Source organism: Parabacteroides sp. 52 (assembly GCF_010500925.1).
GTDB lineage: Bacteria > Bacteroidota > Bacteroidia > Bacteroidales > Tannerellaceae > QVMG01.
The window spans coordinates 57,672-115,342 of record NZ_QVMG01000004.1; the positions used below are offsets into that span (position 1 = coordinate 57,672).

Below are 57,671 nucleotides of genomic sequence, written 5' to 3' on the forward strand. Positions count from 1 at the left end.
ACGTTTGTGGAGCGCGACTCCCGCATAGCGATTATCCCCATCGGTTATGCGGATGGGTTGGACCGGCATCTGAGCAATCGGGTAGGAGAGGTGTCTATAAAAGGGGTGCGCTGTCCGATTGTCGGTAATATATGTATGGACGCCTGTATGATCGATGTGACCGATACGGATGCCTGCGAGGGAGATCCGGTAATTGTTTTTGGAAAAGAACTGCCTGTGAATGAATTGTCGGACAGCCTGCGAACGATACCGTATGAGATATTGACTTCTATCTCCCCCCGTGTGAAAAGGGTGTATTATAGGGAGTAGGCGTGTGGGGCTGTATTATTTCAGTCTTTTTCTAGTTTTTCCGGGTCATCCGGGAATAATAGCAGTATAACAAAAAAAGAAGGCATCCCTTTTGGGATACCCTCTTTTTTGTTTTGAGCGAAAGACGGGATTCGAACCCGCGACCCTAACCTTGGCAAGGTTATGCTCTACCAACTGAGCTACTTTCGCATGATTTGTATATTGGCAATCTTGTTTACCGGAAAGGGTAAAATTGATTTGCGCGACAAAGATAAATAAAAATTCAGTCAAAACAAGATAAATAAGATCAAACTCTTTCAGGAAATCTCTTTTTTGCCCTCTTTTTTGGGGGGGATTTATTTTATAGGGAACGCATTGGGCGATCCTGTCTGCGCGGGCGATAAGGACTTTCGTGGGATTTTCATCTTCTTATAAGAAAAAAAGGGCGATGCCATTACAGCATCACCCCATCACTTCACTCAGTATTAATATTAAAAAATTATATTTTTTCAGAAGGAACCTCTTCCTTTTTTCTCTTCTTCAATCGTCCGGCCTTGCGTAATGCCTGATCCAATATGTATTGTATTTGGCCATTGGTGCTGCGAAACTCCTCGGTAGCCCATTTTTCAATAGACTCCATCATGTCCGCATCCATCCTTAGGATAAAGCTTTTTGTGCTGTTTTCCTTTTTAGCCATTTCGATTGCACAGGTTTAATGGCGCAAAGTGCCGGTGTGAGTAAGAGCTATAAAGCCGGATAATGTCAAACTCTTAAGAGGTAATTTAAATGATTTCATAACGATTAATATATGATATTAATATGATATCACAAATATACATGATTATTTTTCTAAATACCAAGCTATTGTGGTATAGATGTGTGATGTTTTAATAAATTTTATAGATTAGATGTTTAGGGTATTCTTTTACGGAACTCAATTGGAGAAACACCCGACTTGCGTTTGAAAAATTTCCCGAAAGATGCCTGGTCGGAAAAGTTAAGCAAAGCAGCTATTTCCTGTATCGACAATCTGGAATGTGTAAGTAAATTCCGGGATTCACTGTACAACATTTCGAAAATAAATTCATTCACAGTCTGCCCTGTTATGCGTTTCACGATCAAAGTCAAGTAGTGAGATGTCATATTCAGACGGGAAGCATAAAAATCAACCTTATGTTCTGTTCTATAGTTTGCGACCAAAAGTTCTATAAACAATCCTATAATGTTTTCGTGTCGGGTAAGGTTGCTATTATCCTGCAATCCGGTATCTTTTTCTATTATATTGCTCAAGTCGAGGTAAAAAGCAAAAAGGCTGTTGAGAATCATCTCCTTGTAATAGAAATGGTCGCATTTATCTATTGCTTTGTCTACAGAAAGTATTCTGTTTTTCAATAATAAAGTATTGACTTTGTTTAGCTTTACAATAGGGGTGTTATATAATATTGCTCCATACTTTATTCGCTTGTAAATCATATCTGTTGCGTCCATTTCCTCCATGAAATCTTTACTTACAAGCAGACACAAACACTGAAAGTCGGATGTACATGATATGAATCTGAATAAATGAGAGACTGTCAATAATATGACTGTTTCTTTCTCAATCTGGTACGATTTATAATTAATCTGGATTTCTCCACTTCCAGATAAAACCAGTATGGCAACAATGGCATTCAGGTAGGCAGGTTGTGATAATTGCGAATTTATACTATCACGATTTATCGCAATACAATTTATCTTCTCTCTTGTATCATTTGATATATCTATATCAGAGAGTAAGTCCCCGATGTTTTTAATATTTATTTTGCTGATCATATCTATGTCAATTATAAGTTCAGTAAAGATACAAAATGTTCAAATAAAACTAATTATGTTCATTTTTAAATGAATGAAACGATTTCAGATTTGCGACCTTTGCACCCGCATTTCCGGAATGCTTGTATAGCATCAAATAAGTATATGAAGATAATAAAAGAAGTATTGATCTTTACTCTGCTGATGGCTAATTCAGCCATCGTGTACAGTCAAAGTACACAAATAAGAAAATTGAGTATTGAAGAAATGTTCAACTTGGCAGATAATAACAGCCGGAGTATTCGTGTTTTTGATTTTGCAGAGAAAGAATCAGAACAAGCTATCAAAGTAGCCGAAAATGCAAAGCTGCCATCTATCGATGTTTCGCTAGCTGCAAGCTATCTGGGTGACGGATGGATTGCCGACCGGGATTTTTCGAATGGGACTAATGCTCCGATGCCTCATTTGGGGAACAACTTTGCTATAGAGGCATCACAAGTAATATATGCAGGTGGAGCTATATCCAGTAGTATTGCCCTTGCAAAGCTGCAGTATCAGTTAGCACGCTTAGACAAGGAAAAGAACAGGCAAGACATTCGCTTTTTGCTGCTGGGCAATTATCTGGAGATGTATAAGCTACGCAATCAAGAAGAAGTGTATCTGAAAAATATTGAGCAGACTAAGCAACTTTTGTCCGAAATTCAAGCCCGGCAGAAAGAAGGCCTTGCCCTGAAAAACGATATTACCCGTTATGAACTGCAACTGAAATCGTTGGAGTTGGCTCTGATGCAGGTAAGAAATAGTATTATCATTTTAAATGACCAGTTAATAACAGTCTTGGGTTTGCCCGAAGAAACCATGGTCGAAGTAGATGCAAGCCTGTTATCCCATATACCTTCCATATCGAACGAAGCGCAATGGCAACAGGCTGCATCGAATACATCTCCGCTATTACAGCAGTCGAAGCTTAGGGTAGAACAATCAAAAAAATATGAGAAGACGGCTAAATCGGAACGATTGCCATCCATCGCTTTGTTTGCAGCCAACCATTTTGATGGACCAATAACAATAGAAGTACCACCGATAAATAAGAATTTCAATTATTGGTATGCCGGAGTTTTCGTAAAATTCAATCTGGCATCTCTTTATAAATCGGGAAAGAGCATCAAACAGGCAAGAATATCAACACAAAAAGCTGTTGAAAATGATCTATTATTACAAGAAAACATTCAAACAGAAATCAAAGCTGCATATATACGGTTTGTAGAATCTTTTACAATGCATAACACTCAAATGAAAAGTCTTGAGTTAGCCTCTCAGAATTATGACACGGTGAACAAGCGGTATCTGAATGATTTGGCATTGATTACCGATATGCTCGATGCGAGTAATTCTAAGCTAAATGCAGAATTACAAGTGGCTAATGCACAGATCAATATACTTTTCAATTATTATAAATTGGAAAAAGTATCAGGGAATTTATAAAGTTTACAGACTCTATTTAATAAAAGAAAAAACGATGAAACAAAAAACGAAGAAACTGATTTACAATATAGTTGTCGGACTGCTGATTGCTTTGGGTATTATCTGGGTAAGCATGAAATTTATCCATCTGGGAAATGTGGAACATACCGAAAATGCTCAGGTTAAACAATTGATCGTGCCGGTCAATTCTCGTGTGCAAGGCTTTATATCAGTGGTTTATTTTGATGAATATCAACCTGTAAAAAAGGGTGACACATTAGCGGTAATAGAAGATACGGAGTTTAGATTCCGCTTAGCACAAGCTGAAGCCGATTATCAAAATGCCTTATCGGGTAAATCGGTAGCGACAACCACAGTAAACACTACCCAAAACAATATAATTGTTTCGGAGGCTTCAATTAAAGAAGCTAAAATAAGATTAGATAATGCCGAACGGGAATATAGCCGCTACAAGAATTTGTATGAACAAGATGCAGTAACAAAACAGCAATATGATGCTGTGCAAACCAATTATGATGCATCGAAAGCCCGATACGAGTTGTTACTCCATCAGAAGCAATCGACCGCCCTTGTCAAACAGGAGCAGACTCATAGGCTAGGGCAGACAGATGCCGGTATTAAATTGGCTGAAGCAGCATTGGAACTGGCTAAATTGAATCTTTCTTATACTGTTATTATAGCTCCTTGTGATGGTGTAACAGGAAGAAAAAATATACAGGAAGGACAACTTATTCAACCGGGACAGACATTGGTCGATATTGTAGATGAGAACGATAAATGGGTGGTTGCCAATTACAAAGAAACCCAAACAGCGCATATCCGTGAAGGTCTGACAGTAGATATTGAAGTAGATGCGATCCCCAATGTTGTTTTCAAGGGAGTGGTAAAGTCAATATCACAGGCTACGGGTTCAAGCTTTTCATTGATGCCGCAGGATAATTCTGCCGGGAATTTTGTGAAAATAGAACAACGGATACCCATCCATATCGAGTTTTCGAAAGAAAATGATGCGAATGATATGGCGCGTCTTCGTGCAGGTATGAATGCAGAGTGCATTGTAAATTATTGATCTATGCATCATAACGGACCTTTTTCTATACCTTCTATCAGGAATTTTGTTCCCGAAAAGATAAAGCCTTGGGTTATTGTTCTCTTTGTTATCATTTTTCAGCTATCTTCTGGTGGGATATACTTGGCTGCAGTCAGCGAGATGGTAGGCTCTATGGCCCTGATGCAAGAGGATGTAATGATGATAGGTTATGCCTCTATGGTGGGTATGGCTCTTACATTTACCATCATGTTCAGGTTGAAATTCCGGTTTTGTTCCAGAACATCGTTGATAACATGCGCTGTCGCCCTTATTATGAGTAATCTGATATGTATGTCTGTAAACAGTATTCCTCTGCTTGTTGCTGTATCATTTATTGCCGGCATTTTCAGAATGTGGGCGACCTTTGAATGCAATTCGACTATTCAGCTTTGGATTACTCCGAAGCGTGATCTGTCGGTATTCTTTTGTTTTATTTATTTGTTGGTGCAAGGTTGCATTCAATTATCGGGACTGATAACTATCTATATAGCTTTTCTTTCTAAATGGCAATATATGCATTGGTTGGTTATCGGATTGCTGGGTGGAGTTATCCTGTTGACACATATGCTCTTCCGTAATTATCGCTCGATGAAAAAACTACCTTTGTATGGTATTGATTGGTTGGGGGCATTATTATGGGGGTTGACCGTGTTGAGTATCATCTTCATCTGTAATTATGGCGAACATTACGATTGGTTTCAGTCGATATATATAAGGATGGCAGCAGTTGCAGCCGTTATTATGCTTTTACTTAACTTGTGGCGTGCAAGTTTTATTCGACATCCTTTTATTGAACTGAAAACATGGCGTTACCCAATGGTTTATACAACTTTTATTCTTTTTGTGGTAATTGATATACTACTTGCTCCTTCACATTTGTTGGAACATATTTATATAGAAACAATATTGGGTTATGATTCCCTACATATTATATCTCTCAATTGGATCGTACTTCTGGGGATAGTAGTAGGGGCTCTTTTTACCTACCTGACTTTTGCCCGCCGTAAGTGGCGATATAAGACGATGACGGCCATTGCTTTTTCTGCTATAATAGTGTCACTCGCTATATTCTATTTTACTATCGACTATAACCAATCTAAAACATCGTTGATATTGCCGATATTTTTAAGAGGTTTTGGTTATGTTATTATAGCCATCACTTTTCTTACTGCATTGTCACGTGTACCATTTCAGAATTTTTTTCAGGCAATTACTATCCAGTTGTTTATCAGTGCTTGTATTGGAAGTGTATTAGGTACGGCTATTTTAGGGCATATATTTAAAGTATTGATAAAGAAAAATGGGATGTTGCTGAGTGCAAATATTGACAACGTGAATGCCATTGCTACAAATCTTTCATTGGGCAAGCTTTATGGTACGGTGCAGTTGCAGGCGCTGATGGTGTCGACGAAAGAATTGTATGGCTGGCTCGTTCTGTTAGGTTTATTTTGTCTGTTACTCTTTATGGTAAGAGAAAGTACAATACGCCCCAAAGCATCCATTCATCCGACCTACCGGACTATCAGACGGTTTGTGAAACATCAGTTAAGAATGGAAAAGAAGAAGGAGGAGGATGTTCTCTAATATCACAGGAAAAGGATAAAACAAAAACGCCAGCAGCTTGATAGTAAGCTACTGGCGTTGAGATATGGTACTCGAAGGGGGACTTGAACCCCCACGACTGCAATAGTCAAAGGATTTTAAGTCCTTCGTGTCTACCAATTCCACCATTCGAGCATCCCTTCTCTTAGAGATGAGCGAAAGACGGGATTCGAACCCGCGACCCTAACCTTGGCAAGGTTATGCTCTACCAACTGAGCTACTTTCGCGTTTGCGTGTGCAAAGGTAGATAAATCTTTTATTTGTGCAAATATTAGACGAAAAAAATATTCGTTAGTAAAAGACGACAAATTCTTTCTCGTTTTTATAAGAGATGTTCAGTTTCCGCAAGCGGTATTGGGAAACGCCTTCTAAGGGATTTCCAAATCCATTCCCGGTTTCGTATATGGTTTTGCATTGGGGGCATATGGCTGTGCCGGCATCTGTCGGTTCCACCTTTATGCTTCTTTGTGCTTCATGGGGGCAACATAAGTCATAGGCATAATGTTGTTGCCCATCAAAACCGCAAACAACGAATATGCCGGAGTATCCCGTTGTCTCTTTGTCTAATCTGGCTTGGGTGAATATCTTGTAATTGGTCGCACCAATCAAGTCGCTATCCCATGTCCGTAAGTCTATGTTAAAGTAAACAGGCGCATAAGGCAGAGGATCTTCTATTGTTTTACTACAGGAAAGAAGAATGCCTATAATTAAAAGAAATAAGAAACGTTTCATATCAATCGTGAATCAATTTTTCTTCTGCTTTGTTGACCTGTTCAAAAGCGAACCCGTCAATCACTTCTTGCATCAGGAGGGTGATAGACGCATTTTGTAGATTGCCTATGCTGCCCTCGTGTGTATGATTAACGGTTTTATTCGGTGAAAAATTGCCTGCTTCGATAGATAATCCGACCTCTTTGTAGGCATCCCGGAAAGGAACACCATGCAAGACCAGTCTGTTGACCTCCTCGACGCTGAAGAGCAGGGCATATTTGTCATCATCCAGAATATGTTCGTTTACCTGCATTTCCTGCATCATGAAGCTGACCATTTGCAAACACTCCTTTAATTCGTCGAATGCGGGGAGGAACACTTCTTTTATGATCTGTAAGTCTCTGAAATAACCGGAAGGCAGATTGTTTACGATCAAAGTGATTTGTTGAGGAAGGCCTTGTATTTTATTGCATTTAGCCCGTGTAAGCTCAAACACATCCGGATTCTTTTTATGTGGCATGATGCTGGAACCGGTAGTGAATTGATCAGGCAGTTTGATGAACCCGAAGTTCTGGCTGTTAAACAAACAAGCGTCGTAAGCCAGTTTGGATAAGGTCGCTGCGATTCCGGCCATAGCGAATGCCACGGTACGTTCCATCTTGCCTCGTCCCATTTGTGCATAAACGACGTTGTAATTCATTGAGTCAAAGCCAAGCAAGTCGGTTGTCATCTGTCGGTTTAACGGGAAAGAAGAGCCGTATCCGGCCGCCGATCCCAAAGGATTCCGGTTGCATATTTTATAGGCCGCCTGCATGAGTTGCAGGTCGTCGGCAAGGCTTTCCGCGTAGGCGCCAAACCAGAGACCGAAGGAGGAGGGCATGGCCACTTGAAGATGCGTATATCCCGGCATCAACACCTCTTTGTATCGGTTACTTTGTGTGATTAAGACATCGAAAAGGGCAGAGACGAGTTGGGTTAATTCCTGTATCTGAGCCCGTGTGAACAGTTTGAGGTCCAGCAATACCTGGTCGTTACGCGAGCGTCCACTGTGGATCTTTTTGCCGACATCCCCCAGCTTGCGGGTGAGCATTAGTTCTACTTGGGAGTGCACATCTTCCACGCCTTCTTCAATAATGAATTCGCCTTTATCGGCAAGGGCGTATATCGTCTTCAGTTCGGCCAGTAAAAGAGAGAGTTCTTCTCGGGTAAGCAATCCGATATTTTCCAGCATGGTGATATGCGCCATCGATCCCAAGACATCGTATTTTGCCAGATAAAGATCCATTTCCCTGTCTTTCCCGACAGTAAATGTCTCTACGGCATGATCAACCTGTGTATTCTTTTCCCAAAGCTTCATGTAAATAACGATTAACGATTAATGATAAACGATTCATAGAGGAAGGAGGTAGTTCTCCATTCTAATAAGGTAAGTTTGCCAGAACCTCCGCTATTTTGTCGATTCCGTCTTGCAGCGGTTTGGATATCATAGGTTTAATAAAAACAGGGATATCGGCACGGGTTGTTATTTTTAGGCGGGTGTCATTCTCTTCCACCTGTTTTAGCTGTACCCAAAGGAATAGGGGTACAGGTGAATTGGTTGTCGCGAATTTTATCGTTTTATTAGGTTCCCGTTCGACAATCTGGAACGTTATTTTGCCCACAGGGTCCACAGTGAAGCTGCAAGAGTCACTGTCGAATTCAAAGTCTTTGATTTTATCCTGTGGTATACGGTCCTTCAGCTTTTCCAGATTGGAGAGGTCGGACAATATAGCAAATATACGTTCGTCATTATGAGGAATAGATTTTATTCCACTTACAAATTCAGTCATTCAGATCTCCTTCTATTATCAGGGTTTCCAGTTTGCCGGGTCTTTCCGCCATTCTTGTAAGGTGGCAATTTCCGATTCGTCGATATAGTCGGTACGTACCGCTTCTTCGAGCACTGCATCGTAATTACTCAGAGTAGTCAGCGTGACTTTGGCTTCTTTGAATTGTTTTTCTGACACCGGGAATCCATGGGTGAAGATAGCCACCATGCCTACCACGTCACAACCGAAGTTGCGCACAGCTTCAACAGCTTTCAAGCTACTTCCGCCGGTAGACACTAAGTCTTCAATAACGACTACTTTAGAACCCGGTTTCAATTCCCCTTCAATGAGGTTTTCCAAACCATGATCTTTGGGAGTTGCACGGATATACACAAAAGGTAATCCCAACAGGTCGGCAACCAAGGCTCCTTGTGCAATCGCACCGGTAGCGACACCTGCAATAGCATCTGCATTTTCATACTTTTCGCTGATAATGCGAGCTAATTCCAACTTAATGAAAGTGCGTACGTCCGGATAAGAAAGCGTCTTTCTGTTATCACAGTAAATCGGTGATTTCCAGCCGGAGGCCCAGGTGAAAGGATTGGCCGGTTGTAGCTTAACGGCTTTAATCTTTAATAATTTCTCTGCTACTAATCTTTCCAGTGTTTTCATACAGTTGTAAATATATATAATGTATCAGTGTGCAAAAGTAGTCAAAGTCGTTGATATAACTCTATATATTGATTGTTATTTTTTTAGAAACTGTTTTGAATTTTATTCTCTATTTATAGATGTGCTATGGATAAGGTGAAGAAGCTGATTCGACAGTCTGCCACCTGAGATAGGGTGTCTATGCAGGCACCGGCGGTTGAACCGCTCGTGATAACGTCGTCTACTAAAAGTATATGTTTTCCTCTTAATTCTTCTTCTTTTGTGAGGGTGAAGATATCTTTAACGTTTAACCATCTGTTGTATCCTGTCTGTGTGGTCTGACTTTCTGTATGTATATTCCGTTTTACGGCTTGGGTATGGAGGGGTATTTTCAGTATGTCGCTAAGTCCCCGGGCGATCCATTCGGATTGGTTGTATCCTCTTTTCCTTTGTTTGCGTGGATGGAGGGGGATTGGCAGGATCAGATCGGCCTGGCAGATCGGATGTCCGGCTTCTTTTAATTCCTGTGCCGCTTGCCTGCCTAATAAGTATCCCAATTCTTTGTTGTTGTCATATTTTAATGCATGAATGAGCCGTTGCACCTGGCTTCCTTTTTCGTAATACAGGAAGGCGGTTGCGCATACTAGTTTCTCCCGGTCGATCAAGAGTTGTTCTACCGGGTTGGGTGTCTCTTTGTAAAAGCCGGTATGAGGCAGATGGCATAAGCAGTATAGGCAGAGTTGCTCTTCGCCTTCCATCAATCGTTCATTGCATAGTTTACAAAGGTTTGGGTAAAAGAGATGAACCAGGTCATTCCCTATATTCTTCTTCATCGCCGTCTATATTGAGTTGCTTCAGGCATTGGTTTATATCTTTGTTTTCAAATCCTCTTCCGGCAGCGAAGCGGAGGAGTTTGTAATAGGTTTCCCGTTGGTCTTTGCCCCGGATTGTTTTCTTTTTTTCTTTGAGCAGGGTCGACAGGGTAGAAAGATATGCATCCTCTTTGATGGCTGCAAGTGCTTCGGTGATATGGGTTTCTTGTATATGCTTTTTACGAAGCTCGTATCCTATTTTGATCTTTCCCCATTTGTTGAAACGCAGTTTGTCGTTGACGAAGCTGCGGCAAAAGCGCGATTCGTCGATAAACTTTTCTTGCAACAGCCGGGCGATGATTTTCTCTTCCGCCTCCCGGTTCAGTCCGGCAGCGCGTATTTTTTGCGCCACATCCCATATGCATCGTTCGGCAGCCGAGCAGTAGGCTGCTACCCGGTGTAAGATTTCCGTTTCGGTTCGTTCCTTCATAGCTTATGTATGTTTCAGTCTTTGTTCGGGTCGTATGGCTTTTAGGATACGATCTTTCCCGGATAGATCCTTTATCCGTTCGATCGATTCATACCCTTCCTGTTCCATGAGTTCGACCATTTCTTTCCCGCATTGGGCATTGATCTCGAAATAGATGTATCCCCCCGGTTGGAGCCTTTCTTTTCCCATTTGGGCAATATGGCGGTAATAAATCAAAGGGTCGTCATCTTTTACGAATAAGGCCAGGTGAGGTTCGTGCAATAAGACATTTTTCTCCATCGCTTTTTTCTCTTTTTCCATCACGTAAGGAGGATTGCTCACGATAAGGTCGAAAAGGGCTGGTTGGAGTTGGGCGCGGTCTTGGGCAGACAAGATGTCGGTGAGGAAGAAAGAAGCGTTTTCCGCTTTTAATAAACGGGCGTTCTCCCGTGCCGTTTCCAGGGCTTTGTCCGAGATGTCAATGCCGATGATTTCTGCGTTGGGCATGCCTTTGGCCAGGGAGATGGCGATACAGCCACTGCCGGTGCCGATGTCCAATACCGTTTTTTTCTCTCCATTGTCGTCGCAGAGGATATGTTCGACCAGTTCTTCTGTTTCCGGGCGCGGGATAAGCGTCGCCGGGTTTACCAGGAAATAGGCATCATAGAAATAGGCTTTCCCTATTATATATTGGATAGGCTCCGCCTGGCGAAGCCGGTCGATGATCTCCGTAATGCGCTTGTTCTCATTGTCGGATAATTCTCTATCTTTGTCGGAAAGAAGTTTGTATGGAGGAATGTGGCAGACTTCTTCCATGATCAGACGGGTGAAACTGCGGATCTCCCCCGCGGGGTAGAGGCCTTCTAGAGAAGATTGTATGTATGCGAGGGCTTGCGTCATATTCCCGGTTTGCATGCAAAAGTAACAAACAATTAACAATTAGCAATTGGCATTTAAGAATTAGTTGATATGGTGGTGGACGAAAGATACATGAAGCGTTGCCTCGAATTGGCCGGTAGAGCCGCCGGATATACCAGTCCCAATCCGCTGGTAGGGGCGGTGATTGTGCATAACGGAAAGATTATTGGAGAAGGGTTTCACCGAAAAGCCGGCGAAGCCCATGCGGAGGTGAATGCCATCGCGTCGGTAGTACGGGAAGAACTGCTTCGGGAGTCTACCTTGTACGTGAATCTGGAGCCCTGTTCTCATTACGGGAAAACCCCTCCTTGTGCGGAACTGATTATCGATAAACGAATTCCCCGGGTAGTAGTAGGTTGTCTTGATCCTTTCCCGGAAGTCTCCGGAAGGGGCGTGCGCCGGTTGCAGCAGGCAGGCGTGAAGGTGGTTACCGGTGTTATGCGGGAAGAAGCGCATGCGTTGAATAAAGTATTTATGACTTTCAATGAGCAAAAGCGTCCGTATATTTATCTGAAATGGGCACAGAGTATGGATGGGTATATGGATCGGGTACGGACGGATGCAACGGTTCCACCGGTGACTTTTTCTTCTCCCGAGACGCGGCGGAAGGTGCATAAACTCCGGTCGGAGGTGGCGGCTATTCTGGTAGGCACCCAAACTGCTCTGTTGGATAATCCGTCTTTGTCTGTGCGCCATTGGCGTGGAAACAATCCGGTGCGTGTGGTATTGGACCGTTATCTGCGTATACCCTCCCATTATCATTTGTTGGATGGACGTGCCCCGACGATTGTTTTTACGGCAAGGGAAAGACAGAATCAGCCTAACCTGGAATATATCGTATGGGATGATGCGCAGCCGGTATTGCCTCAGGTATTGCAGGCGTTGTCTTGCCGCAAATTGGATTCTTTATTGGTGGAAGGAGGAGCCTTTTTGTTGCAAAGCTTTTTACAGGAGGGCTTATGGGATGAGGCACGTGTGGAAACAGCCCCTTGTCTTTTAGGAGAAGGAGTGAAGGCTCCTGTTATTCCTTCGATTGCAGTGCAGACCGTTGCCCGTACCTCTGTGGGAAGCTCCTCAAAGGAATATCTTATAGATACTTTTTACAAAAAAAATCTTCAATGACCTCCCCTGTATAGGTGTTGGAAGGGGTGCATTGTCAACTGTTAATTTTATTGCCGATGCGCATCGGCAATATTGCTCATGCGCATCGACAATATTGCTGATGGGCTTCGGCAATACTAACGATAGCTATCAACACTAGAATAACCCCCCTTTTTTTCATAAAGCATCAAACCCGCTGCCGCTTTTCTCCGGAATCCGGGAGGGTAAAATATGTTATTTATCTATGTTATTGAAACTAAAATATTATAAATATTCCTCTCTATGAGGTATAAAGCAAAAAATGTTTCTACTTTTGTGCTTTTATATGCAATAAACTTATGTTTTTGATGAGAAATAAAATAGTACTGTTACTTACAGGGTGTTTGATGTGGTTGATGTCTTCTTGTTTGGGAGGAAGCGAAGAGAACAGTGATTATGAGATTCCCAAAAACTGTCAGATAATTTCATTCAAATTAGAGAATGATTCAATCCTGGGATTGGGCAGTACGCGATTTACGATCGATCAGTTACACGGACGTATTTTTAATATGGATTCGTTGGCCTATGGCACAGCAATGGAAAAAGCCATTTGTTCGGTGGAATATATGGATAACACCTATGGGGTTGCCTATGTGCAGGTGGTTCAGACTGCTGTCGGAGATACAATCGACTGGAATGCCTCTGATTCGCTTGACTTTTCCCAGCCGGTAGAGTTTATTGTAGGTGCCTATGATGGGGTAACGACGAAGAAATACAAGGCGCAAGTAAATGTACATCAATTGGTTCCCGATTCCATGGATTGGGGGTTGTATACGGATCGCCTGACGGAAGAAGCAATCCGGGAGCAGAAGGTGATACAACATACTTATGCGGGCGCAGCCTGTTATTTTATGTATACGCAACCTGCCGGAGCAAATTCTCCTTACCGTTTATATTATACTGTTGTCACAGACATGAAGAACTGGACAGCATTGTCCCTCGAAGGTTTGCCTGCGGGGAAAGCCCTTTTGTCGCAGTTGACAGCTTATGAAGGTACGTTCTATTTGCCGTCGACAGACGGTGTACTCTATCAATCGGTAGATGGGCAGGTGTGGACCGTGACAGAGAAGACTCCGGTCGTGCAGTCTTTGTTGGGTTATGTGAAAACAGGGGGAGACAGACAACCTTCTGTCTTAGCTGCCATCGTAAAAGAAGGGGATGCCCTTTCTTTTGCCGCTATGGATAAAGAAGGCATATGGACCATCGGTGAGGCTGTTCCCGAAGATTTCCCTGTTACCGGCTTTGGACAGTTGAATTATACATCCATGTATTATGAATACCTGATGGTTGTTGCCGGAAGAAGTGCCCGGAATACACTCCTGAACAATGCCTGGGGCACGATGAATGGAAAGGTTTGGGCTTTGCTGACGGATACCGATACGAATTATTTTGGTGAAAGAGAAGGCGTTATGTTGACGGCTTATGATGATAAGTTGTGGATGATCGGTGGGCTGGATGCGAATGGTAAAGGCTTGAAAGATATGTATGAAACGACCGATAAAGGGGTATCCTGGTCGTTGATAGATACGTTGGTTGTCTTGCCGGAAAACTATACAGGAAGAGGATTCTCTTCGTTGCAGGTAGATACCGATCAGTTCATTTCTATTATTGGAGGCAAAACGGCTTCCGGTAACAATGAACAACAAGAAATATGGCGTGGCCGGATCAACCGGTTAGGCTTTGAGAAATAGGAAAGTTCGTGTGTGGCATATAATTTTATGAGGCTTTTGACGTTAAAAAGAGATGTAGTATATAAGAAAAAGCATATGACTTCAACTTTTTTTCAACGGGTACTCATTGTTATTTTGTTACTGGGAACATATCCGGTGCTTCAGGCACAGGAATATAGATATGAGATAGGCGGCATGGCTGGCGGAAGCATGTATATGGGAGATGCCAATAAGAATGCCTTTGTGAAGGGATTGAACCCGGCCCTGGCGGCAGTGTTTCGTTACAATGTCAATTTCAGATGGGCGTTGAAAGCCGATCTGATGTGGGCACGCGTATCGGGAAGTACGGCGGGGTTGGATAATGTTTTTCCTCAGAATGCACAAGTTTCGTTTGACCGGAACCTGATGGAGCTAGGAGGACAGGCGGAATTTAATTTTTTCCCTTATAGCGATAAATATGCCTACCTGAATGCGAAGCCTATTACTCCCTATTTCCTGATAGGAATAGGGGCCACTGTTGCACCGGGAGGGAATCAGACTTTTTTCAGTCTGCATATACCCTTGGGAGTAGGCGTGAAATATAAAGTAAAAAACAGGATTAACCTGGGATGCGAGTTTGCCTTTCGAAAGCTGTTTGGTGATAGCCTGGAAGGGAATGATGCTCTGGATAATCCTTATGAGATAAGCAGTAGTATGCTGAAAAATAAAGACTGGTATTCTTGTTTGATGTTTTCTGTTACCTGGGATTTCGGACCCTGTGTGCGCCCTTGTAACAACAAAGACAATATTATCAGTTATTGAGAAAGAAAAAAAGAATGTCGCTGATAGCAGAAATAGATAAAAGCCGCTTGCCACAACATGTGGCTATCATCATGGATGGAAACGGACGCTGGGCGAAGGCTCAGGGAAAGGATCGTAGCTTTGGACATCAGGAAGGGGTCGTTTCTGTACGCAAAGTGTTGGAGGCAGCGACAGCTGTTGGTTTACGCTATTTGACTGTTTATACATTCTCTACTGAAAACTGGAACAGGCCGGAAGAAGAGGTACAGGCATTGATGGGGCTGTTGGTCTCGGCCATAGAAAAAGAAACGCCGGATCTGATGGCTAATAATATTCGCCTGAAAGCCATTGGCGATCTTTCGCGTTTGCCGGATGCTGTGCGTGCCACCCTGATGAACTGCATAGAGAAAACGGCTTCCAATACAGGAACAACCCTGGTGCTTGCCTTGAGTTATTCTTCCCGTTGGGAAATAACGCAAGCAACCCGGCAATTAGCCCAAGAGGTGTCTGCCGGTATCTATGCCCCGGAAGAGATTACCGAATCGATGTTGTCCGCGAAATTGACTACCCAGGGCATACCCGATCCGGATCTGTTGATCCGTACGGGAGGAGAAAAACGCATCAGTAATTTCCTTTTATGGCAATTATCTTATGCCGAATTGTATTTTACAGATATATATTGGCCCGATTTCAGAGAAGAAGAGTTGTATGGAGCTATCTTCTATTACCAACAGCGGGAACGACGCTTTGGTAAAACAAGTGAGCAATTAAACTATAAACAATAGTTGTTATATGTACAAAAGAGTAGTGCTGTTATGGATTTTGGTAGGTTTGGCTGTGGGTGCATTTGCACAAGAGACAGACTCTACCCAGGTTGAAGTTGAGACACCGGCAGAGTTGCCTGTCATTTCGTATTCCTCCTCCCCCAAGAAATATAAAATTGCGGATATAAAGGTAAGTGGAATATCGAATTACGAAGATTATTTGTTGATCGGATTTTCAGGTTTATCCGTAGGAGATGAAGTGACCATACCCGGAGAGAATATAACGACTGCCGTTAAGAATTTCTGGAAACATGGTCTTTTTTCGGATGTGAAAATTCTGGCAACCAAGATAGAGGATGGCCAGATTTGGTTGGAATTCCGGTTGAAACAAAGGCCCCGTATATCTCAGGTGCATTACCACGGTATAAAAAAGGGAGAGCGGGAAGACCTGGAAGGTAAACTGAGACTGAAAAAAGGATTCCAGGTGACTCCGAATACCGCCGACCGGGCAAAGATTGTTATCCAACGCTTTTTCGATGCCAAAGGATTTAAGAATGTAGATGTCAATATCTCTCAAAAAGATGACCTGGCCAACGAAGGGGAGGTGATTCTGGATATTTACATTGATAAAAATGAAAAGACGAAAATTCACCGCATTTATTTCAACGGTAATGAAGCACTGACCACACGTGAGCTGAAGAAGGCCATGAAGAAAACGAATGAAAAGTTTAGCTTCAAAAATGACTTTAAGAGCAGCGTGCTTGAAATGTTCAGTACAAAGAAATTTACTACGGAAGAGTATGAGAACGATAAGGCGAATATCATCAATAAATACAATGAGAAAGGTTATCGGGATGCTGTCTTATTGGAAGACAGTGTGGCGAACTTCAACGAAAAGACAGTTGATATCTACCTGAAACTGGAAGAAGGACAGCAATATTTCCTGAAAGATGTTCGTTTTGTAGGGAATACACAATATTCAACCGAGCAGCTGGAGTATTTGTTATCGATGAAATCGGGTGAGGTCTATAATCAAACCAAACTAACCGAGAGATTGACTACCGATGACGATGCCGTATCCAACCTGTATTTTAATAACGGTTACCTCTTCTTTAATGCGGACCCGGTAGAAATAGAAGTCGACAATGACTCTATCTCGTTGGAGATACGTATCCAGGAAGGACCGCAGGCAACAATCAACCGCGTCATCATCAATGGGAACGACCGTTTGTACGAAGATGTGGTGCGTCGTGAATTGCGTACGAAACCCGGGATGTTGTTTAGCCGCGAAGACCTGATTCGTTCGGTACGTGAACTGGCACAAATGGGCCATTTTGACCCGGAAAATATGAATCCGGTGCCTCTGCCCGATCCGGAAAATGGAACGGTGGATATCGAATACAACCTGGTGTCTAAAGCCAATGACCAGGTAGAACTTTCTGCTGGTTGGGGACAGACAGGGGTGATTGGTAAAGTGAGTTTGAAGTTTACCAACTTCTCTATGAAAAATTTCCTCAATCCCAAGAGCTATAAAGGGCTTATCCCGCAGGGAGAAGGACAGACATTGACCTTAAGCGGACAGACCAACGGACGCTATTATCAGGCATATAGTATTTCATTCATGGATCCCTGGTTTGGCGGCAAACGCCCGAATACACTTTCTGTGAGTGCGTATTTCTCTAAACAAACCGATATCAGTAGCAATTACCTGAGCAATTCAAGCTATTACGATCCTTACAGCTATTACGGCAGTGGATATGGTTATGGCGGATATGGAGGTTATGGTTATAACGGTTATGGATATGGAAACTATCAGAATAACTATGAGTTGGCTTACAACCCGGATAAATACATCACCATGTTTGGGGTGGCTGCCGGTTATGGAAAACGCTTGAGCTGGCCGGATGACTACTTCCAGTTCATGGCCACTTTCAATTATCAGATGTATACGATGAAAGACTGGGATTACTTCCTGGTGAACAACGGTACCTGTCATAACTTTAACCTGGAATTGTTGTTGCAACGTAACTCAATCGATAACCCGTTGTATACCCGTCGGGGTTCTCAGTTCTCCCTTTCTGTGAGCGCTACTCCTCCTTATTCTTTGTTCGATGGCAAAGATTATAATGCGATGAGCGACCAGGATCCGGAAAAATTCAAGTTTATAGAATATCATAAATGGAAATTTAAAGCCAAGATATTCTCTCCGTTGGCTCCTTTATCGGTCAAACGGACCCCTGTCCTGATGACACGTGTGGAATATGGTATATTGGGTTCTTACAGTGACGGTAAACGCTCTCCGTTTGAAACATTCTATATGGGGGGAGATGGTATGAGTGGTTATTCCAGTACGTACGCAACGGAAACAGTCGGTTTGCGTGGGTATGAGAATGGTAGTATTGCCGGTAACGGTGGATACAGTTCGTATGGATATGCTTATTCCCGTTTGAGTATGGAGCTGCGGTATCCGTTCTTGTTGGAGGCTACCTCTACGATCTATGGCTTGGCCTTTATCGAGGCTGGTAATGCCTGGAGATCGCTGAGTGAGTTTAATCCGTTCCAGTTGAAACGCTCTGCAGGTGTCGGTGTGCGTATCTTCCTGCCGATGATCGGATTGATGGGTATTGACTGGGCGTATGGCTTTGATCAGGCTAATTATTCCAACAGTACCTCCAAACGCAATGGAGGAGAATTCCATTTTATTATAGGTCAGGAATTTTAAATTAACGTTATTTAGTTTCAATAATATAAACCCTCTCTTATATTTGCAGTCTATGTACCAAGAGAAGAGAGGTTTTTATTCACTAAAAAGAAGGAGATATGAAACGAGTCATTCAAACTGTTTCGCCCAAGGCGATGACATGCGTGCGAGTTTTATACGACCGAAATATTAAAAATAAATAATGACGTATGAAAAAGATTATGGTAACATGCATGCTGCTATTGATAGCTTCAGTTGCAGTCATGGGGCAGAAGTTTGCCTTGATAGATATGGAATATATACTGAAAAATATTCCTGCGTATGAAATGACAAACGAACAACTGAGTCAGATCTCTCAAAAATGGCAGAACGAAGTGGAAGCAATCCAGCAGGAAGCCCAAAATATGTATAAGACTTATCAGAGTGATTTGGTTTTCCTTTCTGCTGAGATGAAGACAAAACGCGAAGAAGAAATCGTGAAAAAAGAACAGGAAGCCCAGGATGTAAAACGGAAATATTTCGGTCCGGAAGGCGAACTGTATAAGAAACGGGATAGTCTGATGAAACCGATACAGGATGAGGTCTATAATGCCGTGAAAGAGATATCGGAAGACAAAGGTTATCAGCTTGTTGTTGACAGGGCTTCGGCCATGAGTATCATTTTTGCATCGCCTAAAATAGACATCAGCAACGAAGTCTTGGTAAAATTAGGATATTCAAAATAATTGCGTACATTTGTGCACTTTAACAAGCTAGTTAAGTAGTATTTAATAATAAAGTAATATAAAGAAAGATGAAGAAACTTATCGCACTGGCAGTAATCATGCTGCTTCCTTTGGGTGCCATCGCACAAGAAGTTAAGATCGCATATGTAAATACACAGGAAATCATGATGGCCATGCCTGAATTGTCCGATATGGAAAAGAAATTGGCAGACCTGAATGAGTCGTATACTTCTGAGTTGAAACGTATGGAAGAAGATTATAACCGGAAGACGCAGGAATATATTGCAGCACAAGATTCATTGACTGAAAATATTAAATTGCGTAGAATGCAAGAGATTGAAGGCATGAGAGAACGTATGGAGCAAGTCTATCAGATGGGTCAACAAGAAATGTCTAAGAAACAGGAAGAGTTGTTCGCACCTATTCAACAAAAAATGATGGATGCCATTAAGTCAGTAGGTAATGAAAAAGGATACACTTATATTTTGTATCCGGCTTCTATTCTTTATACGGGCGATGCAGCGATTGACGCTACGCCGTTTGTGAAGACCAAATTGGGTATATAAGCAGTAACTATCAGAAAATAAAAAAGGATGTCTTTATTCAAAGGCATCCTTTGTCATATTATATGGTGAATAAGACAATCCTTTCTCAACAGCCTGGCCCTATCGGCATCTTTGACTCCGGATATGGTGGATTGACGATCTTTGATAAAATCCATAAGTCCATGCCGGACTATGATTATATTTATCTGGGAGATAATGCCCGGGCCCCTTATGGAACACGTTCCTTTGAGGTGGTGTATCGCTTTACCTTGCAGGCTGTAGAAACGCTTTTCCGCGAAGGATGTCAATTGGTCATACTGGCTTGCAATACGGCATCAGCCAAGGCACTTCGTACTATCCAGCAAAACGACCTGCCGTCTTGGGATCCGAATCGCCGGGTATTGGGCGTGATACGTCCGACCGTAGAGGTGATCGACTCTTTGAGTAAAACCAAACATGTTGGTGTCTTAGGGACGACAGGCACCATCTCTTCGCATTCTTATACGTTGGAAATAGAAAAGATGTTTCCCCATATGCAGGTGACGGGAGAGGCCTGTCCTATGTGGGTTCCCCTGGTAGAGAATAATGAGTTTGATACTGCCGGTGCTGATTATTTTGTACAAAAACACCTGGATAACCTCTTTACTGCCGATCCGGCTATTGATACGATCATACTGGGATGCACCCATTATCCCTTATTGCTTCATAAGATTCGTCGTTTTCTACCTGAGCGGGTCACTGTTTTGTCCCAGGGGGAGTATGTCGCCGCTAGTTTACAAGACTACCTGCAACGTCATCCGGAGATGGATAAGCGGTTGACCCAAGAGGGGAAGCTACGTTTTTTAACGACCGAATCGGCTCTTAAGTTCTCAGAGACGGCATCCCTCTTCCTGCAGAATCCGATAGATGTGGAGCAGATCGTGATCGATTGAGGCACGAAATCTGCCTACTCGATACTCTTACCAAAAGGCGTTAATGCCAATGCTGCCAATTTGAAATGCTGACGTGCAAAAGGAATACCCACGATTGTCAAGCATAACAACAAACCAAAACCTAAGTGGGTCAGGCAAATCCATATACCGCCGACAAGTATCCAGAGTACATTCATCATCAGGTTAAGGCATCCTCCTGCATTGCCCGTATCCGTCACCTTACTGCCAAAAGGCCATAACGCCAACCGACCCATCTTTAATGTCTGTAATCCGAAAGGAATGCCAATGATGGTAACCATTAAAAAGAGGCTGGCAATAATATATTCAATCGCCGTAACGCAACCTCCACAAAGTAACCAGATAATATTTCCTACTGTTTTCATTTGAGTAACCGTATTTGTTTATTCATTAGACGTCGTGTCCTGTTCTATAGATGTAGACGGTTGGCTCTGCCGGAATGTGACACGGAAGCTGTCTAATTCGGCAAAAACCTTTTGTTTGACAATTGCAAAGCTGTCCATTAACTCCGGCTTGACGGGTAGGGAAGGAGGAGACTCCATCTCCAGGGGATTGATAGGCTGCCCATTCTTATGCACCCTGAAATCCAAATGCGGACCGGTTGATAAGCCGGTAGAGCCTACATAGGCGATCACCTGTCCTTGGGCGACCTGGGTGCCGACTTGTAGGCCTTGAGCAAATTTACTCAGGTGCATATAGGTTGTCGTATAAACCGAGTTGTGTTTTATCTTTACATAATTACCTCCTCCCGACTGATACCCTTTGGCTATAACGGTTCCTGCCCCGATACTTTTCACCGGTGTTCCTACGGGAGCGGCATAATCCACGCCGTGGTGTGCCCGATAGATTTTAAGAACCGGGTGAAAGCGGGAGTGGGAGAAGCGGGAGGTGATACGGAAAAAGTCGAGAGGAGCTTTGAGGAATGCCTTCCGCAGGCTGTTGCCTTTTTCATCGAAGTATTCACTGACACTGTCCTGGGTGAATGGAACAGCGATAAACTCTTTGTCTTTGTGTGTAAAGACAGCCCCTTTTATGGCTGCCACATGGAGAGCTGTGGTATCATCGATAAAGGCCACATCGTACAATACGCGGAAAGAATCTCCTTTTTTGACATCAAAGAAGTCGATCTGCCAGGCAAAGACATCCGCCAGCTTCAGGGCAAGCAGGGGATCAGCGCCACTGCGTTGTATCTCGTTCCATAACGAAGAATGAATCGTTCCTTCCGTGTATAAGCGTTTCAGACGGATTGCTTTGGAAAATCCATAGGCCCGGATGGAGTCTGCCGTTAAGTCGATAATCGCATAATCCGTATGCGATTTGGCAAAAGCGATATAACGGATGGTGTGCGTACTGTCCATCGTGGTGAACGTACAGTATGACATGCCGGTGCGTAGTTTGGTCGGGTCCAGTACATTGGCGGCGCTCCTGCCAATATGATCGGCTTCCCGGGCCGAAAAGCCCAAGCGGGAGAAAATACTCGCCGGGTTGTCTCCGTTTTTCAGGGTGTAATTCGATACTTCCAGGGAATCGATACAGATACCGTATTGGTATATATGTTGTATGGTGTCTATAACCTCTGGGCTTTCTTCTTTTGTGATGGAGCGTTTATTTTCCGTGCAGGAGAAAGAAAAGATAAATAAGAAAAGAAGGGAAAGAGGTATAGCGTGTTTCATTTGTTCTTTTTTACATATTCAAATATCCTAAAATGCAAATTTAGGGAAAATAATAGATAAGTTAAAGTCTTTGTTAATTCTAAGGAGAGGCTATGTTTATCAAATCGCGCATAATTGTTAATATAACCTAAATGGGGAGGCCTTTGTAAACAATTTGACCGAAATTTGCGTCTTATGTGTAAACATGATTATTGATAAATAAAATTACGTATGAAAAAAGTATTATTTTACCTGATGGCTCTTCCCGTATGCGTATGGATGATGGCCTCTTGTGCAGAAAAAAAAGTAGACGCCAAAGCTTTAGCAGGCAAATGGAACATTGTCGAAGTCAAAGGAACCGTTGTTGAAAAGAAAGAGAAAGTACCTTTCATGGAGTTTGATATGTCTGAGAATAGATTACACGGAAATGCCGGTTGTAATATATTCAATACGGCCGTGAAGTTGGATGCTCAAAATCCGGCAGCTATCTCTTTTGCTCCTGCCATTGCTACTATGATGGCTTGTTTGGACATGGAACTAGAAAGAACCGTGATGAAGTCTTTGGAAGAAGTGAGTGCGGTTAAGGCGGGTAAAACGGCCAATGAAATGGTATTAGTCGACAAAGACGGGAACACCTTGTTTGTTCTTGCCAAATAACGATATACAAGCGTACACAAAAGAAAGGATGGTCCCATGGGATCATCCTTTTTTGTTATTCCCCTGTCTGTGTCAGGAGATTAAATCTGCCACAGTCGCCCGGCTTTCTTTGATAAGGTCTTGAGGGGATATGTGTATTTGCAAACCTCTTTGTCCGGCACTGACATAGATTTTATCGAAGGTCTCCGCCGTTTCGTGGATATAGGTAGGGAACTGCTTTTTCATGCCGATAGGCGAACAGGCACCCCGGATATAACCAGTAAGGGGCAATAGCTCTTTCATCGGGATCATTTCGCATTTTTTATTCCCCGATAGTTTCGCCGCTTTCTTCAGGTCCAGCTCTTGGGCTCCCGGAATGATGCAGACGAAGTGCCCGTTTTTATCCCCTTGCAACACCAATGTCTTGAACACCTGCTCGACATTCTCACCCAATTGCTCGGCTACGTGTATGGCACTTAAGTCGGACTCATCCACTTCGTACGGGATCAGTTCATAATCGATCTGCATTTTATCCAGTAAGCGGGCGACATTGGTTTTATTTATTTTTTCTTTCGCCATTCTTTTTCTGTTAAGAAGATAAACCTTTCATCGATAACTGCACACGTTTGCGTACCAGATCCACACTGAGCACCTTCACTTTTACATGCTGGTGAATAGAAACAACTTGCGTGGGATCACTGATAAAGCGGTCCGCCAATTCGGAGATATGCACCAATCCGTTTTCTTTGATGCCTATATCGACAAAGCAACCGAAGTTCGTTATATTCGTGACGATGCCCGGCAGTACAATCCCTTCGTGCAGGTTTTCAATCGTCTTTATCGTCGGGTCGAAGGCAAATACCTGGATCGCCTGGCGGGGGTCACGCCCCGGTTTATCCAATTCCTCCATGATGTCGAGTAAGGTAGGCATACCTACTTTGGCGTTGGTGTAATTTTCCAGTTTCAGTTTTTTCTTACGCTCTTTGTCGTTTATCAGGTCGGTCACAGAACATTGCAGGTCTTTGGCCATCTGTTCCACGATGACATAGCTTTCGGGATGAACCGCAGAGTTATCCAAAGGGTTCTTACCTCCCTGGATGCGTAAGAAGCCGGCACTTTGTTCAAAGGCCTTTTCTCCCATCCGGGGTACTTTCAACAGTTCACGGCGGGAGTGGAAGGGACCGTTTTCGCTTCTGTACGTCACAATGTTTTGTGCCAATGCAGGACCTAATCCGGAGATATAGGTCAACAGATGTTTACTGGCTGTGTTGACATTGACTCCGACAAGGTTCACGCAACTTTCGACGGTCTGATCCAGACTCTTCTTCAAGGCCGGTTGATCCACATCGTGTTGGTATTGTCCGACCCCAATACTTTTAGGGTCAATTTTAACCAATTCCGCCAGGGGATCCATCAGGCGACGGCCAATGCTGATCGCCCCTCGGACGGTGACGTCGTAGGTGGGAAACTCTTCCCGGGCGATTTTAGAGGCCGAGTAGATAGAAGCGCCATTTTCGCTGACGACAAATACCTGCACTTTCCGGTCGTATCGAATCTGGGTAATGAATTGTTCCGTTTCCCGGCTGGCCGTGCCGTTACCGATAGCGATCGCTTCGATGGCGTATGTCTCTACCAGATGGGCTACCTTGGCAGCCGCCTTTGTTTTTTCCTGCTGTGGAGGATGCGGGTAGATTGTCTCGTTGTGTAATAGGTTTCCCTGGCTATCGAGACAAACCAACTTACAGCCGGTTCGATAGCCGGGATCTATGCCCAATACCCGTTTTTGTCCCAAGGGGGCAGCCAATAATAACTGCCGGAGGTTCTCGGCAAAAACACGGATGGCTTCTTCGTCGGCTTTGGCTTTGCTCAGGTGGGTAAATTCTGTTTCGATAGAAGGTTTCAACAGCCTTTTGTAAGCGTCTTCCACCGCCTCTTCGACCAAAAGGGAGCTGGCATTCTGTCCTTTCACGAAACGATTTTTTAATCGTTCGACCGTCGGTTCTGTCTCCGGGGAGATCGTTACCCGCAGGATGCCTTCCGCTTCTCCCCGGCGCAGGGCCAGGATGCGGTGGGAGGAAGCCCGTTTCAAGGGTTCGCTGAATGCAAAGTAGTCTTTGTATTTCGCCCCTTCTTCTTCTTTGCCTTTGATTACTTTGGCGGTAATCGTGGCGGTATGCGTAAATGAATTCCGTACCGAGTGGCGTGCCCCTTCGTTTTCATTCACCCATTCCGCAATAATATCACAGGCCCCTTGCAAGGCATCGCCCGTATTTTTAACCTCTCCTTGCACAAAGGCATAGGCCCGGTTTTTGGGATCCGCCTCGTTTTGCATCATCAATATTTTAGCCAATGGCTCCAATCCCTTTTTGCGGGCGATCTCTGCCCGGGTGACGCGTTTGGGTTTATAAGGCAGGTAGAGGTCTTCCAGTTCGGTACTATCCCATGATTCTTCGATGCGTTTCTTTAGTTCGGGCGTGAGTTTGCCCTGTTCTTCGATGGAGTGAAGGATCGTCTCTTTGCGTTTCTCCAGTTCGGTGAATTTATCTAACAGGTCTTTGATCTGACTGATTTGTACTTCGTCCAATCCTCCGGTAACTTCTTTTCGGTAGCGGCTGATAAAAGGAATGGTGGCTCCTTCTGTTAACAAAGCAATTGTTTTTTCAACTTGCCCGGCCGGAATTTGCGATGCCTGGGAGATAAGTGTGTTTATTATGGAATTCATCTTATTCAATCTCTTTTATGCTCCAAAGATAATGGTTTCTTTTACACGAAATCGCTGACAAATAAAATTGCCGACGATCGTCAGCAAAATTGCCGATAATTGTCGGCAATTTTGCTGATATATATCGGCAATTGTGCTGACAATTATCGGCAATTTTATTTCGGGGCAGAAAATAGGTATTTATATAGATGATTTCTTTAACTCCTTAGCCTTCTCTGCATCCTTGTCTTCCTGTCTCCTACCTTCGATAAAATACGCCGAATGCATAAAAAACACTATCTTTAGGCCATGAAAAAGAGTGTATTTATACTTATCGCCTGGGTTTTTGTATCCATACCTGTATGGAGCCAGTCAAAGACAGTTACGATTGAAACCAATGTGGGTACGATGAAAGGGATATTGTATGACGATGTATCCAATCATGTGGCGACCTTCTGTGAGCGGGCAAACAAAGGTTTATTCAACGGCACGCTCTTTACCCGTGTCATTCCCGAGTTTATGATACAAGGCGGAGCCCCCGATTCAAAGAACGCGCCGGCCGGCGTGCGGGTGGGTTATGGAGACAGAAGTGCAGAGATTCTTCCGGAGATGCGACCGCAATACTTCTTCAAGAAAGGTACGATTGCCGCTCCCCGGCAGAACGATGATATCAACCCGAAGAAAAAATCGGATATGTCGCAGTTCTTTATCGTACAAGGAAAGGTGTACCGGGCAGGCGAACTCGACACCTTGCAACGAGCAACGAATCTACCCATCAAACGTAAAGCGATGGTCGCATTCTATCAACCGCACAAAATGGAAATGGACAGTCTGAAAACCGCCGACCCGAAAGAATACAACCGGCGGGTGGTGGAGATCAATCACAAAGTAGATTCTGTTATCCGGGCCACACCGGGCCATCTGTTTTTCACGGACGAACAAATAGAGGCTTACACCACCCTTGGTGGCAGTCGTCATCTGGAAGGACAATACACCATCTACGGAGAAATAACCGAAGGATTGGATATTATCGACCGGATCGCATCCCAACCCCGTGACGCTTACGACCGCCCGAAGAAAGACATTAAAATCGTACGGGTAACCGTTGACTGAGAATTACAATTAATCCCTAAACACTTATCACTCATAAAATATGCTGCGTCGTGATTTTATAATGGTTCAGATTGAGGAGTTAGGCAAAATAATTGCGCAACTGATCGCGCAACGAAACAACAATGCCGCCCGTCATATTCCCGTACAGATACAAACAGTCTATGACTCCCTCAAACTGGATAAGGAGTTTTTACTGACTGCTGCTCCCCAAGATATCCGTAACTTCCTGGATCAGGAAGACAGTGGAGGGACATTGCGTATGGAAATAGCAATCAAAGGATTGATCGAAGAAAGTTTTTACGTCGAGCCTGCTGAGCGAAAGAAACTTTTACTTCGGGCAAAAGAATTACTGGAATATCTGCAAGCAACCGATCATACTTTTTCGTTCGAACGCATCAATCAGCTGAATGAAATAGAAGAATGGCTGCATGAGATCTAATCACTTTCAGATCTCATCCGGCCAGGGCACAGCTTTTCCCGTTGCCTTGAATGATGGACGTTGAGCTTCTCTGATACGTAATTCTTCTCCTAATAACCGGGAAAGCTGAATGGCTCGTTCAGGCTCTTTTTCTATCAGATTTTCTTTCTCCCCTATATCCGTAGGAATGTGAAAAAGTTCCTTCTTTCCTGTTTCATAATAATAGATCAATTTCCAATCGTCTTGCCGGATCGTGCAGGAAGGGCCGATACCGGGACCGGTATTTCCCCATAGATTCGGGAAGTTCCATATCAGACTACGTCCGGCGGAAGGGTTACCCGTTTGCGTTAATAAAGGTACGAAGCTGATACCATCCGTTGTTTGTACGGTTTGATAATCACTAACTCCGGCCATTTCCAGGATCGTTGGAAAGAAATCTTCGATCAACAGGTATTTATCAGATTTACTTCCAGCCTTAACCTTTGCGGGCCAACTGACAATCATCGGTTCGCGGATTCCTCCTTCATACGCCGAGCCTTTGCCGCTATTGAGCGGCGCATTCTGTGTATGCAACGCACCGTCTCTCCATGCGGCGGTAGACGAGAGACCCCCATTATCCGACATAAAGAGCAGAATAGTGTTATCCGCCAGTTTATTTTCCTCCAGGTAATCCATCAGGTCGCCCAGGCTTTTGTCCATTCCTTCGATCAACGAGGCATAAGCGGCTTCTTTTTCCGTCAGTCCTTTTTCGATATACTTCGGGAAGAAACGCATATCCTTATCGATAGGGATATGAATGGCATAATGCGAGAGATAAAGGAAGAACGGCTGTTCGTATTGTTGCGCTTTGTCGAGCGCTTTACAAGCTTCCCGTGTCAATACTTCGGTAACGAATATATCTTCTCCCCAATAGGCTTCCAGGCCGGGGATTGCAAACCGGGGATTCGCTTTACCATCGGTCCGGTTTCCGAAATTCGCCTCACCCAGGTAACTGGCTAATCCGCCACCGGCATGCCCGGCGATATTCACTTCAAAACCGAAGTGATGGGGATTCTCTCCCGGTGTATCAACCGCTCCCCAATGGGCTTTCCCGCAGTGGATCGTATGAAACCCGTTGTCTTTCAGTAATTGCGGAAGCGAAGTCACCTGCGTGGTACGAGGGATGCCTCCGACTTGTGCCAGTCCGTTTACATTCCATGCGGGGAAGAGAAGCGTTTCGCTCTCCAGGTCGGTCGATCCGTTCTTGGGATAAGTCCAGTTGGTCACCCGGTGGCGTGCGGCATTCATGCCGGTCAACAAACTGCACCGGCTGGGCGAACTCACACTCGATGCATAGGCTTGTGTAAATAGCATGCCTTGCTTTGCCAGCCGTTCCATATTCGGAGTTTCATATATCTCGTTATAAGCGGTTTGCTCCGTCCAGAAAGGAAGGGATGTATCCTGCCATCCCATATCGTCCACCAGGAAAACAATGATATTGGGACGGTTGTCCTTTTTCTCATTTTCCTGTGCAAAAACACACTGGAAAGGGACCGCCAGAAGCGGAAGTAGGAGTGTTTTATTCATCGTATTTATATGTCTGAGGTATTGTGTAAATTGGCATCAAATGTATAAAAAACAAAGGACTACTTTGCATTTTGTATGCAGAAGTAATCCTTTATTGAGTTCTAATCCATAGTAAAACTTCCCCACCAATCGGCATTGGGTCGGTAGTGGTTATCGAGCATTTCCATTCGTTGCTTCTCCAGTCTTTCTTTTACCTGGGTTTGCTGTTTTTGTTTGTAGGCTCTTTCCTGAACCGGGTCGTATTGCGGATCGGGCACCGGATAACGGGCATCGACATCGGTCAACCATACGGCCAGTTTCTTACCGAGATACTCCACTTTGTCGGGATATTGGGCATTGAGCGGTTCCGCTTCAGACGGATCGATACGCAGATTGTATAATTCGTCTCTGTTGTCCTCGTAATAATGGATGAGTTTCCAGTCGCCGTCACGGATTACCGAAGAAGGTTCCCCGCCTTGGTTTCCATAATGTGGATAATGCCAGTACAAAGCACGTGGAGCAATCGTTTGTCCTTCGACTAATAGCGGTCGGATCGATACGCCGTCGACATGCTGTTCAGGCAATAAAGGTAATCCGGCCATATCAAGAAAAGTAGGAAAAAAGTCGGCGCCCGTCACCGGCACATCACATGTTGACCCCGGCTCTTTGCATCCGGGATACTGCATCAACAACGGCACCCGGAAACCACCTTCCCATTGCCGGCCTTTCCCACCACGCAAAGGCAGGTTGCTCGTTGCGTAGGCATCACCCGAAGAGACGCCACCGTTATCGCTGGTGAAGACAATGATCGTATTTTTATCCAACCCGAGTTCTTCGAGTTTGTTTAATACCAACCCTACTGCATCGTCCATCTGACGGATCAGTCCGGCATATACCGGATTGTCCTGGTGTTGACGCACGGCAAGGGTGCGATCTACAACGAAACCTTCATCCGCCACCCCGTTTTCAACGGCTTTATTGCGGAAATAACGCCAGTTCTGTTCGTTTGTTTCCAAAGGAGCATGCACGGCATAAAAAGAGAGGTAAGCGAAGAACGGTTGTTTCTTATTGCGTTTCGCATGAGTTTCAATAAAAGAGGCTGTTTCAGCAGCCAATCGGATCGATAGGTTTTCCCCTTGTGGCCCGTCATTCATTTTCGGATTCTTATAAGGAGAAAAATAGCCTCCCGGAGGAGAGCCGGCATCGTGTCCGCCGATATTGATATCGAACCCATGATCTTCGGGAGACGATCCTTCGCCTCCCAGATGCCATTTGCCAGCCATAAAGGTTTTGTACCCCTGCTCACGCAAGGCTTCCGGCAGCGTGATATCTTCCAAGGCCAGTTGACGGGCATATGCAGCGGGTAAAAGTTTCGAGTGACGCCCATTGCGCCGCCAGTTTTCTCCCGTAGCCTCTCCGATCCAGTTGGTTATGCCGTGTCGTGCGGTATATTTACCTGTCATAATACTCGCCCGGGAAGGGCTCGACACCTGACAGGCAGCATATCCTTGGGTGAAGTTTACTCCTTTTTGCGCGATACGATCGATATTGGGCGACTCATAATAGTTACTTCCGGTACAAGACAGATCGCGCCATCCCAGATCATCGGCCAGGATAAACAGGATATTCGGCTGCTTATCCCTGGCTGCAACCGATGATAGGGCAGCCAGGGAAAGACCAAGTACTAATGATGTTCTTTTCATACACTTTTTTTAGGGTTTGAGAGTTCCCGGAAGTTCCAGGAGCTTTGCGGGATCATTGCCAGCCGGGGTTTTGTTTCAATTCAGGGTTCAAGGACAATTCGCGCAACGGCAAGGGGAAGAGATAATGCTTTGCCGGGTCGAAAGAACGGGAACTACCGGATTGCACAATGATATAACCTTCTTCATCCAGGTTAATATCCTTTCCGGGAATCATTCCCGAATACGCATCCCGGTCGAACTTCGCACCCAAAATAGCCTGAGGCAGTTCGGTTTCCGCCGTTTTCCAACGAATAATATCGTCGTAGCGCAGACATTCGCTGGCCAGCTCCACTCTTCTTTCCCGGCGGATCTCTTCGCGCATACTCAAGCCATTTGCATTGACAAAAGCATTGGTTAATGCCGGCAATTTATCCGGATGATTGGCAAAACGATTACGCAACGCGTTTACGGATATATCCAGGTCGGCATCCGAAATTTTGTCTTCCAGTTCATAAGTCGCTTCCGCATAGATCAATAATACTTCCGCATAACGGATCAGGATCTCATCGATACGCGATTGCATATTGGTGTAGGAATCTTCATCACCGTATTTCTTGAACATATATCCGGTACGTGTCTGGTTCGCCAGGTTCGGCAGGAAGGGAGACCCCATAAAAGAATCACCGGGTTTCCACAGGGTAAGTGCCATACGCGGGTCACGATTCTCAAACTCTTTCCCTGCCGGAAGATATTCCACCGAATAAGATGATTTTCCTACCGGCAGACCATCCTTGCACAAGAATGCATCGGCCAGGACCTTTGTAGGTTCCTGTTTGAAGTCGACAATCACCCCACGGATCCGGCTGTTATAGGTATTTGCTTCTTCCGAATAGCGGTAAGAGAGAATATGCTCTTTGGAATCTTCTCCCGGAAGCAAGAACAGGTTTCTATAATCCGCATACAATCCGTATTCATTGGAGTCGATCAATCGTTTAGCAGCCTCTTTTGCTTTCTGTAGGTAAAGAGCCGTGTTTCCCTGTCCGTGAAATTTATAGTAAGTACCGTAATACAGACATACCCGTGCCATAAAAGCCTGCACAACACCTTTGTTGATACGTCCCACATCCGTAGATAACTTACTCTTCAATGGGATATGCTTCTCCGCAAACTCAAGGTCTTCAACCATTTTTTCCAGAATCATGTCCTTATTGTCGCTGGGGGCATAGAGCTCAGGTGAATCGAGGTCCAAGGTCTCCGTTATATAAGGGACATTTCCAAAACGTTTAATCAGGTTGAAATAATTGTAAGCACGGAAGAAACGGGCTTCACCGGCATAACGGTTCTTGATGGCATCACTTACCTGTGCCTGCTCATAATTCTTCAGGAAATCATTCGTTATACGAATAACCGCATACGAATCCGACCAGATCGCATCGCTGTTGGAAGGGGTTAATGTACCCGAGCTCACATGGTTCCCTACGTTGGCAAAGCAATCGGCCGACTGGATATCCAGGTCCCAGGAACGATTCATCTTATTGTAGCAAAAGTTAACTGCCATGCGCAGGTCTTTTTCTGTGTTCCAGAAAGAAGAAGGCGACAGGCTGGTCAGTGGTTCGCGATCGAGAAATCCGCTGCATCCGTTGACAGACAAGATAAGAGCCAGGATGCCGGCATATAGTATATTTTCTTTTTTCATGATTGTTGTGATTTAGAATGTTACGTTAATACCTAAAGAATACTTCCGGGTCATCGGATACATATATCCGTCAACGCTGTTGAGTTCCGGATCGAAGTATTTGAACAATTTGCTGAATTCACATACATTGTCTCCACTGACATAGAAACGTACCCGTTCCATCAGTATTTTGCGTGTAATGGCTTGTGGCAGGGTGTATCCGATCTGGAGATTCTTCAAACGGATATACGCTCCATTCTGGATCCAGTGATCCGATATATGTGTATTATGTCCGTTGCCGGCATAATGGCGGGGCAACAGGGCATTGGGGTTTTCCGGTGTCCAATAATCGGTATGGAATGTATACGAATAGTTCCCCCATGTATCCTGGAACGGAGCCATCACATGACGGCTCAGGTAATAGTTCCGTTTGCCTACTCCTTGTATCAACATAGACACATCGAAGTTCTTCCATGTCATGCCCAGGTTCAAGCCGAAGACGAAACGCGGGGTAGTGGTTCCCAGGTATTTCAGGTCGTTGGGTGCCGAGATCTTTCCATCACCATCCTGGTCGATGTATTTGATATCTCCTATGCCTACTACCGAGCGGTTGATGACAGCCGAATTATTTACTTCTTCTTGCGTGGTGAAATAACCATCCGTTTCGTATCCGAAGATCGAACCGAGTGAGTAGCCTTGTGTCTTTTGGTTCACACCTGCCACGAAGTCGACATAATCTTTTCCGTAATCCACCAGTACGTCTTTCTGATCCGAAAGATTGAAACGGGCCGTATAGGAAAAATCTTTATTGATCCGATCCTGCCAGCCAATCGACAAATCCCATCCTTTGACTTCCAATTCTCCGTAGTTTCCGGTTGGCACGGTGATACCGATAGCTGAAGGGATTTCAATATTTACCAACATATCTTTATTCTTCTTGATAAAGTACTCGGCCGTTACATTCAGGCGGTTATCAAGGAATCCCATATCGGCAGCGATATTGGTATACACTACGGTTTCCCAGGTACGGGTTTCGGAAGGCAGATTCGTCATACGCGCCCACTGTGCCAATTCGTTGCCAAAAGGATAATACCCCGCGATGTTATATTGAGGGATATGATCGTATAAACCTAAACCGTTCTGGTTCCCCAATTCTCCGTAAGAAGCTCTCAGTTTTAAGTTTGAAAAGATTTTCTGTTCTTTCATAAAGGCTTCCTCCGTAACTCTCCAGCCGACAGATGCTGAAGGGAAGAATCCCCATTTGTGCTTCTTTGAGAAACGGGAAGAACCGTCGGCACGGAAATTGAATTCCAACAGATATTTAGAGGCAAACGCATAGTTGATCCGCATAAATCCGGAGAGCAGTGCCCATTCTTCCTCTTTTACATCGTTGGTCCATCCTTCCGTGGCGCCTAATTTCATGGACGGTAGTTCGTTCCCTATTATATTCAAACGAGAAGCCTGCAAGTCTTCATATGCCTGATGCTCAGCAGACCATCCACCCAGGGCATTGATCTCGTGTTCTTTGATCTTTACGTTATAATCAGCCAGTAACTGTCCGGTCAGGTAACGGGTGTTTGCATTCGTTTGTTTGATGTTATTCGGTCCGGACTGTCCCGCGGCCATCGATCTTAATCCGTCGGGACCATATTTACCATATTCCCGTCGCCATTCTTTCTTGAGATTTGTAATATAAGTAGCCCCTCCGACAGCTTTCAATGTTAAGCCTTTGATCGGTTTATAGCTCAATGTGAAGACTCCATCCAGGCGTTGTATCTTTTCTTCTCCTTTACCGCCTTCCTGAAGAGCCTGGATCGGGTTCGCTTGCATACGGTAACGGGAATAGTTTCCGTTCGGATCGTACACCGGCATATTCGGTCCGGCCTGGATAAAGGTGATATAAGGAATTGTCCAGCTACCGAAATGCGGATGGTATTGTTTTTTGGAATTGCTGAAAGAGACACGCGAATCCAGGTTCATCTTTTCCGGAATCAGAACCAGGTCCAGGTTTGAACGCAGATTGAATAAATCGAAATTGTCCGGTCCGTATTCTGCGAAGAAACCATTTTGATCCAGCCAGTTTCCCGAGATCAGATAATTCACATTCTTTGCTGCTCTTGAGATCGAAAGGTTATGATTTTGTTGTGTCTGATGATCCATCATCGTACTGATCCAGTCCATCTCTCCGGTATAAATCCAATCGTTTCCGCTGGGAAGAGCCAATGTGTTGGGATCTTTGATCGCGTCAATGGCGTTTTGTGGGAAAAGAACTGTCAGTCCCGCATTCTCGAATGCCGTATTGGAAAGCGTTGCGTGCTCCAAGGCGGTGGTACTTTGCGGAATACGGGTAGGTGTGTTGTAAGAGAAATTACCGGAGTATTCGATTTTTACTTTATCGGTACTTCCTTTCTTTGTGGTAATCAGGATAACTCCTTCCGCAGCACGGGCTCCGTAGATAGCAGCCGAAGCGGCATCTTTCAATACCGAGATCGATTCGATATCTTGCGGGTTGACCCGGTTGATATTACCCGGCATGCCGTCGATAATCACCAAGGCACCGGCTGAATTGACCGAAGTGGCGCCCCGGATCTGGAAAGAGGAGGCGTTTCCGGGTGCTCCGTCACTCGATTGCACGGTCAAACCAGCCACGGTACCCTGCAAAGCATCGGTAACGCTTCGGATCGGACGGTTTTCCAGAATATCCCCTTTCACCGTTTCAACCGAACCTGTGAGGTTCACTTTCTTCTGTGTTCCGTAACCGACAACAACCACTTCTTCCAATGCCTGTGCATCTTCTTCCAGGAATATCTGATAAACCTGTTGCTGTTGTTCCACGCGAATCAACTGGGGTTTGTAGCCAATGTAAGAGATATTCAATACATCTCCTACCGACACACTTAGTGAAAACTCTCCGTCGTAGTTCGTCACTGTTCCGTTGGTGGTTCCTTCCACAACGACAGAGGCACCGGTTACCGGCTCATTCAAAGCCTTGTCTGTAACGGTTCCTTTGATTGTATGCTGCTGCGCATATAGATAAGCCATAGGCGCTAACAACAGAATGAGTAATAATGTGATCTTTTGCTTCATCCTTTTTAGTTTTAAGGTGTAAATAATAAGGTGGATTACAAGGTCAAAAGTAAGTGCTTGGAAGAAGAAGCCTAGCTGCCTTTTTCGTCATTCATCCTTGTATAACAGATCATTTCGCCATGAAGAAAAAGACAGGCTATGGTTTTCATTCACGGATGTTAGGGTTTTTATTCATTTTACAGACAAGGTTTTCGAATTAACACATACTTTGTCTATTCGCTCTGTTTTTCTTTTTACCTTTACCTCATACATAAGGAAATTGCCACAGATTCTGCGCCATGAGAATGTTCTATTTTAGTTTGTTGTTATTCATCGGATTCATATCCGATATCTATGCTTTTTTTGAAAAGGATATCCGCATACTCACCATGCAAAACGGATTGGCTGACAACAGGGTTGCCTGTGTACATAAAGACCAGAATGGCTTTATGTGGTTTGGCACTGATAACGGATTAAGCCGGTATGACGGAAAAAACATAAAGAACTTCCAGATTCCCGGATACTATCTGCAAGTAAGCCATATCCGTGAAACATCGAACGATCTCTTATGGCTTATCAGCTCCGACAGTATTGTTTGTTTCGACCGACAGATGGAAAATTTTGTCCCGGTTGTTCATCCGGAGTCTGTCCGGGATATTTTATTTCCGAAAGACGGTTCGGCCTGGACTTTCACCCCACAGGCTTTATACCAACATACCATTCGTTATGAAAAAGACGTCAAAGGAAACCTGATTTCCATTTGTTTGGATCAGACTCAAAAGGTGCTGGATCTGACTGAAGAAGAAGCTCCGTTCAATGCTTTCTGTTCTTCACCCCAAGGAGATATCTATCTGAGTACAAACAGGGGACAAGTCTTTATTGTAAATGCGACTGATCGGAAACTAATGTTTAAAAGTTCGATTTACAAAACCCTGAACACCTCCCGTCTGCTTTATCACAACGGACTTCTCTGGTTTGCCAACAATAGGCAGGGAGTAGTCCTTTATGATCCGGAAACAAACAGCTTCCGACAGTATAATTATGTGGCCCAGGACAGGTGTCCGGTTGTTTCGCATACCGATATTTATCAGATTGTTCCGATTAACGAAGGGCGTTATGTGGCGGTTTCATGGAATGGATATACGGTGTTCACACCGGATGGGAACGATCGACTGTCATTTACGACAACAGTATATAATAATACAGCCTCGGAAGTTCACCGGAATATAGAGAACCGGATGATTTCGGCCTATTATGATCCTTCGGGTGTTTTGTGGGTTGGAACATCAGGGGGTGGCGTACTGGCTTCGGATTTGCGTCTGCAGTTTTATCAGAAGTTCTATCAAGATACGCATAATGAGATCGGAGGAATCATAAAAGACAAAGAAGGTTTTCTCTGGCTGGCAACCTACCATCAGGGCATTATGAAGAGTGAGAAACCTTTTCATCCACAGGAAAAATTATCTTTTCAACCGGCATATGTATTACCCTCGTCTCCTTTCATCTGTGCCTGCGAAGATCAGGAAGGTGATTTATGGTTCGGGGGACATGACGGAGTTTTGGTCTATTACAAACAAAAAGAAAAGAAGTTTGTTCGAATACCGATACGCCTGGATCACAATACTTTTTATAAAGGCTTGGTCGCTAAGATTTTTGCAGACAAAGAAAACCGGTTATGGCTCGGGACAAGCCAAGGTTTATTATTGTATGAAAAAGAGACAGGCAAAGTGACCCGCTACAAAGGCAATTTCGGACAAATATACACCCTTGCGGAAAGTGCCGGGCATCTATGGATCGGATCGACTAAAGGATTACAAAAATTCAACCTGACAGATAGAACAATCACGCAGACCGGATACGAAGAAAAGGCCGGATTGGAAGTGCGAACGATCCGCTCCTTATTGGCTTCTACAGAAAACAAACTATACATCGGATATTCAGGCGGATTCGGAGTGATGGATATAGCTTCCGACTCAATTAGTTATTTCTACACCACCCGGGAAGGGTTGAGTAATAACTCCGTAGGTTGCATAATGGAAGATGGCAACGGAGATATCTGGTTGGGCAATAATTCATCCATCTCCCGTTATAGCCGCCACCAAAAACTGTTTTACAACTATTATGTTTCCGGGAATAATTGTTCCGTTTTATGGTACGACAGCTATCTGTTCTGGGGCAATAATATGAACCTGACTTACTTCGAGCCTATACAGGTGAAGCATCATATGCACACGATCGACCAGGTGAAGATCACTCAGATAGAAGTCGATAATAAACCGGTCGGTATCGGTGAGAAAATAAACGGTCAGACTATTCTCAAAGAAGGGGTTCCTTATACCAAAACATTGACATTGAATCAGCAAAACAATCAATTCAGTCTCTCCTTCAGTAATCTTACCTTCTCGGAAGAATTACAGAAGTATATGTACCGGCTCCTGCCACTGCAATCGGAATGGATTGTTGTCGACGAAGGCGAAAGAGCTTCTTTCACCAATCTGGCGAAAGGGAACTATCTTTTCGAGGTGAAAAGTATTTTCCCCGATGGTTCCAGTGGCGAAGTGACCACATTAGCCATCACCTTATTGCCGCACTGGTATGAGACTGTCACCTTCCGGTTTCTTGTTTTTTTATTCTTGTCAGCCTGTGTCTATCTGTTGTATTGGTGGTTGAAAAAGAAACAGGAAAGAATAGCACAGGAAGAAAAATTGAAACACGAACTGGTTGTTGCCAATCTGGAACGAGAGAAAGAAAAACAGATACATCAAGAACGTGAGAATTTCTTCACCAATGTCTCGCATGAATTAAGAACGCCTTTAACCTTAATCCTTTCCCCTCTTCAGGAACTGATACAGGGCAAGGCCGACCCTACCGAGATACAGGAAAAACTATCACTGATATACGGAAACGCAAAGTCCTTGAGTTCGCTCACCGACCAACTATTATACGTACAGAAAATAGAGGCCGGCATGGTACAATTACATATTTCCTATGCCGATATTGTGCAATTAGTGCGTAAGATTTTCAATTCCTTTAATCAATTAGCCACCATAAAAAACATTGATTACCAATTTATTCACCAACCGGATGAATTAAGGTTATGGGTGGATGTGTCCAAAATACAATCGGCCCTCCGGAATCTATTGTCGAACGCATTCAAATACACCTCTCCTCAAGACCAAATCCGGATCGTATTGAAACAGCAAACAGTCGACAACAACAGCTATTGTACGATCGAAGTGATCGATACCGGAATCGGGATAGATGAGGAATTACAAAAGAGAGTATTCGACTCTTTTATCACCGGCAAAGCCGATCCTTCCATGTCGACCAAGGTAGGCATTGGTTTGCGTATTGTAAAAAACACGATGGATCTGCATCATGGCAAAGTATTACTGGAAAGCAATCCGGGAGAAGGCACTAAATTTATTCTTTTTATTCCGGAGGGAAAACAACACTTTGCCGAAGACAAATATGAGTTGGAAGAAGAAAAAGATACTGCAGAAAATATAAACGTAACGTATCTTTCTTTGGAACAGACAGAACAACCGAAGAAAAAGAGTGGCAAACAGATCTTGATTATTGAAGACAATGATGAAATGAGGCAATATATCCGCAGTCTCTTTGGGAAAGAATATATTGTGTTGGAAGCCACAGACGGGCAGCAAGGTCTGGATAAAGCGATTGAAGAAGAGCCCGATCTTATTATCTCCGACATCATGATGCCGGTAAAAGATGGGTTTACCTGCTGTGAAGAGTTGAAATCACAGCTAAAAACAGCCCATATACCTATCATCCTATTGACCGCCAAGGCCGAAGATGCCGATCTGTTGAAAAGTATGCGGATCGGTGTTGACGATTATCTGATGAAACCTTTTAACCCGGAAGTATTAAAGATTAAAGTCGAAAACCTGATTAGAAACCGGGAAGAGCTTAAGCGTATTTACACCCGGACATTATTGACGGTTCAGAATGAACCGGATGAAGAGGATGAAAAGAGTCTTTTTATGCAAAAAGTGATTACGCTTATAGAACTCAACCTGACCCATCCGGACTTTAACGCCAAATCGCTCGCGGAGAAACTGAATTGCAGTCAACCTACCTTATACCGAAAAATAAAGTTACACACCGGATTGTCTATCATTGAAGTAATCCGAAGTATCCGCATGAGTAAAGCTGCTTCCTATCTTATGGAAAGAAAATATTCAGTCCAAGAAGTATGCGAGATGGTTGGGTATAACGATATGAACACCTTCCGGAAATTTTTTAACAAACAGTTTGGGGTTTCTCCTTCGCGATATGTGGAATAATAGGTTGTCGAAAATGTTGAAGTAAAAGCTTTTGTGGAAATTTCTGACCTCATATTTGAGGTAAAACCCATTCCAAAGAACAGAGGCCATCTCAAAATAAATTTGAGATGGCCTCTGTATCATGTTATTTGGGGGTTTACTTCATATTCAGATTCTTATCCACTAAAATAACATCTGTTATTTTTAAGGAAAACTTTAGTTTCTTTTTTGCTTTCATCTTTATGATGAATAAATCTTCTGTTCCTTCAAGAGATTCTTTTTTGCCTGTATTAACAAACGTAGGATATAAAGCTTTTACACCGTTAGAATGAAGCCGATCTTTTGTTAAATCGTTCATGGTTTTCATATTCAGAGCCTCTATACCTGTGTATTCATAATCTTGAGGATTATATGTAAGGGCAAAGCTAAGCGCATTTACTGAACATAGATCAGCACCTTTTACGGTGATTTCAACAATATCTCCTTCGTTGTAATTTTGTTTCGACGCAGCTATATGAAGTTTACCCGAAAGTTCTTTTATTGCCGAGCGGCTAACACCGTCTTCTAGCTGAGTTGTAACAACAGAAATATCATAAGCATCAATTAATCCGTTCTGATTTAAGTCACCTGCACTTACATAATCAAAATCCGAGTCGATCCTTCTTAAACCTGTATAATTCATATAAGACATCAGGTCATTTTCGTCTACTTTTCCATCATTATTGATATCACCAGGAAGATAGCTTTCTGTACCTGGAACTTTGAATATGTACATCTCTTTACCGGAGCCAAAGTTACCAACCGTTTTAGTAATTGACATTTTAATATAACGTGCAGTAGGCTGTTCTGTAAAAGTAAAGATCTTTATTTCATCGTTCTTTTCCCATTTGAAAGAATCTACAACAACCCAATTGTTTTTATCCATACTATAAGAAATAGTACCTTCTAAAAGTGTTCCGTTGCTAGCACCTTCACGAGGTAAATAATGGAATTTGTCTAATTTATTAATTGTTTTTAGGTCAATAACAATATCGCTCGGAACAGCTATTGTATCGTATTTAGTATGCCATAGGTTTCCTTCGTCAAAGTCGAACATTTTAGAAATACTGGAAGATCTGCTCTGACTTGGAATAGTAGAAGTAGCAACAATTCCATGAATAGCAAATTCTAATGGATTGGATTTTGTTGTAACTCCAAACTCAGACCAATCAGAATGTCCGTCTTTGTTTACCGAACGAATTTGGAATGTATAAGTTGTCTCGGCTTCTAATCCGTCGAATAATAGTTCCGTATCTTTAATTGTCGAGTATCGCATTCCGTTGAAATCAATCTCGTAATAATCTGCATTATTTACAGCGTCCCAAGTAGCAACCACAGTATAAGCTTCTGTATTCTCTTCTGTAACGGAGGCGTTAGGGGCTGTTAAAGCACCTGTTGACTTCTTATGAGTATCTGTAGGAGCGAAGACAAATCCTTCAACTGTTAAAGTCGTTTGATTGGAAGTTATATCAGTCGAGGCAAGTTTAACCCAGATTTGAGGATTCTTCGTAATAACTTCTTTCTCAAATTTGCTTCCGGGAGTTGCAAATCGATTGAGGTTTGGAGCCGTATTGTAAAAATAGACATTACTTCCTTTATTAAAGTCAGCCAATGATTTTACTTCCGTTAGTTTGATCTTACTTTTCCCTACTTTTGCAGATAACTTCTTTGGCTTGGCAGTAACATTCACTCTAAACTCTGTCGATTTATTTTTAACAAAACCGTCGAAATCGCCTCTTGTGGGATAAATAGTTATAATAGCATCCCCCTTTTTATTTACATCAGACTCTATTAAGGTAGTAGTTGCCCTATTGAACCGATACTCTTCGGTCAAACCATCGTCGTCATATTCCGTAAAAGAAGATTTCCCCGAAGGATAAAGTTCATATATACGATTTGTATTATCTATCTGATCTACATTATTATTTGAATTAACCATTGGGATGATAGCTCCTGCCTTTACAAACACAGGAAGTTTCCACAGGGGAGAGTCGTAATTATTTAGAATACGATTGCCTTCGTATTTTTCTCCTGAGAAATAATCAATCCAAACACCTTCGGGAAGATAAATGCCGTTGCGTATGTCATTCCCAAGAGTATCTATTTTTGTTTCTTGATAAATAGGGGCAACCAAAAAGTAAGGGCCGTATAAGAATTGATATTGAGTTGCCTTACTATAAGTATACGGATTAGGATATTCTAAGAACATAGCCCTGATCATTGGCAAACCATCGACCGATTCTCTAGCTATGGAATAGGCATAAGGCATGAGCTCTGATTTCATTTTCAAGTACCAACGATTGATAGAAGTAGCCGGTTCACCTAAAGCATGAGGGTATTTCTCGTTAGAACCCCATCCGTCCATATTCAACTCCATGGGTGTAAATGTTTTCCATTGGAAATCGCGCGTGTTAACTGTCAGGTTTTTTCCACCGAAAATACCGTCCATATCGGAAGTAATATTCGGCTGGCCGGATAATCCGGATCCTAAATAAGTAGGAATATGAAAACGGATATACTCCCATTGTCCGCCTGTCTGGTCGCCCGACCAAATAGCTGCATAACGTTGGGTTCCCGCCCAACCATCAAGAGAGATAATAAAAGGACGCGCATTATTTCCGTAGTAAGTCATTACTTGAGAAGCGTCGGCAATACCGTTTAGGCCAAAAGAATATCCCGGACCGACCCAGGCAACGTCTGTTTTCAATACTCTTACTCCTGCATCGCGAACTTCTTTCACAATATCGCGTTGAAGAAGAGCTTCAATTTCAGGTTTAGGATGAAGATCTGACTGAGTCCACAAACCAATCTTAACGCCTTTTGCTTCGGCATAATCACCTAGGCTTTTCAGGTTTTGAATATTACCGTCTAAAGTACCTGTTTGTCCGTAGCCAGCACCATAACCATCGTTTGGAAGAAGCCAGCCTAAAGGCATATCATGCCTGTTATACCTATCAATTACAGCACGTGCAGAGAATTGATAATTCTCAGGAGTTCCGTTTAAAGACTCTTTTACGCCACCGTTGTCCTTTTGACTTTCTTTGTATCGCTTGTTATCTTCAAATAAAATACCTTTTTCATCTTCTACCCAGTAATCGCGGTTATATGCATTAAGGTGACCTTGATAAAAACCGAACTTAGGTATTAATACAGGGTTTCCTGTCAACTGAAAAAAATCATTTAATAGAGGAACAGCTCCTTCGTTTATCATAAAGAAAACATCTAAATAAGTTGTCTCGTGATAAAGAGTAACTAAACCTTTTTCCTTGGCTCCAAAGTCGTAAATCCCTTTTTTGAAAGTATACCACATAACACCGTAACCGTTGGTCGACCAATAGAAAGGGGTTGGAGAAGCAACGCCACCGTCAGTCCAACTGTTCTGATTCTCAATGGAAATAGCTTTACCTTTGTGTGAGAAACGACCGTTCTGAACGCCGCCGCCGTAGAAATATTCTTGTGGATTTTCTTTAAGATATACTGTTGTTCTTTCTTCACCAAACTCTATCGGTTGAACGCTTTCGAAGGCTACAGTATTTGTTTTCGTATTTTTCACCTCAAAAAGAGTTGTTCTTTTATTTAATCTTACTTCTACTTTATTCGTTTTAATGATTACGAAATTACTATCATCTACCAAATCTAAAGAAGAAACCGTCTTACGTGGGTTGTCCAGTAATATCTGAGCTTTGGGGGTCGCTTCGGGATCTTTAATGATTCCTCCGTTATTGTCTTGAAAGACACGGAAAATATTATCTCCGTAAAAGTCGAACGTCATTCTCTGATTCTCGGAAAATAGGACCTCTACAGTAGTAGGGTTAATCACTTTTGCGCTAACGATATGTTTGCTTTCCTGAGCTATTATAACGGCAGGGAAGAAAAGCAAAAAAAGTAAAATTATTGAATTTCTCATGTTGTTAATCTATTTAATTGTCTTTTTTATTAGCCTGGCTCGACATGGGGTTTTATTTGTGCATGCAAATTTAACCAATTATCTTGAATAATATTCTAATGATTTTTAATTAGTTGCTGTGTTTGGTTGGATGTTTATTTTTATCCACCGGATGTTTGTTTTTGTCTAATCAATACTTTGGGCGTTTAGAGGCTTGTTTTCTGCTTTTGTTCTTCTTTCCTGTTTATCTGAATTTGAAAAAAGCTTAGACAATATTGGATGCTATCCTACGGACTAAGTGGTTTATTTGCCGTTGTAAAACAAAGGATTTTGATATGCTTTAAACAGTATTAATGAAAAAACTAAAAATGACATTCAACATGAAAAGACTTAATGTCAGGGGGATAGGCTATTGGAGTACCATGTGCGTCTCCCTTTTCCTGCTCTCCTCCGTACAGACAAAGGCGGAGGCAGAACAATTGATTTTGGGTAATGCCGGCGTAAAGATAAGCCAGCAGAGTGAAAGAACCATTACCGGAGTAGTGAAAGACTCTACGGGAGAGACGGTTATCGGAGCCAATGTGTCGGTGAAAGGAACAACGAATGGAACGGTGACTGATATCAATGGAGGGTTCTCCTTACGTATTCCGGAAGGGGCTACGTTAAAGGTTTCTTATATTGGTTTCAAAGACAAAGAGATTCAAATAACCAATCAAGAAACGCTGAATATCGTATTGTTGGACGATGCACAGGCGCTCGATGAGGTGGTGGTGATCGCTTATGGTACACAAAAGAAAGTCAACGTGACAGGTGCTGTCAGTATGGTCGGCTCGGAAGTGATCGAATCCCGTCCGGTGGCCAACGTCAGCCAGGCATTACAGGGTGCGATTCCGGGACTGAACCTGACAACTTCTTCGAGTGGGGGAGATTTGAACTCGAGTATGAATATCAATATCCGTGGTACGGGATCGATCAGTTCCAGCGATAACCCATTGATCCTGGTCGACGGTATTGAAGGCGACCTGAACCTGGTTAATCCGAACGATATTGAAAGTATCTCCGTATTGAAAGATGCAGCCTCGGCTTCGATCTACGGTACACGGGCTGCTTTCGGGGTGATCCTGGTGACTACCAAAAGCGGGAAAGCCGGTAAGGTAAGGGTGACTTATTCGGGCGATGTCCGTTTCAGTACCGCTACCCAACTTCCCGAAATGGTCGATTCGTATACCTTCGCTACCTTCTACAACGCGGCAAATAAAAACGCGGGGGGCGGAAACTATTTCTCCGAAGAAACCATGGAGAAGATGTTGAAGTTCCAGCGTGGTGAATACACCGATCCCTCCCAACCGGAATATTACGGTGCCGTCGCCGGATCGAACGGTAAATGGGCACAGTATGGCAGTGGTTTTGCCAATACGAACTGGTTCGATGAGTTTTATAAAAAGAATGTACCTTCCACCCAACACAACCTCAGCTTGAGTGGTGGTTCCGAAAAAGTGGTCTGGTCGGTGAGCGGTAGCTTCTTCAATCAGAACGGTCTGATCGCTCACGGAGAAGACAAGATGAGCCGTTATACGATGAATGCCAAGATCGGCGCTCAACTGACTGATTGGATTCGCCTGGACTATACCAATAAATGGACCCGAAAAGACTACTCCAAACCACAATACATGACCGGTTTGTTCTTCCATAACATCGCGCGTCGCTGGCCGACCTGTTATCCGGTCGATCCCAACGGCCATTGGGCGGAAGGAATGGAAATTGCCGAACTGGAAGACGGAGGAACTTACAATCAAAATAACGACCTGTTTACCCAACAGCTCCGGTTAACGATCGAACCGTTGAAAGACTGGCGGATCTACGCAGAAGGTTCCATGCGTAATACTTATAATAAAACAACTCAAAACAAATTCCCTATCTATCATTATACGGTAGATAATACCCAGTTTATTCGCGATAGTGGTTATGGAACAGATTCATATGTTTATGATAACCGCTTCAAACAGAACTATTATGCGGTCAATGTGTACACCGACTACAACAAAAGTATCGGTCTCCACAACGGGAAAGTAATGGCAGGTTTGAACTACGAACGCTATGACCAGGATAACCTCTGGGGCAGTGGAACGAATCTGACCACCAACGATAAGCCCTATCTGAGCCAGGCACAAGCCAATATGAAGACAGGTGATGGTTACTGGAACCGGGCGACGGCAGGTTATTTCGGACGTTTGAATTACGATTACGACGGCCGTTACCTATTCGAATTTAATATCCGTTACGACGGTTCTTCCCGGTTCGTCGGCGACCAGCGTTGGGCTTGGTTCCCATCGGTATCCCTGGGTTGGAATATCGCACGTGAATCATTCTTCCAGAACCTGACCGACGAGATCAGCATGTTGAAACTGCGTGCTTCCTGGGGACAATTAGGAAATACTAGTTCCCAGTATAACTCATTTACAGATTGGTATCCTTTCTATCAACAACAAGCGATCGGAGCAGCTAACGGGGGATGGCTTATCAATGGTGAAAAGCCAAACACTTCTTCTTTACCGGGTATTGTCAGTTCGCTGTTGACTTGGGAAACCGTAGAAAGCTGGGATATAGGTTTGGACTGGGCGGCCTTGAACAACCGTTTGACCGGTACATTCGACTGGTTCTCACGTACGACTAAAGATATGATCGGACCCGCTCCTACATTGGGCTCTGCTTTAGGTACATCAGCTCCACAGGTCAACAACTGTGATATGCGCTCGACCGGTTGGGAACTGGAGATCGGTTGGAGAGACCAGATTGGCCAGGTAAAATACGGTGCCCGTCTGAATCTCTCGGATTCCCGTGCAAAGATCCTTTCCTACCCGAATGAAACCGGTTCATTAGGTACTTACTATGATGGCAAGATGTTGAATGAGATCTGGGGATATACTACTCAGGGAATAGCATCTTCGCAAGATGAGATGGATGCATGGATTGCCAAGAATCGTCCGAACTGGGGCTCGAACTGGAGTGCCGGAGATGTGATGTATAAAGACCTGGATGGCGACGGTGTCGTTTCAAAAGGTGATAACACATTGGAAAACCATGGCGATTTGACCGTGATCGGAAATACGACCCCGCGTTACCGGGTGGGTTTGAATCTTGACGTAGCCTGGAAAGGTATAGACTTCTCAATCTTCTTCCAAGGTGTGCTTAAGCGCGATTGGGCATTTTCCAAAGGAGATGCTTATTTCTGGGGAGCAACAGGGAATGTATGGCAATCGGCCTGCTTCGAAGATCACCTGGACTATTGGCGGGAAGATAACCAAGGAGCCTATTACCCGAAACCTTACTTCGGAGGGATCCAGAAAAACCAGGAGACGCAAACGCGTTACCTGCAAGATGCTTCCTACCTGCGTTGTAAAAATATACAGTTGGGATACACCTTGCCACGTGCATGGACAGGCAAAGCCGGTATAGAAAACTGTCGTATATACCTGTCGTGCGACAACCTCTTTACCCTCACCAGCCTTTCCAATATCTACGACCCGGAAGCCTTTGGCGGCTATGGCAACGAAGGATGGGGATCGGGTAAAACCTATCCGTTACAACGTACCGTTGCTGTCGGATTATCCCTTAATTTCTAATATCTAAAAAAGTAAAATCATGAAACTAAATATCAAGAATATAGCTTTATGTACGTTGCTGGGATCGGCTATGGTTATCAGCCCCTCTTGCAACGATCTGATCGATATGGGGCCGGTCAGCCAGATCACCCCCGAATCCTTTTATTCGACGGCAGATCAGTTGGCCTCTTATCTAAATAATTATTACAATACCTTCCTGAAGAATCCTTATAACGGATCGATGTATCACGAGCAGGCCTATAACGATGGGATGGCACGGTCGGATCGAAATACAGATATTTTCGTTCAAGGGGTGAATGGAAATACCACCTTGTTTGCTGACAATTATTGGGAAGTACCTTCGGCAAAGAATCTGCAATCGGATTATTTCGCGAATTTCCGTATCTGTAACTACTTCCTGGAAATCGTACTACCAAAGTACGAAGCGGGAGAGATCTCAGGTAATGAAACAATGATAAAGAATTATATCGGCGAGATCTACTTTATGCGTGCCATCTGTTACTACCGGGCTTTGGTTGTATTCGGTGATTTTCCTATCGTGACGACTGTACTTCCCGATGAGAATGAGATTATCATTGATGCCAGTAAGCGCGCCCCCCGCAATGAGGTGGCCCGCTTTATTCTGGAAGATCTGGACAAAGCGATCAGCTTGTTAGCTTCCCGCAGTCAATTCAACGGGCAGCGCTTGAATCGTGAAGCCGCTTTGTTATTCAAATCAAGGGTAGCTCTGTATGAAGGCACTTTCGAGAAATACCACAAAGGAAGTGGACGCGTTCCGGGTGATAATAACTGGGCCGGAGCCAATGCTTCGTACAACAGTGGTAAGAGTTTCAATATAGATAATGAGATCCGTTTCTTCCTGACCGAAGCGATGACTGCCGCTAAGGAGGTAGCTGATAATGCACAGTTAACGGTTAACAATCATGTTATAGAACCGACATTGGGTATCACCAGTGGATGGAATCCGTACTTCGAAATGTACAGCCGTCCTTCCTTGGCTGGAGTTCCCGAAGTTTTGTTCTGGAAAGAGTATAATAGTTCACAGAATGTTAAACACAATGCTCCCTTCCGTTGTAAAGTCGGTTGCGGGGATGGTTATACCCGCACCTTTGTAGAATCGTTTCTGATGAAAGATGGGACACCGATTTATGCCAGTAAGGAGTATAAAGGGGATCTATCTATTGACAATGCGAAAGCAGGACGTGATGAACGCTTGCAATTGTTTATCTGGGGAGAAAGTACAGTGATTGACACCGATCCGGCATCCCCGAAAGCCGGTGATCCGTTCTCTAAACCGTCGATAACGGAAGCGACCGATGAACAACGTTGTATCACCGGTTATCAGCCCCGTAAATATTACACCTATGATTATCAGCAGACCACGAACGATGAGGTGCGTGGCACAAATGCCTGTCCGATCTTCCGTACTGCTGAGGCTTTATTGAATTATATGGAGGCCAGTTATGAACTGAACGGTACCCTCGATGCCACGGCCAAGACCTACTGGCAAAATCTACGCACGCGTGCCGGTATCAATGGAACGATCGAAGCTACGATTGCGGCAACCGACTTAAGTAAGGAGGCCGACTTCGGGGTATACTCCGGTACGTCTCCGGTAGATAAAACCCTCTATAATATTCGCCGGGAACGTATGAATGAAATGTTTAGCGAAGGACAACGTTATATGGACTTACTCCGCTGGCGCTCGTTCGACCGCTTGACAACCACCCAATGGATCCCTGAAGGAGTGAATTTCTGGGATGCGATGTATCAGAAATACACCGTCGACGCAGAAGGTAATCCGATAGAAATGATAGCCGACGGTTCCGATAACGCCATCGTGTCGGCCTCGTCACTCAGCAAATACCTGCGCCCCTACAGCCGCAGCATGTCCGGAACCAATGACCTGCGAAACGGTTACAACTGGCATGAAGCTTATTACCTGACTCCGATCAGCATTGGTGATATGCTCTACGCATCCCCCAGTGGAAGTAAAGACGATACCTACCTGTATCAGAACCTTTACTGGCCTTCTGTCGGCGGTGGACATGCGGAAAGGTAAGCAAGCGATTGTCTTGGAGTAAATAAAGTTTTTAATAAATAAAGTGGTATCCCTCTGTCCTTCCGGGCAGGGGGATTCTTTTTGATAGATCTTACTTTTTCACTTCTTTCTTCTGCCGGTATTGGGAAGGGGTCAAGCCATAGGCCTGTTTGAAGACCGTACTGAAATATCTTTGGTTGGAGAAACCCGAGCGTTCGGATATCTCCATGATGGTAAGGTCTTTGTTTGCCAATAGTTCCAATGCGCGTGTCATACGAAACTTATTGATATAGTCGCCTACACTGACATCAGTCAATAGTTTCAGTTTGTTGTAGAGCGAGGCACGGCTCATCGCCATATGATCGGCCACATAGTTTACATCCAGTAGTGGGTTCTCGAGACTTTCCTGAATGAAATGATTCAGTTTCAACATGAATTGTTCGTCGGCATTACTGATAGTCTCTTCCCGGGGGGCTATCACTTGATTATTATCCTTATAGCGTAGTTTGACCGCTTCCCGGTTATTCAACTGATTCTTTAGAATGACCAACAGGAAATCCATATCAAAAGGCTTGGCAATGTAGGCATCTGCTCCCAATTTATAGCCTTGTGTCGTACTTTCCGTATCCGTACGTGCCGTCAGAAGGACTACGGGGATATGGCTGATTTCGATGTCACTCTTTACCTCCCGGCAAAGTTCGAAGCCATCCATGCGGGGCATCATCACATCACTGATGATAATATCCGGTTGGTTTTGCCGGATCTTAGTCCCTGCATCGACTCCGTCTTCCGCTACATAAACCTGTTTGAAATGTGGTTTCAGTGATTGCTTCAGGTAATCTCGCAATTCGGGTTCGTCTTCGACAATGATCGCGGTATATTTTTGAGTAGAAAACTCCGGTGTTGGTATGAATTCCTGGTCGGAACAGAACCATGCCTCTGTAGACGTGGGTGCCCCCATCTCTAACACGGGAATACCTTGATGGATTAACGGCAGGGTGAAAAAGAAGGTAGCGCCTTTTTCCGGATTATTTGTTGCATGGATTGATCCGTTATGTAATTCAATTAACATACGCGCATAGGAAAGCCCTATCCCTGTCCCGTTTACACTATGCGATCCCTGATAGAAGCGAACAAACAAACGGGAAGGATCCGTATTCCCTAAACCGATCCCTTCATCACAAATCGCAATCCGGGCATATTCTCCTTCCAGCCGGGTCGTGATGGTGATGGTGGTCGAGGGTTCACTGAACTTAATGGCATTTATCAACAGATTGGAAAGAATCACTTCACATTTGATGGCGTCAAAAGGAACCATTTCTATCCGTTCATCGAGATCAAAGAGAAGCGTGCGTTCCTGTGATTCCAACTCATTCGAGAAATCATCAACCACTGTCCGTATCCATTCATTGAGTGCATGTGGTTTGATATGGAGTGTTTCACCGCCCTTTTCAATCTTCCGCACATCCAATACCATATCAATCAGATTTTTGATGCGCCGGGTTTGTTTGAATATGCTGGTCAGTTGTTTTTCCTGATCGGCATCTTTTACCTCTCCATTTTTTAATAAACGTTTCAAGGGTGCATAGATCAATGTCAAAGGAGTGCGTAACTCATGACTCAGGTTGATCAGAAAGCGTATTTTCTCTTCATATGTCTTTTGCTCATGTTCTTTTATGGCCCATTTCATTTTATTCTCTTTGCGGCGGATAAAAGAAGCAACGACCGTTATAATAGTACCTATCAGAAAAACGATAAATAGGCAGATGAACCATTCGGTCTTCCACCAGGGAGGGGTAATAGATATTTTTACTAATTCAACCGGTTCACTCCAATCGCCGTTTTTTTTGTAGCAGGAAACCCATATCTCGTAAGAGCCGATAGGGAGCGAATACAAGGATATCACATGGTTCGGCAGTTCGATCACCTCTTCCTGGTTGCCGCGGATATAATAACGAAATAACTTCTTACGCATGAGATCATCCTCTAAGACCATCATTTTGATATGCAGCGAAGTATAATCCCATGGAACCACCATGTGATTCTCCGCAGGAAGGCCAAGGCGTTCTCCGTCTAATACAACCTCCAATAGGTTGATCGAAGGATCCGGTTGCTCCGCGAAAGGCAAGTCTTTACTTATATGAACCAAGCCCATTACCCCGGCCAGATACAGATCGCCCGAGCGGGTAATAAGAGGGGCTTTGTTGATATATTCATTGGCCGAGATACCATCCGACTCCCCGAAGACAGCCACTCTCTCATCTTCCGGATTATACGCATACAAGTCGTTATGGGTACCGATCCACAATCGGTCTCTATTGTCGAAACCTAAGGTCTGGATACCGACAAAACGATAATTGTCGATGGCCTTCAATGTGTCCTGAATGGAATCATAATGATATAATCCGGTGGTTGAACCAATCCAGAAATTCCCTTTTTTATCGCGGCAGACAGCCGAGATGATTCCGATGGAGTAATGGGAACGATAGAGAGGTCGCATGGTTTGTTGCAGCTGGTTCACCTCAAACAAATCGTAGGCTCCCATCAGATAACTGACGTAATTATTCGAATAGATATGATGTAAGGAGGAAACCCAGGGGCCTTTTTCATCTATTGTTACAGTCGTTAACTTTCGGGTGGATTGATTATATATATACACACTGTCGGCGTAGATATGAAAAGAATCTTTATTTCTTCGGTGTAAATGGGCAGAACGGCCTACGCGAAACATGCGCGTATGTTGTTCTTTATCAGCTATCGGATATTCCCGCATCTTGCCGGTCTGTTTATCAAAAATGTAAAGCCCCCGGCTGAATAGCGATAAGAGCAATTCATTCTCATTCATAGGAATAATGGAGACCACCTTTGCCTGTTTGGTTTGGGGGTAATGACGAAACAGGCGTGTGGATGGGTCAAAGCGGTTTACACCCCCTCCATCTGTTCCCAGCCATATTATCCCGTCCGTATCTTCATACATTCCGGTCACCGTCTTTTCACTTAACCCATGTGTCGAGCCAAACGGAGACTCCTTATAGGTCTGTATGGAAATCTCTTTCAATCCGATCAGCCCACCCCGTATACTTCCTGCCCAGAGATTGTTTACCGGGTCTTTGTACAAGCATCTGAATGAATTCACCGGCAGAGAATGTGTATTGCCCGATTGATGCTCAATAACCCGGACTTCATCTTTCTCTTTATTATATATATGTATACCATCCCCATCGGTTGCCAGCCAGATCTCGTCTTTCCATTCCAGGATATCCAATACCACATCATTGCGCAACTGATTAGCCGTAGACAGTTGTTTCTTTAATACCCCTTCACCGGTATAGGCAAAAACTCCTTTTCCATAAGGGGCAACCCATATATGATTTGTTTGATCGACATAAATCTCGGTAATATTTTTTTCCGGGATAAAAGAGACTCGCTCTACATCTCCGGTATGCCAATAGTACCACCAAACCCCATTCCAGCGTGTGGCTAAGAGTATTTTCCCATTGGTTTGATCATATATTTTCACATCCTCTACATGCATAGAGAATTCCGCAGGTGCATGCATCGGTTGTTCGTGGAACTGTTTATCGGTATACCGATAAAGTAAAATCCGGTCTGTTTCGAAAAAGAGAATGCCTTCATCTACACACAGGCAGGTACGGGACGTGATCTGCCGGTCCTTGTGATAGATTTGTTTGAAAAGATCATTCTCCCGATCATATAAAGCCAAGCCATATTCCGTACCCACCCATAAATTATGCAGGGCATCCTCTTCTATGAAATCGATCTCATCAAAAGGAAGTGAATGGGGATTGTTTTTATCGTGATAATATGATTTTATCTGTTCCCGGTCGAAGCAATTCAGACCAAATTGGGTACCAATCCATATCAATCCTCTATGGTCAGTCAATATACATTTGACCGTCGATTGGGAAAGACCTTCTTCCAATGAGATCTGTTTGACAAAATATTCAGGATATGCAGAAATACGAACAATGCCTCCGAAAAATATAATCAACAGAGTAATAATGTGTTTTCTCATGTTTTGTAGTCAAATACGGAACATTCTTAGATAATAATAGACATAGGCGCTTTTTGACTTGCCTTATTTTTGCATAAAAATATAGATTTATAACGATATATGAAAATGAAAACACACTTAATCTTATCTGCTCCCTTGACAGGTCTGGCTCTTTTGTCCGCTTGTTCGCCTCAGAAGGAGGAAGCGAAAAAACCGCTGAATATTGTTTATATCATGACCGATGATCATACGCAACAGATGATGAGTTGTTATGACAGTCGCTTTGCCCATACGCCCAATCTGGATCGGTTGGCAAAGAGTGGCGTGCGTTTCACCAATAGTTTTGTCTGTAACTCCATCTCCGGTCCCAGCCGGGCGGTTCTGCTTACCGGCAAACACAGCCATAAAAACGGGAAAATAGATAACGAAGCCGTTTTCGATGGCGACCAGCAGACCGTGCAGAAACTCCTGCAGCAGGCAGGCTACCAGACAGCCCTCGTCGGGAAATGGCACCTGGAAAGTACACCGACCGGTTTTGATTACTGGAAGATCCTACCCGGGCAGGGAGATTATTACAATCCCCGTTTCATCACTCCGCAAGGCACCGAAGATTATGACGGCTATGTCACCAATATCATATCCGATATAAGCCTGGACTGGATGGAAACCAAACGGGAAAAAGAGAAACCATTCTGTCTTTTTATCCATCACAAAGCGATCCACCGTAACTGGATGGGCGATACCACCCACCTGGCCATGTTTGAAGACCGTGAGTTTGAACTTCCGGTGAACTTTTACGACGACTACGAAGGCCGTCCGGCGGCTGCCGCTCAGGAAATGAGTATCGACAAAGATATGGACCTGATCTACGACCTGAAGATGTATCGCGAAGGAGAGAAGAGCCGTCTGCAATCGCTGTTCACCCGCAAAGACGGTACGCAAGGTACCTACGGAAGGATGAATGCCGAACAAAAAGCGGCCTGGGACAGACATTATCTTCCGATTATCGAGGAGTTTTACCGCAATAAACCAACCGGCAGGGAACTTGCCGAATGGAAATACCAGCGATATATGCGGGATTACCTTAAGACCGTACACTCCCTGGACGAAAACGTAGGCCGCATCCTCGACTATCTGGAAAAAGAAAACCTGATGGACAATACCCTCATCGTATATACCTCCGACCAGGGTTTCTATATGGGTGAACACGGTTGGTTCGATAAACGTTTTATGTATGAAGAATCTATGCGCACACCACTGGTGATGCACCTGCCGGCAGGGTACGACAAACGCGGGGATATTCCTCAATTGGTACAGAATATCGACTATACCCCTACCTTCCTCGATCTGGCGGGTGTGGATATTCCTGAAGATATTCAAGGTGTTTCCCTTTTACCCTTATTGAAAGAGGGGGAAATCACCGATTGGCGAACCTCGCTTTATTATCATTATTACGAATATCCGGCCGAACATGCCGTCAAACGGCATTACGGGGTGCGTACCGGACAATACAAACTCATGCATTTCTACAACGACATCAACGTATGGGAATTATATGATCTTCAAGCAGATCCGATGGAGATGAACAACCTCTTCGGTCAAGAAGGTTATAAAGAGATTACCGATACATTAAAAACAGAACTGGCCCGGCTTCAGGAGGTCTATGACGATCCGATCCGTCACCGGGCACAATAAGATAACGTCAAAATACTATGAATAGACTATTATTTATGATGGGATGCATCTGCCTGTTGATGGGTGGATGCTCCCCTTTTTCTTCCTGTCCGTCTGTAATTCCGTTACCTGAGAGTATGCAAACCACAACAGAAAGTTTCTGTTTCACACCGCAGACCACGATCTATATCGATCAGCCGGAATATCAAGAGGTAGCTTGTCACTTATCGGAGTTGTTCCTTTCTGCTGCAGGCTTTACCCTTCCGATATCCCGGGAGGCGTCTTCCGGCAAACGGCAAGCGATATATTTTGAAACCGATCCGCAGATGGAAAAAGAACATTATGAATTAATGGTTACTCCCGCCGGAGTTAAGATAAAAGCAGCCGGATCTTCCGGTTTCTTTTATGCCATTCAGACCATCCATCAGTTATTACCTCCCCAGATCGATAGTCCGGAGAAAAGAGAGCATATAAAATGGGAAATACCTGCACTTCGGATAAACGACGGTCCCCGGTTTGATTATCGCGGATTATTACTGGATGCCTCCCGCTTCTTTGTCCCCAAAGAGAATGTACTGAAGATTATCGACCAGATGGCGATGTTGAAACTCAATAAATTGCATTTCCACCTGGTGGATGGCAACGGCTGGCGATTGGAAATAAAAAAACATCCCAGACTGACCGGAGTGGGTGCCTGGCGCGTAGAGCGGGAAGGTGATTTCTCCCAACGTCGCAATGGCAGGCCCGGAGAACCAACGCCCGTCGGAGGTTATTATACCCAGGATGATATGCGGGAGATCGTTGCCTATGCAGCCGCCAGGGCAATTGAGGTAATCCCTGAGATCGAGATGCCGGCGCATACCAACTCCTCTCTGGCGGCTTATCCGGAATTAGCCTGCCCGGTGGTGACCGATTTTATCGGTGTCATTCCCGGCTTGGGAGGCGAGAACCATGCCGATGAGATTGTGTATTGCGCCGGAAACGAAGCAGTATTCACCTTTTTGGAAGAGGTGATCGATGAAGTGATCGCTCTTTTTCCTTCTTCTTATATTCATATAGGGGGCGACGAGGCTTCGAAAAACAACTGGAAGAAATGTCCCCATTGCCAGGCTCGTATGCAAAAAGAAGGTCTTCACCGGATAGAAGATCTGCAAGGATACTTTATGAACCGGATAGCCCGTTATATCCGGGCGAAAGGAAAGACCGTGATCGGTTGGGACGAGCTGACCAACAGTCAGCTCCCGGAAGATGCCGTGATCCTCGCCTGGCAGGGATTGGGCAAAGCCGGACACAAAGCCGGGAAGCAGGGACACCGCTTTATCATGACTCCTGCCCGGGTGTTGTATTTCATCCGTTATCAGGGTCCTCAGTGGTTCGAACCCCGTACCTACTTTGGCAATATCACACTGAAAGATGTCTACGACTACGAACCCGTTCAGCCGGAATGGGAAGAAGAAGTTGTCGAGAATCTTTGGGGGGTACAGGCTTGCATGTGGACTGAATTTATAAATCATCCGCGAGATATTGAACACCAACTGTTTCCCCGTTTGGCTGCCTTAGCCGAGGTGGCCTGGAGCGGTCGGCAACAAAAAGAATGGAGCCATTTCCTGACCCGTCTGGATCAATTGCTTCTTCATTACGACCAACAGGGAATAAACTATGCCCGTTCGATGTTTAATATCGATCACCGGGCAACAGGCGATAAGAATCAAGTCGAACTATCCCTTTCCTGTATCCGTCCCGATATGCAGATCCGTTATACCACGGATGAAAGTGATCCTTCGCCCGCCTCCCCTCTTTACGAGAGACCCTTCTTATTTCAGGAAAAGACAATTGTCCGGGCTGCTACTTTCGCCAACGGACAGAGAAAAGGAGAGATACTCACGCTTCCCGTTTTATGGAACAAAGCGACTGCTCGTCCGATAACCGGCGATAACCCCCATCTCTACCGCCTGACAAACGGCTTACGGGGAAGCGATAAACATTCCGACTTCGAATGGAATGGCTGGCACGGGGAAGATTTTTCTTTCACGATCGATCTGCAACAACCCACTTCGATAGAAACGATCCGGATGGGCTGTATCACCAATTACGGGATGGCCGTGCATCCGCCCCGTGCGATCCGGATATCCATTTCGGAGGATGATGCCCAATATAGGATCATAACCGATAAAGAATGGTCGGACCCGGAGATATTCCGCGAAGGAATACACGTGCATGATCAGGTATTTACAGACCTGCACGCAGAGGGGCGGTATATCCGTTTCGAGATAACGAACCCGGGCAAATGCCCGCCCCATCATGTCCGCCCGGGACAACCGACCTGGGTGTATCTGGATGAAATTAGTATTGATTAACGATAGAACAACAATCCTATGAACAAAACAAACCTTTTATTATTTTGTCTGTTTGCACTGCTCCTTTTTCCTGCCGGAGCACAGCAACTGCCCGAGTGGCAAAGCCAATATGCCATCGGTCTGAATAAAGTGAAACCACATACCTATGTATGGCCTTACGCCTCCGAAAAAGAAGTTGTCGGACGCGATCATATATCCTCCCCCTGGTATATGAGCCTGAACGGCCGTTGGAAATTCCACTGGACACGAAACCCAGACAACCGGCCACAGGATTTTTATACCCCCGGCTTTTATACCGGCAGCTGGGCAGACATACAGGTGCCGGGCAACTGGGAACGACAGGGATACGGGACCGCGATCTA

General features: G+C 44.2%; 40 protein-coding genes and 3 tRNA genes (2 of these 43 cut by a window edge). 21 read left to right on the plus strand and 22 right to left on the minus strand.

The window, feature by feature from the left end:
- Positions 1-309, plus strand: partial view of a bifunctional UDP-N-acetylmuramoyl-tripeptide:D-alanyl-D-alanine ligase/alanine racemase gene (locus tag D0T51_RS04280; RefSeq protein WP_163725661.1) — the final stretch only. The gene continues 2,157 nt to the left of window position 1, outside the view; only the last 309 of its 2,466 coding nucleotides appear in the window; its start codon lies beyond the left edge, outside the window; its stop codon occupies positions 307-309.
- A 116-nt stretch (positions 310-425) separates the two neighbouring features.
- On the opposite strand, the gene D0T51_RS04285 is transcribed toward D0T51_RS04280, so the two are convergent.
- The 3 genes from D0T51_RS04285 to D0T51_RS04295 form a co-directional block, all read right to left on the minus strand.
- Positions 426-498, minus strand: a tRNA-Gly gene (locus tag D0T51_RS04285).
- A gap of 289 nt (positions 499-787) precedes the next feature.
- Positions 788-985 (minus strand): Arc family DNA-binding protein, encoded by a 198-nt coding sequence (locus D0T51_RS04290; RefSeq protein WP_163725663.1) that lies wholly within the window; start codon positions 983-985, stop codon positions 788-790.
- A 215-nt stretch (positions 986-1,200) separates the two neighbouring features.
- Entirely contained in the window at positions 1,201-1,785 is a 585-nt protein-coding gene (locus tag D0T51_RS04295) for an AraC family transcriptional regulator (RefSeq protein ID WP_239056672.1), read from the minus strand.
- A gap of 459 nt (positions 1,786-2,244) precedes the next feature.
- Between D0T51_RS04295 and D0T51_RS04300 the strand changes: the two genes are divergently transcribed.
- From D0T51_RS04300 to D0T51_RS04310, 3 genes are read left to right on the plus strand one after another with little or no spacing between them, the layout of a single operon-like run.
- Positions 2,245-3,564, plus strand: coding sequence for a TolC family protein (locus D0T51_RS04300; protein WP_163725669.1), 1,320 nt, complete (start codon positions 2,245-2,247; stop codon positions 3,562-3,564).
- A 34-nt stretch (positions 3,565-3,598) separates the two neighbouring features.
- Positions 3,599-4,633, plus strand: coding sequence for an HlyD family secretion protein (locus D0T51_RS04305; RefSeq protein ID WP_163725672.1), 1,035 nt, complete (start codon positions 3,599-3,601; stop codon positions 4,631-4,633).
- A 3-nt stretch (positions 4,634-4,636) separates the two neighbouring features.
- Positions 4,637-6,238: a hypothetical protein gene (locus tag D0T51_RS04310; RefSeq protein WP_163725674.1), complete on the plus strand. Its 1,602-nt coding sequence runs from the start codon at positions 4,637-4,639 to the stop codon at positions 6,236-6,238.
- A gap of 65 nt (positions 6,239-6,303) precedes the next feature.
- On the opposite strand, the gene D0T51_RS04315 is transcribed toward D0T51_RS04310, so the two are convergent.
- The 9 genes from D0T51_RS04315 to prmC form a co-directional block, all read right to left on the minus strand.
- Positions 6,304-6,391, minus strand: a tRNA-Leu gene (locus D0T51_RS04315).
- Between the two features lie 19 nt (positions 6,392-6,410).
- Positions 6,411-6,483 (minus strand) — tRNA-Gly (locus tag D0T51_RS04320).
- A 64-nt stretch (positions 6,484-6,547) separates the two neighbouring features.
- Positions 6,548-6,988 (minus strand): hypothetical protein, encoded by a 441-nt coding sequence (locus D0T51_RS04325; RefSeq protein WP_163725676.1) that lies wholly within the window; start codon positions 6,986-6,988, stop codon positions 6,548-6,550.
- Position 6,989: 1 nt separating this feature from the next.
- The gene (gene argH / locus D0T51_RS04330) at positions 6,990-8,330 is read right to left on the minus strand and encodes an argininosuccinate lyase (RefSeq protein ID WP_163725823.1); all 1,341 of its coding nucleotides are present in this window, start codon (positions 8,328-8,330) and stop codon (positions 6,990-6,992) included.
- Between the two features lie 55 nt (positions 8,331-8,385).
- The gene (locus D0T51_RS04335; RefSeq protein WP_163725680.1) at positions 8,386-8,796 is read right to left on the minus strand and encodes an SRPBCC family protein; all 411 of its coding nucleotides are present in this window, start codon (positions 8,794-8,796) and stop codon (positions 8,386-8,388) included.
- Positions 8,797-8,814: 18 nt separating this feature from the next.
- On the minus strand, positions 8,815-9,447 hold the full coding sequence (gene pyrE / locus D0T51_RS04340; RefSeq protein WP_163725683.1) for an orotate phosphoribosyltransferase: 633 nt from the start codon (positions 9,445-9,447) through the stop codon (positions 8,815-8,817).
- Between the two features lie 113 nt (positions 9,448-9,560).
- Positions 9,561-10,259: a ComF family protein gene (locus tag D0T51_RS04345; RefSeq protein ID WP_163725685.1), complete on the minus strand. Its 699-nt coding sequence runs from the start codon at positions 10,257-10,259 to the stop codon at positions 9,561-9,563.
- Positions 10,237-10,728 (minus strand): regulatory protein RecX, encoded by a 492-nt coding sequence (locus D0T51_RS04350; protein ID WP_163725688.1) that lies wholly within the window; start codon positions 10,726-10,728, stop codon positions 10,237-10,239. The genes D0T51_RS04345 and D0T51_RS04350 overlap by 23 nt, the downstream gene beginning before the upstream one ends.
- Before the next feature lie 3 nt (positions 10,729-10,731).
- Positions 10,732-11,607: a peptide chain release factor N(5)-glutamine methyltransferase gene (prmC, locus tag D0T51_RS04355; RefSeq protein WP_163725691.1), complete on the minus strand. Its 876-nt coding sequence runs from the start codon at positions 11,605-11,607 to the stop codon at positions 10,732-10,734.
- 69 nt (positions 11,608-11,676) lie between these two features.
- Between prmC and ribD the strand changes: the two genes are divergently transcribed.
- From ribD to murI, 8 genes are all read left to right on the plus strand, one after another.
- Entirely contained in the window at positions 11,677-12,747 is a 1,071-nt protein-coding gene (gene ribD, locus D0T51_RS04360; RefSeq protein WP_163725694.1) for a bifunctional diaminohydroxyphosphoribosylaminopyrimidine deaminase/5-amino-6-(5-phosphoribosylamino)uracil reductase RibD, read from the plus strand.
- A gap of 326 nt (positions 12,748-13,073) precedes the next feature.
- The gene (locus D0T51_RS04365; RefSeq protein WP_239056675.1) at positions 13,074-14,456 is read left to right on the plus strand and encodes a DUF6242 domain-containing protein; all 1,383 of its coding nucleotides are present in this window, start codon (positions 13,074-13,076) and stop codon (positions 14,454-14,456) included.
- A gap of 75 nt (positions 14,457-14,531) precedes the next feature.
- Positions 14,532-15,236 carry a DUF6089 family protein gene (locus D0T51_RS04370; RefSeq protein WP_163725699.1) on the plus strand — a complete coding sequence of 235 codons (705 nt, stop codon included), beginning with the start codon at positions 14,532-14,534 and terminating at the stop codon, positions 15,234-15,236.
- A gap of 14 nt (positions 15,237-15,250) precedes the next feature.
- Positions 15,251-16,000: an isoprenyl transferase gene (locus D0T51_RS04375; protein ID WP_239056676.1), complete on the plus strand. Its 750-nt coding sequence runs from the start codon at positions 15,251-15,253 to the stop codon at positions 15,998-16,000.
- A 7-nt stretch (positions 16,001-16,007) separates the two neighbouring features.
- Positions 16,008-18,701 (plus strand): outer membrane protein assembly factor BamA, encoded by a 2,694-nt coding sequence (gene bamA, locus D0T51_RS04380; protein ID WP_163725705.1) that lies wholly within the window; start codon positions 16,008-16,010, stop codon positions 18,699-18,701.
- Between the two features lie 188 nt (positions 18,702-18,889).
- Positions 18,890-19,405: an OmpH family outer membrane protein gene (locus tag D0T51_RS04385; RefSeq protein ID WP_163725708.1), complete on the plus strand. Its 516-nt coding sequence runs from the start codon at positions 18,890-18,892 to the stop codon at positions 19,403-19,405.
- A gap of 68 nt (positions 19,406-19,473) precedes the next feature.
- The gene (locus D0T51_RS04390; RefSeq protein ID WP_163725711.1) at positions 19,474-19,971 is read left to right on the plus strand and encodes an OmpH family outer membrane protein; all 498 of its coding nucleotides are present in this window, start codon (positions 19,474-19,476) and stop codon (positions 19,969-19,971) included.
- 62 nt (positions 19,972-20,033) lie between these two features.
- Positions 20,034-20,882, plus strand: a complete 849-nt coding sequence (gene murI, locus D0T51_RS04395; RefSeq protein WP_203583320.1) for a glutamate racemase — start codon at positions 20,034-20,036, stop codon at positions 20,880-20,882.
- Positions 20,883-20,896: 14 nt separating this feature from the next.
- On the opposite strand, the gene D0T51_RS04400 is transcribed toward murI, so the two are convergent.
- Together D0T51_RS04400 and D0T51_RS04405 are read right to left on the minus strand one after the other, a co-directional pair.
- Positions 20,897-21,265, minus strand: a complete 369-nt coding sequence (locus D0T51_RS04400) for a YccF domain-containing protein (protein ID WP_163725713.1) — start codon at positions 21,263-21,265, stop codon at positions 20,897-20,899.
- A gap of 18 nt (positions 21,266-21,283) precedes the next feature.
- The gene (locus D0T51_RS04405) at positions 21,284-22,573 is read right to left on the minus strand and encodes a M23 family metallopeptidase (protein ID WP_163725716.1); all 1,290 of its coding nucleotides are present in this window, start codon (positions 22,571-22,573) and stop codon (positions 21,284-21,286) included.
- Positions 22,574-22,783: 210 nt separating this feature from the next.
- Here D0T51_RS04405 and D0T51_RS04410 point away from each other — a divergent pair, with 210 nt between their 5' ends.
- Positions 22,784-23,209: an META domain-containing protein gene (locus tag D0T51_RS04410; RefSeq protein ID WP_163725719.1), complete on the plus strand. Its 426-nt coding sequence runs from the start codon at positions 22,784-22,786 to the stop codon at positions 23,207-23,209.
- A 72-nt stretch (positions 23,210-23,281) separates the two neighbouring features.
- Here D0T51_RS04410 and ybaK read toward each other — a convergent pair whose 3' ends face one another.
- Positions 23,282-23,767 carry a Cys-tRNA(Pro) deacylase gene (gene ybaK / locus D0T51_RS04415; protein ID WP_163725723.1) on the minus strand — a complete coding sequence of 162 codons (486 nt, stop codon included), beginning with the start codon at positions 23,765-23,767 and terminating at the stop codon, positions 23,282-23,284.
- A 10-nt stretch (positions 23,768-23,777) separates the two neighbouring features.
- Positions 23,778-25,910 carry a Tex family protein gene (locus tag D0T51_RS04420; protein WP_163725727.1) on the minus strand — a complete coding sequence of 711 codons (2,133 nt, stop codon included), beginning with the start codon at positions 25,908-25,910 and terminating at the stop codon, positions 23,778-23,780.
- Between the two features lie 288 nt (positions 25,911-26,198).
- Here D0T51_RS04420 and D0T51_RS04425 point away from each other — a divergent pair, with 288 nt between their 5' ends.
- Together D0T51_RS04425 and D0T51_RS04430 are read left to right on the plus strand one after the other, a co-directional pair.
- A complete protein-coding gene (locus tag D0T51_RS04425) occupies positions 26,199-27,002 on the plus strand; it encodes a peptidylprolyl isomerase (protein WP_163725730.1) in 804 nt (267 codons plus the stop codon).
- Between the two features lie 40 nt (positions 27,003-27,042).
- A complete protein-coding gene (locus tag D0T51_RS04430) occupies positions 27,043-27,441 on the plus strand; it encodes a hypothetical protein (RefSeq protein WP_163725733.1) in 399 nt (132 codons plus the stop codon).
- Positions 27,442-27,447: 6 nt separating this feature from the next.
- On the opposite strand, the gene D0T51_RS04435 is transcribed toward D0T51_RS04430, so the two are convergent.
- The 4 genes from D0T51_RS04435 to D0T51_RS04450 all read right to left on the minus strand — a co-directional run bounded on the left by D0T51_RS04435 (position 27,448) and on the right by D0T51_RS04450 (position 35,364).
- On the minus strand, positions 27,448-28,986 hold the full coding sequence (locus tag D0T51_RS04435) for a sulfatase (protein ID WP_163725735.1): 1,539 nt from the start codon (positions 28,984-28,986) through the stop codon (positions 27,448-27,450).
- Between the two features lie 101 nt (positions 28,987-29,087).
- A complete protein-coding gene (locus D0T51_RS04440; RefSeq protein ID WP_163725738.1) occupies positions 29,088-30,668 on the minus strand; it encodes a sulfatase in 1,581 nt (526 codons plus the stop codon).
- 52 nt (positions 30,669-30,720) lie between these two features.
- A complete protein-coding gene (locus tag D0T51_RS04445) occupies positions 30,721-32,343 on the minus strand; it encodes a RagB/SusD family nutrient uptake outer membrane protein (RefSeq protein ID WP_163725741.1) in 1,623 nt (540 codons plus the stop codon).
- Positions 32,344-32,355: 12 nt separating this feature from the next.
- Positions 32,356-35,364: a TonB-dependent receptor gene (locus D0T51_RS04450; RefSeq protein WP_306439044.1), complete on the minus strand. Its 3,009-nt coding sequence runs from the start codon at positions 35,362-35,364 to the stop codon at positions 32,356-32,358.
- Between the two features lie 323 nt (positions 35,365-35,687).
- Here D0T51_RS04450 and D0T51_RS04455 point away from each other — a divergent pair, with 323 nt between their 5' ends.
- Complete coding sequence (locus D0T51_RS04455; RefSeq protein WP_163725745.1) at positions 35,688-39,695, plus strand: two-component regulator propeller domain-containing protein; 4,008 nt, start codon at positions 35,688-35,690, stop codon at positions 39,693-39,695.
- Positions 39,696-39,831: 136 nt separating this feature from the next.
- Here the strand turns inward: D0T51_RS04455 and D0T51_RS04460 are convergent, their stop codons facing one another.
- The gene (locus tag D0T51_RS04460; protein ID WP_163725747.1) at positions 39,832-43,620 is read right to left on the minus strand and encodes a TIM-barrel domain-containing protein; all 3,789 of its coding nucleotides are present in this window, start codon (positions 43,618-43,620) and stop codon (positions 39,832-39,834) included.
- A 347-nt stretch (positions 43,621-43,967) separates the two neighbouring features.
- Here D0T51_RS04460 and D0T51_RS04465 point away from each other — a divergent pair, with 347 nt between their 5' ends.
- On the plus strand, positions 43,968-47,222 hold the full coding sequence (locus D0T51_RS04465; RefSeq protein ID WP_373457007.1) for a SusC/RagA family TonB-linked outer membrane protein: 3,255 nt from the start codon (positions 43,968-43,970) through the stop codon (positions 47,220-47,222).
- Positions 47,223-47,241: 19 nt separating this feature from the next.
- Positions 47,242-49,284, plus strand: a complete 2,043-nt coding sequence (locus D0T51_RS04470; protein WP_163725748.1) for a RagB/SusD family nutrient uptake outer membrane protein — start codon at positions 47,242-47,244, stop codon at positions 49,282-49,284.
- A 91-nt stretch (positions 49,285-49,375) separates the two neighbouring features.
- Here D0T51_RS04470 and D0T51_RS04475 read toward each other — a convergent pair whose 3' ends face one another.
- Positions 49,376-53,299: a response regulator gene (locus D0T51_RS04475; protein ID WP_163725750.1), complete on the minus strand. Its 3,924-nt coding sequence runs from the start codon at positions 53,297-53,299 to the stop codon at positions 49,376-49,378.
- Between the two features lie 105 nt (positions 53,300-53,404).
- On the opposite strand from D0T51_RS04475, the gene D0T51_RS04480 reads away from it, so the two are divergent.
- The 3 genes in view from D0T51_RS04480 to D0T51_RS04490 are tightly spaced (at most 18 nt apart) and all read left to right on the plus strand, a layout consistent with a single transcriptional unit that may run on beyond the window.
- Entirely contained in the window at positions 53,405-54,973 is a 1,569-nt protein-coding gene (locus tag D0T51_RS04480) for a sulfatase (protein ID WP_163725752.1), read from the plus strand.
- Between the two features lie 17 nt (positions 54,974-54,990).
- Positions 54,991-57,309 (plus strand): beta-N-acetylhexosaminidase, encoded by a 2,319-nt coding sequence (locus tag D0T51_RS04485; RefSeq protein ID WP_163725755.1) that lies wholly within the window; start codon positions 54,991-54,993, stop codon positions 57,307-57,309.
- 18 nt (positions 57,310-57,327) lie between these two features.
- Positions 57,328-57,671, plus strand: the 5' portion of a protein-coding gene (locus tag D0T51_RS04490; RefSeq protein ID WP_163725757.1) for a glycoside hydrolase family 2 TIM barrel-domain containing protein. The gene runs 2,746 nt beyond the window's last position; 344 of the gene's 3,090 nt are visible here — the first part of the coding sequence; it begins with the start codon at positions 57,328-57,330; its stop codon lies off the right edge, out of view.

Coding starts and splice junctions, on each gene's coding strand:
- D0T51_RS04425 (WP_163725730.1), top strand. CDS start 26,199: ATGAAAAAGAGTGTATTTATACTTATCGCCTGGGTTTTTGTATCCATA.
- D0T51_RS04480 (WP_163725752.1), top strand. CDS start 53,405: ATGAAAACACACTTAATCTTATCTGCTCCCTTGACAGGTCTGGCTCTT.
- murI (WP_203583320.1), top strand. CDS start 20,034: ATGGTGAATAAGACAATCCTTTCTCAACAGCCTGGCCCTATCGGCATC.
- ybaK (WP_163725723.1), bottom strand. CDS start 23,767: ATGGCGAAAGAAAAAATAAATAAAACCAATGTCGCCCGCTTACTGGAT.
- pyrE (WP_163725683.1), bottom strand. CDS start 9,447: ATGAAAACACTGGAAAGATTAGTAGCAGAGAAATTATTAAAGATTAAA.
- D0T51_RS04370 (WP_163725699.1), top strand. CDS start 14,532: ATGACTTCAACTTTTTTTCAACGGGTACTCATTGTTATTTTGTTACTG.
- D0T51_RS04410 (WP_163725719.1), top strand. CDS start 22,784: ATGAAAAAAGTATTATTTTACCTGATGGCTCTTCCCGTATGCGTATGG.
- D0T51_RS04400 (WP_163725713.1), bottom strand. CDS start 21,265: ATGAAAACAGTAGGAAATATTATCTGGTTACTTTGTGGAGGTTGCGTT.
- D0T51_RS04470 (WP_163725748.1), top strand. CDS start 47,242: ATGAAACTAAATATCAAGAATATAGCTTTATGTACGTTGCTGGGATCG.
- D0T51_RS04390 (WP_163725711.1), top strand. CDS start 19,474: ATGAAGAAACTTATCGCACTGGCAGTAATCATGCTGCTTCCTTTGGGT.
- D0T51_RS04300 (WP_163725669.1), top strand. CDS start 2,245: ATGAAGATAATAAAAGAAGTATTGATCTTTACTCTGCTGATGGCTAAT.
- bamA (WP_163725705.1), top strand. CDS start 16,008: ATGTACAAAAGAGTAGTGCTGTTATGGATTTTGGTAGGTTTGGCTGTG.
- D0T51_RS04450 (WP_306439044.1), bottom strand. CDS start 35,364: ATGGCTTATCTATATGCGCAGCAGCATACAATCAAAGGAACCGTTACA.
- D0T51_RS04295 (WP_239056672.1), bottom strand. CDS start 1,785: ATGGAGGAAATGGACGCAACAGATATGATTTACAAGCGAATAAAGTAT.
- D0T51_RS04475 (WP_163725750.1), bottom strand. CDS start 53,299: ATGAGAAAACACATTATTACTCTGTTGATTATATTTTTCGGAGGCATT.
- D0T51_RS04430 (WP_163725733.1), top strand. CDS start 27,043: ATGCTGCGTCGTGATTTTATAATGGTTCAGATTGAGGAGTTAGGCAAA.
- D0T51_RS04455 (WP_163725745.1), top strand. CDS start 35,688: ATGAGAATGTTCTATTTTAGTTTGTTGTTATTCATCGGATTCATATCC.
- D0T51_RS04435 (WP_163725735.1), bottom strand. CDS start 28,986: ATGAATAAAACACTCCTACTTCCGCTTCTGGCGGTCCCTTTCCAGTGT.
- D0T51_RS04310 (WP_163725674.1), top strand. CDS start 4,637: ATGCATCATAACGGACCTTTTTCTATACCTTCTATCAGGAATTTTGTT.
- D0T51_RS04420 (WP_163725727.1), bottom strand. CDS start 25,910: ATGAATTCCATAATAAACACACTTATCTCCCAGGCATCGCAAATTCCG.
- D0T51_RS04350 (WP_163725688.1), bottom strand. CDS start 10,728: ATGAAGGAACGAACCGAAACGGAAATCTTACACCGGGTAGCAGCCTAC.
- prmC (WP_163725691.1), bottom strand. CDS start 11,607: ATGACGCAAGCCCTCGCATACATACAATCTTCTCTAGAAGGCCTCTAC.
- D0T51_RS04405 (WP_163725716.1), bottom strand. CDS start 22,573: ATGAAACACGCTATACCTCTTTCCCTTCTTTTCTTATTTATCTTTTCT.
- D0T51_RS04485 (WP_163725755.1), top strand. CDS start 54,991: ATGAATAGACTATTATTTATGATGGGATGCATCTGCCTGTTGATGGGT.
- D0T51_RS04460 (WP_163725747.1), bottom strand. CDS start 43,620: ATGAGAAATTCAATAATTTTACTTTTTTTGCTTTTCTTCCCTGCCGTT.
- D0T51_RS04465 (WP_373457007.1), top strand. CDS start 43,968: ATGACATTCAACATGAAAAGACTTAATGTCAGGGGGATAGGCTATTGG.
- D0T51_RS04385 (WP_163725708.1), top strand. CDS start 18,890: ATGAAAAAGATTATGGTAACATGCATGCTGCTATTGATAGCTTCAGTT.
- D0T51_RS04445 (WP_163725741.1), bottom strand. CDS start 32,343: ATGAAAAAAGAAAATATACTATATGCCGGCATCCTGGCTCTTATCTTG.
- D0T51_RS04325 (WP_163725676.1), bottom strand. CDS start 6,988: ATGAAACGTTTCTTATTTCTTTTAATTATAGGCATTCTTCTTTCCTGT.
- D0T51_RS04290 (WP_163725663.1), bottom strand. CDS start 985: ATGGCTAAAAAGGAAAACAGCACAAAAAGCTTTATCCTAAGGATGGAT.
- D0T51_RS04375 (WP_239056676.1), top strand. CDS start 15,251: ATGTCGCTGATAGCAGAAATAGATAAAAGCCGCTTGCCACAACATGTG.
- D0T51_RS04335 (WP_163725680.1), bottom strand. CDS start 8,796: ATGACTGAATTTGTAAGTGGAATAAAATCTATTCCTCATAATGACGAA.
- D0T51_RS04345 (WP_163725685.1), bottom strand. CDS start 10,259: ATGAAGAAGAATATAGGGAATGACCTGGTTCATCTCTTTTACCCAAAC.
- ribD (WP_163725694.1), top strand. CDS start 11,677: ATGGTGGTGGACGAAAGATACATGAAGCGTTGCCTCGAATTGGCCGGT.
- D0T51_RS04305 (WP_163725672.1), top strand. CDS start 3,599: ATGAAACAAAAAACGAAGAAACTGATTTACAATATAGTTGTCGGACTG.
- D0T51_RS04365 (WP_239056675.1), top strand. CDS start 13,074: ATGAGAAATAAAATAGTACTGTTACTTACAGGGTGTTTGATGTGGTTG.
- D0T51_RS04440 (WP_163725738.1), bottom strand. CDS start 30,668: ATGAAAAGAACATCATTAGTACTTGGTCTTTCCCTGGCTGCCCTATCA.